Genomic DNA, 55,782 nt, shown 5'->3' with positions numbered 1-55,782 from the left:
TCTTCGAAGGCACCGCGTTCGGCGGCGCGCTGATGACCACCACCGAGGTGGAGAACTACCCCGGCTTCCGTGACGGCATCACCGGCCCGGAGCTGATGGACGAGATGCGTGAGCAGGCGCTGCGCTTCGGCGCGGACCTGCGCATGGAAGACGTCGAATCGGTCTCGCTGACGGGGCCGGTCAAGTCGGTTGTCACCGCCGACGGTGAAACCCATCGGGCTCGGGCCGTCATCCTGGCCATGGGCGCGGCGGCACGCTACCTGCAGGTCCCCGGCGAACAGGAGTTGCTCGGCCGCGGGGTGAGTTCGTGCGCCACGTGTGACGGGTTCTTCTTCCGCGACCAGGACATCGCGGTCATCGGCGGCGGCGACTCCGCCATGGAGGAAGCCCTGTTCCTGACCCGGTTCGCCAGCAGCGTGACGCTGGTGCACCGCCGCGACGAGTTCCGGGCGTCCAAGATCATGCTCGACCGCGCCCGCAACAACGAGAAGATCAAGTTCATCACGAACGCCGCCGTGCTATCCGTCGAGGGCGACACGACGGTGACGGGACTCCGCTTGCGCGACAACGTATCCGGCGCAGAGTCGAGCCTGCCGGTCACCGGGGTCTTCGTGGCGATCGGTCACGAGCCGCGCTCGGGTCTGGTGCGTGACGTCCTCGACGTGGACCCCGACGGCTACGTCCTGGTGCAGGGACGCACCACCAGCACGTCGCTGGAGGGCGTGTTCGCCGCCGGCGACCTGGTGGACCGCACCTACCGACAGGCCATCACCGCCGCCGGCAGCGGCTGCGCGGCGGCCATCGACGCCGAGCGCTGGCTGGCCGAGCACGAGACGAACGCCGAGGGTACCGACACATTGATTGGAGCACCGCGATGACCGACGCCGAAAGGTCCCACGCCACAATAGAAGTCTCCGACGCTTCGTTTTCCACTGAGGTGTTGTCGAGCAATAAGCCTGTGCTGGTTGACTTTTGGGCCACGTGGTGCGGGCCGTGCAAGATGGTCGCGCCGGTTCTGGAGGAAATCGCCAGCGAGCGGGCCGGGCAGCTCACCGTCGCAAAGCTCGACGTGGATGCCAACCCGGAGACCGCCCGCGACTTCCAGGTGGTTTCGATCCCCACGATGATCCTGTTCAAGGACGGCCAACCGGTGAAGCGAATCGTCGGCGCCAAGGGCAAGGCGGCCCTGTTGCGCGAGCTCTCCGACGCGGTTCCGAACCTCACCTGAGGCGTTATCCGCCACGCCACGCCGCGCCCCTCGCTTAGCCTGGGGTTTTCCGAAAATTGAGAAGCGTCTGCGACAATAACGGCTAGCTGTTGCCCGTGTTCAGCCTTGTCCCGGAGGGCCCTTGGTATGTCGAGTCCGCGCCGTGAAGACGGCGAGGCACTGCGCTGTGGTGACCGCAGCGCTGCCGTGACCGAGATCCGGGCTACGTTGGCCGCGCTGGGAATGCTGGACAATCCCGACGAAGACATGACGACCGGCCGGCACGTGGCTCTCGAGGTCTTCGATGCCGAGCTCGATCAAGCGGTGCGGGCATTCCAGCAGAATCGCGGGCTGCTGGTGGACGGCATCGTCGGCGAGGCCACCTACCGGGCGCTCAAAGAGGCCTCGTACCGGCTGGGCGCCCGCACGCTGTATCACCAATTCGGTGCTCCGCTCTACGGCGACGACGTCGCCACCCTGCAGGCGCGGCTGCAGGACCTCGGCTTCTACACCGGCCTGGTGGACGGCCACTTCGGCTTGCAGACCCACAACGCGTTGATGTCATACCAGCGCGAGTACGGGCTGGCCGCCGACGGCATCTGCGGCCCAGAAACCTTGCGCTCCTTGTACTTTCTGAGTTCTCGCGTCACGGGCGGCTCGCCGCACGCCATCCGCGAGGAAGAGCTGGTCCGCCGGTCCGGACCCAAGCTGTCGGGCAAGCGGATCATCATCGATCCGGGCCGCGGCGGCGCCGACCACGGCCTGATCATGCAGGGGCCGACCGGACCCGTCAGTGAAGCGGATGTGTTGTGGGACTTGGCGAGCCGGCTCGAGGGCCGGATGACCGCCATCGGCATGGAGACCTTCTTGTCCCGGCCGACCAACCGCAGCCCGTCGGACCCCGAACGGGCCGCCACCGCGAACAACGTCGGCGCGGACCTCATGATCAGCCTGCGCTGCGAATCCCAGCGCAGCCCCTCGGCCAACGGCGTGGCCTCCTTTCACTTCGGCAACTCGCACGGCTCGGTCTCGACCATCGGCCGCAACCTCGCCGACTTCATTCAGCGAGAAGTGGTGGCTCGCACCGGATTACGGGATTGCCGCACGCATGGCCGGACGTGGGACCTGCTGCGGCTGACCCGGATGCCGACCGTTCAGGTGGACGTCGGCTACATCACCAATCCGCGTGACCAGGCGATGCTGATCTCGACGCAGACCCGAGACGCCATCGCCGAGGGCATCCTCGCCGCGGTCAAGCGGCTGTACCTGCTCGGCAAGAATGACCGGCCCACGGGCACCTTCACCTTCGCCGAACTGCTGGCCCACGAGTTGTCGGTGGAGCGGGCCTCCCGGCTGGGCGGTTCTTAACCGCTCTCGTTGATCTGCAACGTATTTGATGCGCTAGCGGAGCCCGCTCCGACGGGTTCCTGTAGCTGGGCGCTGGCCAGCAGGCGCTCGAGCGCCGCCTCGACTTCGGCCTTCCAGCCCAGGCCCTTGTCCAACTCCAGCCGCAGCCGCGGGAAGTACGGATGTGGCGCCACCACAACGAATCCCACGTCCTTCAGGAACTCCGCGTCGATGATGCAGTGCTCCACCGAGCAGTCGCCCAGGGCCTCGAGCACCGGCCGCACATCGGGGGCCACCGTGCGCGGATCGTGCAACTCCGATGCCGCCGGCGTGCGGCCGAAGGCCTCCAGCGCCCGCACGCCGCGTCGCACCAACTCGTCGATCACGCGGGCGATGAGTCCGTGCGGCAGATCGTCGGAGGCCTGCCCCGGCTCGATGTTCATCGACGTCAGCAGGACGGCATCGGCGGACACCGGCGCCGTGGGAAAGCGCTGCGCCCGCGGCACCGCGCGGGGCGGCGCGTAGAGGACGTACCCGAGGCAGGGCGGTTCGGCGTGGCTGCGCTCGTCGGGGATCTCGGTCGCGACCTGACCGCATGAGCCCCACTCCAGCATCACCATCGACAGCCACGCTTCTTTTTCGAATTCGGGGTCGGCGAGATGGTCCTGGTTACCCAGGGTCGCGGGATCGACCTCCCAGAACACGCACCGGCGCGCATGCTTGGGAAGCTGCTCGAAAGCCTCGAGCCTCAGCGGCGTGATTCGAGCAGACACTCGCCTCCTGGCTTCCGTCCGGTGCTGCGACCTCGCCGTTTGGGGGCCATCAGCAACCTCTCCAGGATAGGAGAGTTTGTCGTCATCGGACTAGTGTTTACTGCGCCACTTGCGGCGGTGCGCGAAACGTTACCGCGCAGCACGACAGCGCCGGTGGAATGGCGAAAGTCGTTGAGGCGCATGGGAACTCTGCTCGTCGGTGGTTTCGGGGACGGCTCGATCGGGTCTCATTTGGGTGTCGAAACCCGCGGGGCGTCACAGTGACGTAATTACACCGGGTGGACGGTCACGCCTTGGGCGGGGTCATGACGTCGACGATCCGCTGCAAATCCTCCACCGAGCCGAACTCGACCACGATCCGTCCCTTCCGTTTGCCCAGGCTGACCGTGACCCGGGTGTCGAAGGTGTTGGACAGCCGATCGGCAACATCCTGGAGGCCGGGCATCTGAATCGGCTTGCGGCGTTGCGGCGCCGGGGTGGTCGCGTCGCCGCGGTTGGCCAGGGTGACGGCCTCCTCGGTGGCGCGCACCGACAGGCCTTCGGCGACGATCCGGCTCGCCAGTTCCTCCTGCGCCTCCGGCCCGCCCTCGAGGGACAGCAACGCTCGCGCATGGCCCGCGGACAGCACGCCCGCCGCAACCCGGCGCTGCACCGGGATCGGGAGCTTCAGCAACCGGATCATGTTGGTGATCAGTGGCCGCGACCGGCCGATGCGGGACGCCAGTTCGTCGTGGGTGACGCCGAATTCGTCGAGCAGCTGCTGGTAGGCGGCCGCCTCCTCCAGGGGGTTCAGCTGTACCCGATGGATGTTTTCTAGGAGGGCGTCGCGCAGCAGATCGTCGTCGCCGGTTTCGCGGACGATGGCCGGGATGGTGGCCAGGCCCGCTTCCTGGGCGGCGCGCCACCGCCGCTCCCCCATCACGATTTGGTACCGAGCGCCCCCCGGGGTTCCGCTCACCGCCCGGACGACGATCGGCTGCAGCAGCCCGAACTCGCGAATGGAGTGCACCAGCTCGGACAGCGCCTCCTCGTCGAACACCTGCCGCGGCTGTCGCGGGTTGCGCTCGATGTCGGCCGGCGGGATCTCGCGGTAGACCGCGCCTACCGACGCGGTGTCCTGAGCCGGTCCGCCGATCAGCACGTCGGCGGCGGCGTCGCCCATCCGCGGGCCCAGCGTCGCCGGGCCGGAGTCGCCCTCCGCCGGACCGGTGGGGATCAGCGAAGCCAGGCCCCGGCCGAGGCCGCCCTTCTTGCGTAACGGCTGCGTCATGGTCGTCCCTTCACGGATGGTGATCAATCGCGTTCGGCGAGTTCGCGACTCGCGTCGAGGTAGCTCATCGCTCCCCGGGAACCGGGGTCGTAATCGATGATCGTCATGCTGTAGCCGGGCGCCTCCGAGACCTTGACGCTGCGCGGAATCACCGTGCGGAGCACCTTGGTCCCGAAGTACCGGCGCACCTCCTCGGCCACCTGGTCGGCCAGCTTGGTCCGCCCGTCGTACATCGTCAGGATGACGGTGGTCACGTCGAGCTGGGGATTCAGGTGGGCCTTCACCATCTCGATATTGCGCATCAGCTGCGACACGCCCTCCAGCGCGTAGTACTCGCACTGGATCGGGATCATCACCTCGGGCGCGGCCACCAGCGCGTTGATCGTCAGCAGCCCGAGCGACGGCGGGCAGTCGATGAAGACGTAGTCGAAGTCGAACTGGTCGAGCTCGGCGAGGGCCGTGCGCAGCCGGTTCTCGCGCGCCACCATGCTGACCAACTCGATCTCGGCGCCGGCCAGGTCGATGGTCGCGGGCACGCAAAACAGCCGCGAGCTATGCGGGCTGGGCCGCAACGCGTCCTGGAGCGACACCTCGCCGAGAAGGACTTCGTACGACGACGGCGTGCCCGCCTGCCGGTCGTGGATGCCGAGGGCCGTGCTCGCGTTGCCCTGCGGGTCGAGGTCGATGACGAGAGTCTTGAGTCCCTGCACGGCCAACGCGGCCGCGAGGTTGACGGCGGTGGTGGTCTTCCCAACGCCGCCCTTCTGGTTGGCGACGGTGAACAACCGTCGGTGCGCCGGGCGGCGCAACGGCGGGTAGGCCGTGTGCAGGACCCGCATCGCGCGCTCGGCGGCGGCCCCTATCGGGGTGTCGAATTCGTCCGATGTTTCACGTGAAACATGGGTGGGCTCCGGCGCAGCATCCGCCACGCTCGCCGCCGGCGGCGGGCCGCCGGACCAATTGGTTGGAGAACTCACCGTGTCCCCCTGTCTGCCATACGTCCCGGTCCTTGCCGCGGCCGCTTTCCGCGTCGCGCTAACACCACGGTTGACGGCGGATGCAAGTAGTTCCCGCCACATGTGACCACCCTGACATCAAGGGCGCCCGAAGCCGCCATCACACGCCGGTGGGCTTCCACTTCCGCGGGAGCGCGCTCACCCTTGATGGCAACCATCCGCCCGTCGACCCGTAGCAACGGCATGCTCCACTTCGTCAACTTGTCCAGCGGCGCGACCGCTCGCGACACCGCGACGTCCCGGGCCCCGAACCGCTCGCGCACCCAGGGCTCCTCCGCGCGGCCGCGCACCACCTCGACCGCCAACCCTAGTTCGGCCACCGCCTCGATGAGAAACTCGCTCCGCCGCAGCATCGGCTCCAGCAGCACGACCTCGAGGTCGGGCCGCGCGATCGCCAGCGGTATCCCCGGCAGCCCGGCCCCGCTGCCGATGTCGATCACCCGCTCGCCCGGCGCGATGAGCTCGCCGACCACCGCACTATTCAATAGGTGGCGGTCCCAGAGGCGGCCGAGCTCCCGTGGCCCGAGCAGCCCGCGCTCCACCCCGGGGCCGGCGAGCAGCTCGGCGTAGCTCCGCGCGATATCCACCCGCGGGCCGAAAACCGCCGCAGCGGCCTCGCCCAGGGGTCCCGGACCTAGCGTCGCTCCGGGCGCTTCCCCGGCCGCCTCCGCGTCGCCATGTTTCACGTGAAACATCTCGTCTCCTTGTTTCACGTGAAACATCCTCGATCCCTGGGGCCGTCCGGGTCGTCTGAATTACACGGCTGTGACTTGGCGTGCTAGTCGAGCAGGACGACGACGCGTCGGGAGGGCTCCTGGCCCTCGCTCTCGCTGTGCACCCCCGGCACCGCGGCGACGGCGTCGTGAACGATCTTGCGTTCGAACGGCGTCATCGGGGAGAGCTCCTCACGCTCGCCGGTGTTGAGCACCCGCCGCGCCACCTTGTCGCCCAACGCGGCCAGCTCCTCGCGCCGCCGGCGACGCCAGCTCGCGATGTCGAGCATCAAGCGGCTCCGCACACCGGTCTTCTGGTGCACCGCGAGCCGGGTCAGCTCCTGCAGCGCGTCCAGCACCTCACCGCCGCGGCCGACCAACTTGTTCAGGTCGCTGCTGCCATCGATGCTCACGACGGCGCGATCGCCCTCGACGTCCAGATCGATGTCGCCGTCGAAGTCCAAGAGGTCCAGCAGCTCCTCGAGGTAGTCCCCGGCAATCTCCCCCTCGGCGACCAATCGGTCCTCCAACTCGTCGCCTTGGTCGGCATCAGCTTCGGCCGTCGCCTCGTCCTCCGTCGCCGGCGCTTGCGTGTCGAGCTCTGCGTCAACGTCGCGTTCGGTCGTTTCGGCGTCTGTCATCTCGTTTTCTCTCCCTCATCCAGGGGTTCCCGTCCAGTCGGGTCACTCGCCCGGGGTCCCCTTAAGCTTTGGCGCCGCGTCAGCGTTTGCGCTTCTTCGGTCGCGCCCCGGGTCGCGGGGTGCGGTTGGTCGGCCCGTCGTTGCGTCCGGCCGCGCTCGGCTTGTCCGGTTCCGCCGTGGCGGTTTCCGCCCCGGCCGATCCGTCGGAATCCGAGTCCGCCCCGTCGTCGTCCCGCGCCGCGGATCCGTTGCCGCTCGCCGCTGAGGACTTGGGGTTGCGTTTCGGTTTGGCCCCCGGCGCGGGCGCGTTGGCCGCCCGCCGCTGAACGGCTTCCTGCCGCTTGGCCTCGTCCTCTTTTTCGATCATGCCGAACACGTAGTGCTGCTGCCCGAACGTCCAGATGTTGTTGGCGAACCAGTACAGGATGATCGCGAGCGGAAGGAACGGTCCGCCGACGACGACGCCGAGCGGAAACACGTACAGCGCAAGCTTGTTCATCATCGCCGTCTGCGGATTGGCGGCGGCCTCGGCGCTCTGCCGGGCCACCGACGCGCGGCTGTTGAAGTACGTCGCGACGCCCGCCAGGATCATCACCGGGGCGCCCACCGCGATCACCGCCGGACGGCTGAAGTGGGTGAAGGCGTCCAAGCCGGCGTGCTGCGTCATGAACGCGCCGATCGGGGCGCCGAACAGGTTGGCGTCCAGGAAGTGCGCGACGTCGGTCGGGCTGAAGAAGTAGTTGCCCGTCGCCCGGTTCTGGGCCACCGACAGGTGCGGCTGGCCGAAGCCGCCCGTCGTCCGGTTGAACGACCGCAAGACGTGATACAGCCCGAGGAAAACCGGGATCTGCGCCAGCATCGGCAGGCAGCCGAGGATCGGGTTGAAGCCGTGCTCGCGTTGCAGCTTCTGCATCTCGAGGGCCATCCGCTGGCGGTCTTTGGAGTACTTCTTTTGCAGCGCCTTGATCTGTGGCTGCAGCTCCTGCATCTGGCGGGTGGTACGGATCTGGCGCACGAACGGCTTGTACAGCAGGGCCCGCAAGCTGAACACCAGGAACATCACCGACAAGGCCCAGGCGAAGAAGTTCGACGGCCCGAGCAACGCCGCGAACAACTTGTACCAAGCCCACATGATCCACGACACCGGGTAGTAGATGATGTCGAGGCTGAAGAAATCAAACAAAAGATTCACTCTCCCGTTGCTCCGGCGCGGGGACTCCCGCGGCGCCGGCGCCTTCGAAGCTCGCCCGGCATTCGTGTCGATCCGGTATCGGATCCCATCCTCCCCGATGCCACGGTCCGCATTTGGCGAGCCTGGCCACGGCCAGCCAGCCGCCCCGGATCAAGCCGTATTCGGTCAGAGCATCGACGGCGTACTGGCTGCAGGTCGGCATGAAGCGACACGTCGCCGGGCGCAGCGGCGAGACCATGTGCCGGTACAGCTGGATCAGGAAGACCAGTCCCCGCGCCACCCGAGTCACCGCTCTGTTCCCGCCGACTCGAAGGCGCGCCGCAGACCGCGGCGCAGCTGTTGCTCCAGCCGAGCGGACGACACCTGGCGGCTGCTCGGCAGGGCCCGGATCACCACCCGGTCGGCCCCGTGGAGATCCGCCAGCATGGTCCGCGCGACGTGACGCAGCCGGCGGGCCACGCGATGACGCTCCACGGCCGAGCCCACGGTCTTGGCGATGATCAGGCCGACGCGCGGACCCGTGTCGTCTCCGGAGTCGCGTCGCATATGCACGACGACATCGGGCTGCACCGCACGCACGCCGTACTTCACCGCGGCGTCAAACTCCGTTGACCGCCTCATGCGGTTGCGTGCGGGAAGCACCGCTGAAGAACCCGACGTTGCGATCAGGCAGTGAGCGCGCGGCGGCCTTTGCGGCGCCGGCTGGAGACGATCGACCGCCCGGCGCGGGTGCGCATCCGCAAGCGGAAGCCATGCACGCGGGCTCGGCGCCGGTTATTCGGCTGGAAGGTCCGCTTGCCCTTGGCCACGGCGTTCTCCTCGTCTTCGAACCATCCGGCCGCATTCGTCCGCGAGGCGGCCGGAGGTGGGTCTTGCTGCTGGCCGGCGCGGTCCCCGAGCTTCGTCCGGGTCGCAGCCGTATCGCCGACTTTCGGGCGACTGTTTGAGGGTACTGACGCGGATTCGCTGGGTCAAACTTGGTCTCCCGCAACGGACCCAACTCACACATCCGCGAAAACGTAAGTTCTCGCAGACGTGCTTGCGGCACCATAGGACCACAAGCGACAAACGGGGCCCAGATGACCCTAAAGAGGCCGATTGGAATGCAGCAGAACTGTTGGCAGCCGAACGGAAAACTGTTAGCTTCGGGCAATGCCGTTTCAGAGTGGAGCGGCGCTCGACGACGAAGCGAGGATGGCGGATCGACTAGCTGTCTAGACGACCCACCCGGGTTGTCATCAGCGCGGAGATCACGGGCCGTCGCCGGTAGGCTGCGGCTCGTTTACCATCTTCCTGTCCACACCTGTGTATAACTATGTGGACAGTTGTTTCGTCACCAAGCGTGGCTGCCCCTCGACCCGGGATCTGCGAGAACCAGGGAGATTACGTCGTTGACCGATGACCCCGGTTCAGGATTCACAACAGTTTGGAACGCGGTCGTCTCCGAGCTCAACGGCGAGTCCGCCTCGGAAGGAATGGCCACCAATCGCACGGCCCTGGCCACCCCCCTGACCCCCCAGCAACGGGCGTGGCTGAACCTCGTTCAGCCGCTCACCATCGTCGAGGGATTTGCCCTGTTGTCGGTGCCGAGCAGCTTCGTGCAGAACGAGATCGAACGCCACCTGCGTGCCCCGATCACCGACGCCCTGAGCCGCCGGCTCGGACAGCAAATCCAACTCGGGGTGCGCATCGCCCCGCCCGCGGACGACGCCGACGACGCGGCCTTCACCGCGGGCGAGTCCTTCCCGCCCGGCCTGGAAGACCACTCCCCCGCCCAGGCCGACGATTCCGTCATCGACATGTCGCTCGACGTCGACGAGGGTGACGAAAACGGCGAGATCGTCGCCGAGCAGAGCTGGCCGAACTACTTCACCGAACGTCCCCACGCGGCCGACCCGGCGATCGCCGGCGGCACCAGCCTCAACCGCCGATACACCTTCGACACCTTCGTCATCGGCGCCTCCAACCGGTTCGCGCACGCCGCGGCCCTGGCCATCGCCGAGGCCCCGGCCCGCGCCTACAACCCCCTGTTCATCTGGGGCGAATCCGGCCTGGGCAAGACCCACCTGCTGCACGCCGCCGGCAACTACGCGCAGCGGCTGTTCCCCGGCATGCGCGTCAAGTACGTCTCGACCGAGGAATTCACCAACGACTTCATCAACTCGCTGCGCGACGACCGCAAGGTCGCGTTCAAACGCAGTTACCGCGACGTCGACGTCTTGCTGGTGGACGACATCCAGTTCATCGAGGGCAAGGAAGGTATCCAGGAGGAGTTCTTCCATACGTTCAACACGTTGCACAACGCCAACAAACAGATCGTCATCTCGTCGGACCGGCCGCCCAAGCAACTCGCCACCCTCGAAGACCGGCTGAGGACCCGGTTCGAGTGGGGCCTGATCACCGACGTGCAGCCCCCGGAACTCGAGACCCGCATCGCCATCCTGCGCAAGAAGGCACAGATGGAACGGCTGGCCGTACCCGACGACGTCCTCGAGCTGATCGCCAGCAGCATCGAACGCAACATCCGCGAGCTCGAGGGGGCGCTGATCCGGGTGACGGCGTTCGCGTCGTTGAACAAGACCCCGATCGACAAGGCGTTGGCGGAGATTGTCCTTCGCGACCTCATCGCCGACGCCAGCACCATGCAGATCAGCGCTGCCACCATCATGGCCGCCACGGCCGAGTACTTCGACACCACGGTCGAGGAGTTGCGTGGCCCCGGCAAGACCCGGGCGCTGGCCCAGTCGCGCCAAATCGCGATGTACCTGTGCCGTGAGCTGACCGACCTGTCGCTGCCCAAGATCGGCCAGGCGTTCGGCCGCGACCACACCACGGTCATGTACGCGCAACGAAAGATCTTGTCCGAGATGGCCGAGCGCCGTGAGGTCTTCGATCACGTCAAGGAACTCACCACCCGCATCCGGCAGCGCTCCAAGCGCTGATTTCGGCCGTTCTGCCAACTTTTTTTCAAAAAACTTCTCACTCGCCTGTCACAGCCGTCACACCGCTGCGGTGTGGGTAGCGCTGTGCACAAACCGTCCAAACACCGGTGCAGCAATGACATTTGCGTCCACACCCGACGGCGATCCCCAACCCCGCGCGGCCGCACACACAGTTATCAACCGCGTCATCCACAGCCACACCGCGCGCCTAGCTGCGACAAAGTCCGGCTGTCCCCAGATTGCACAGTCCTTATTACTAGTACTGAGATCTCTCCGTAGTTTGTTCTTTGAAGTACAGCGTTGGGGACGCTCGTCGCCGTGGTGCCACAGCCCGCGTCGATGACGCCGTTTGTCGGCCGGTGCGATTAGCTTTCAAGATGGACGCAGACGATCTACGGTTGTTCAGCGACCGCTAGCGACGGGCGGCTAGCCACTTTGATTTTTCGAACACTCGGCAGGTAAAGGGACGCTATGGACGCGGCGACGACAACAGCTGGCCTCACCGACTTGAAGTTTCGTCTGGTGCGAGAGTCTTTCGCCGACGCGGTGTCGTGGGTGGCGAAGAATCTGCCGACCAGGCCGGCGGTGCCGGTGCTGTCCGGGGTGTTGTTGTCCGGTTCCGACGAGGGACTGACCATTTCCGGGTTTGACTACGAGGTCTCCGCGGAGGCCCAGGTTGCGGCCGAAATAGCTTCTCCGGGAAGCGTTTTGGTGTCCGGAAGGTTGTTGTCGGACATCACCCGGGCGCTGCCGAACAAGCCGGTGGATTTCTATGTGGACGGCAACCGGGTCGCGCTGACGTGCGGAAGCGCCCGCTTCTCCTTGCCGACGATGCCGGTGGAGGACTACCCGACGCTGCCCGCGCTGCCGGAAGGAACCGGGACGCTGCCGGCGGAACTGTTCGCGGAGGCGATCGGTCAGGTCGCCATCGCCGCCGGCCGGGATGACACGCTGCCCATGCTGACCGGGATCCGGGTTGAGATTTCGGGCGACACCGTGGTTTTGGCCGCGACCGACAGGTTCAGGCTGGCGGTTCGGGAGCTGACGTGGTCGGCGTTGTCGCCCGACATCGAGGCGGCGGTGTTGGTGCCGGCCAAGACGCTCGCCGAAGCGGCCAAAGCCGGCGCGGACGGGTCGGAAGTGCAACTATCGCTCGGCGCCGGCGCGGGTGTCGGCAAGGACGGATTGCTGGGCATCAGCGGTAACGGCAAGCGCAGCACCACGCGGCTGCTGGACGCGGAGTTCCCCAAGTTTCGGCAGCTGTTGCCGGCCGAGCACACGGCCGTCGCGACCATCAACGTCGCCGAGCTGACCGAGGCCATCAAGCTCGTGGCCCTGGTCGCCGACCGGGGCGCGCAGGTGCGGATGGAATTCTCCGAGGGATCGCTGCGGCTTTCCGCGGGCGCCGATGACGTCGGTCGGGCCGAAGAGGACCTTCAGGTCGACTTCGTCGGCGAACCGCTGACCATCGCCTTCAACCCGACGTACCTCACCGACGGGCTCGCGTCGGTGCATTCGGAGCGGGTGTCGTTCGGTTTCACGACGCCGGGCAAGCCCGCGTTGCTGCGGCCGGCTTCCAGCGACGACACCGCCCCCAGCGGCAGCGGCCCGTTCGCCGCCTTGCCAACGGATTACGTGTACTTGCTGATGCCCGTTCGGTTGCCCGGATAGGTGTACGTCCGGCATTTGGGACTGCGTGATTTCCGGTCCTGGGCGCAGGCCGACCTCGAATTGCAGCCGGGCCGGACGGTGTTCGTCGGACCCAACGGGTTCGGCAAGACGAATCTCGTTGAGGCGCTGTGGTATTCGACTACCTTGGGTTCGCATCGGGTCGGAACCGACGCGCCGCTGATCCGGGCCGGCGCCGAGCGCGCCGTGATTTCGACGATCATCGTCAACGAGGGCCGGGAATGCGCGATCGACCTGGAGATCGCGGCGGGCCGGGCCAACAAGGCGCGGCTGAATCGGTCGCCGGTGCGCAGCACGCGCGAGGTGGTCGGTGTGTTGCGCGCGGTGCTGTTTGCTCCCGAGGACCTGGCCTTGGTGCGCGGCGACCCGTCGGATCGGCGCCGCTACCTCGACGACCTGGCGACGGTGCGCCGGCCCGCGATCGCCGGCGTGCGCGCTGACTACGACAAGGTGCTGCGGCAGCGCACGGCGCTGTTGAAGTCCCTGGCCGGCGCCCGGTATCGGGGCGACCGAGGCGCCCTGGACACCCTCGACGTGTGGGACAGCCGGCTGGCCGAGCACGGCGCGGAGCTGATGGCCGCCCGGATCGACCTGGTGAACCAGCTGGCGCCGGAAGTGGAGAAGGCCTACCAGTTGGTGGCACCGGGATCGCGGCCCGCATCGGTCGCGTACCGCGCAAGCCTCGGCGAGCACAACGCGCGCGACTTCGACGGTAACGACCGCGAATTCCTGGAAGCCGCCTTGCTGGCCGCGCTGTCGGCGCGCCGCGATGCCGAAATCGAACGGGGCATGTGTCTGGTGGGTCCGCATCGCGACGACCTCGAATTGCGGCTCGGCGACCAACCCGCCAAAGGCTTTGCCAGCCACGGGGAATCGTGGTCGTTCGCGGTCTCGCTGCGGTTGGCGGCGTATGAGTTGCTGCGCGCCGACGGCACCGAGCCGGTGTTGTTGCTCGACGACGTGTTCGCCGAACTCGACGCCGCACGCCGTCGCGCCCTGGCTGCGGTGGCCGAGTCGGCCGAGCAGGTGTTGGTGACCGCGGCGGTGGTGGAAGACATCCCGGCGGACTGGGACGCTAGGCGGGTGCATATCGATATGCGCGACGACGACTCGGGCCGAATGTCGGAGGTGCGGCCATGACCGGCACTGGAGACGGGGAAGGCGTCGACCGATTGGGCGGGTTGACCGGGATCGATTTGGTGCGGCGCACGCTCGAGGAGGCGCGCGCCGCCGCGCGCGCCCAGGGCAAGGACGCCGGCCGCGGCCGGTCGGCTCCGGCTGTGCCGCGGCGCGCGGGGGGCCAGCGGCGCAGCTGGTCGGGCCCGGGGCCCGACGGGAGAGATCCGCAACCGCTGGGCCGGCTGGCGCGCGACCTGGCGAAAAAGCGCGGCTGGGCGACGCACGTCGCCGAGGGCACGGTGTTGGGTCATTGGGCGTCGGTGGTGGGCCACCAGATCGCCGACCATGCGACCCCGACGGCGCTGAGCGAGGGTGTGCTCAGTGTGACGGCGGAATCGACGGCCTGGGCGACCCAGCTGCGGATGATCCAGGCGCAGCTCTTGGCCAAGATCGCCGCGGCGGTCGGCAACGGCGTGGTGACCTCGCTGAAAATCACCGGGCCCGCCGCGCCGTCGTGGCGCAAGGGCCCCCGGCACATCGCCGGGCGGGGACCCCGCGACACCTACGGCTGAGGCATTCGAGGCACAAATAGTCCCCAGTTGCGCCTTGATCAACAGGCGCCTGAGAGCCGCCAGAACGGGACGGACTTACATAACGCACGTCGGGACGCGCCTGTTACGCGGAAATCGTGTGCACGGCGCGGTTAGCTGGGTAGAAACGCGCCCAGAGAATCGGTGCTGGGGGTCCTTCACGGTAGAGTGGTGGGGTGCGACTGTCGCGGTGACCGAACCGCCCGCATGAAACCCCAAGGAGAGCATTCCGACCGTGGCTGCCCAGAAGAAGAAGCCTCAAGAAGGATACGGCGCTTCATCCATCACCGTGCTCGAAGGGCTGGAGGCCGTCCGCAAACGCCCGGGCATGTACATCGGCTCCACCGGTGAGCGTGGTTTACACCACCTCATCTGGGAGGTCGTCGACAACTCGGTGGACGAGGCGATGGCCGGTTATGCCACGCAAGTCGACGTGCGGCTACTCGACGACGGCGGCGTGGAAGTCGCCGACAACGGCCGCGGCATTCCCGTGGCGATGCACGCGACCGGCGCCCCGACCGTCGACGTGGTCATGACGCAACTGCACGCCGGCGGCAAGTTCGGCGGCGAGAACAGCGGCTACAACGTCAGCGGCGGCTTGCACGGCGTCGGCGTCTCGGTGGTCAACGCGCTGTCCACCCGGCTCGAGGTCGACATCAAGCGCGACGGCCACGAGTGGTCGCAGTTCTACGACCACGCCGTTCCCGGGACCCTCAAGCAAGGCGAGGCCACCAAGAAGACCGGAACCACCATCCGGTTCTGGGCGGACCCGGACATCTTTGAAACCACCCACTACGACTTCGAGACGGTGGCCCGCCGGCTGCAGGAGATGGCGTTCCTGAACAAGGGTCTGACCATCAACCTCACCGACGAGCGGGTGGAGCAGGACGAGGTCGTCGAAGAGGTCGTCAGCGACACGGCCGACGCGCCGAAGACCGCCGAGGAAAAGGCGGCCGAGTCGACCGCGCCGCACAAGGTCAAGCGCCGCACCTTCCACTACCCCGGCGGACTGGTGGACTTCGTCAAGCACATCAACCGCACCAAGAGCCCGATCCAGCAGAGCGTGATCGACTTCGACGGGAAAGGCACCGGCCACGAGGTCGAAATCGCGATGCAGTGGAACGGCGGCTATTCGGAGTCGGTGCACACCTTCGCCAACACCATCAACACCCACGAGGGCGGCACGCACGAGGAGGGTTTCCGCAGCGCGCTGACCTCGGTGGTGAACAAGTACGCCAAAGACAAGAAGCTGCTCAAGGAGAAAGACGCCAACCTCACCGGCGACGACATCCGCGAGGGCCTGGCCGCGGTCATCTCCGTCAAGGTCAGTGAGCCGCAGTTCGAGGGGCAGACCAAGACCAAGCTGGGCAACACCGAGGTCAAGTCCTTCGTGCAGAAGGTGTGCAACGAACAGCTCACCCACTGGTTCGAGGCCAACCCGTCCGAGGCGAAAACGGTTGTGAACAAGGCGGTCTCGTCGGCCCAGGCGCGCATCGCGGCGCGCAAGGCGCGCGAGCTGGTGCGCCGCAAGAGCGCCACCGACCTCGGCGGTCTGCCGGGCAAGCTCGCCGACTGCCGCTCCACCGACCCGCGCAAGTCCGAACTGTATGTGGTCGAGGGCGATTCGGCCGGCGGCTCGGCCAAGAGCGGCCGCGACTCGATGTTCCAGGCCATCCTTCCGTTGCGCGGCAAGATCATCAACGTCGAGAAGGCGCGGATCGACCGGGTCCTGAAAAACACCGAAGTCCAGGCGATCATCACCGCGCTCGGCACGGGGATCCACGACGAGTTCGACCTCAGCAAGCTGCGTTACCACAAGATCGTGCTGATGGCCGACGCCGACGTTGACGGCCAACACATTTCGACGCTGCTGCTGACGTTGTTGTTCCGGTTCATGCGCCCGCTGATCGAGAACGGGCACGTGTTCTTGGCGCAGCCGCCGCTGTACAAGTTGAAGTGGCAGCGCAGCGATCCGGAGTTCGCCTACTCCGACCGGGAGCGCGACGGCCTGTTGGAGGCCGGGCTGAAGGCCGGCAAGAAGATCAACAAGGAAGACGGCATCCAGCGCTACAAGGGTCTGGGCGAGATGGACGCCAAGGAGTTGTGGGAGACCACGATGGACCCGTCCGTGCGGGTGTTGCGCCAAGTCACGCTGGACGACGCGGCGGCCGCCGACGAGCTGTTCTCGATCCTGATGGGCGAGGACGTCGACGCGCGCCGCAGCTTTATCACCCGCAACGCCAAGGACGTTCGCTTCCTGGATGTCTGATCGGTCAGACACCCATACCCCGAACAAACGAGGAATAGATGACTGACACCACGCTGCCACCCGGCGACGAGGCCGGCGACCGCATCGAACCGGTCGACATCCAGCAGGAGATGCAGCGCAGCTACATCGATTACGCGATGAGCGTGATCGTGGGCCGGGCGCTGCCCGAGGTCCGCGACGGCCTCAAGCCGGTGCACCGCCGCGTGCTCTACGCCATGTACGACTCCGGGTTCCGCCCGGATCGCAGCCACGCCAAGTCGGCGCGGTCGGTGGCCGAGACGATGGGTAACTACCACCCGCACGGCGACGCGTCGATCTACGACACGTTGGTGCGCATGGCCCAGCCGTGGTCGCTGCGCTATCCGCTCGTCGACGGGCAGGGCAACTTCGGTTCGCCGGGCAACGATCCGCCAGCGGCGATGAGATACTGCCTGACTGCGGATGCGTTGGTCCGGATGCCCTTCGGGCAGTCGGTACGGATCGGTGGCGTCGTTCCGGGCGCACGGCCGAATTCGGACAACGCGGTCGAGCTGAAGGTCCTGGATCGGCACGGCAACCCGGTTGCCGCGAATTGCCTGTTCCACTCGGGTGAGCATCAGACCTACACGGTGCGCACGGCCGAGGGCTATGAGGTCACCGGCACCGCGAACCACCCGTTGCTGTGCTTGGTGCACGTTGCGGGCGTCCCGACGTTGCTGTGGAAGCTGATCGAAGAGATTCGCTCCGACGACTACGTCGTGTTACAGCGGACGCCGCCCGTCGAGTTCGGGCCTGCGGAATGGCGCGACGTGATGGAAGCACTCCTGCTGGGTGCCTTCATCAGCGAAGGCTTCGTGTCCGAGACGCGCGCCGGATTCAACAACTGCGACCGGGACTACTTCAACATGGTTGCCGGCGCCTACGACGCGGTCGTCGGCGGCCGACGTTACATCTCTTCGCGGACCATCGCGTCGGGCTCGACACTGCACGAGCTCGATATCCACAATCTCACCGAGTTGAAAAAGTCCCGGCTGGGGGGGCTCAGCGGACTTCGGTCGGCGGCGAAGGAGATTCCCGATTGGCTGTGGCAGTCGCCGGCCGCGGTTAAGCGCGCCTTCCTCCAGGCACTCTTCGAGGGCGACGGATCGTGCTCCGCGTTGCCGCGCAACACGATTCAAATTTCTTACTCGACGCGCAGTGAGCGGCTGGCCGCTGACGTTCAGCAGATGCTGCTCGAGTTCGGCGTCGTCTCGAAGCGGTATCGGTTTAAAGTCGGCGAGCACAAGGTGGTCATCACCAACCGCGCTCAAGCCGAACTGTTTGCAACCCAAGTCGGTTTCGGGGGTGCCAAGCAAGCCAAGCTGACGGAGATCCTTGCCGCCATGCCGACGTGTGCCGGCATGGACACCGACCACGTTCCTGGATTGGCCGCGTTCATCCGCAAGCACGCGGGCAGCCGGTGGGTCGACCGCGACTGGCTTAATCGCCACAACGTGGACCGCATCCAACGCTGGCGGACCCGCGCCGACGAGATCTTGGCGCACATCGCCGATCCCGACGTCCGAGCCATCGCGACCGAACTCACCGATGGGCGGTTCTACTACGCGCGGGTGGCTTCGGTGACCGAGGCTGGGGTGCAACCCGTCTACAGCCTCCGCGTCGACACCGACGACCACGCTTTCCTGACGAACGGCTTCGTCAGCCACAACACCGAGGCGCGCCTGACCCCGCTCGCGATGGAGATGCTGCGCGAAATCGATGAGGAGACAGTCGATTTCATCCCGAACTACGACGGCCGGGTGCAGGAACCGACGGTGCTGCCCAGCCGGTTCCCCAACCTGCTGGCCAATGGTTCGGGCGGTATCGCGGTCGGCATGGCGACCAACATCCCGCCGCACAACCTGCGCGAGCTCGCCGAGGCGGTCTTCTGGTGCCTGGAAAACCACGAGGCCGACGAGGAGGCGACGCTGGCCGCCGTCATGGAACGGGTCAAGGGCCCCGACTTCCCCACCTCCGGCCTCATCGTCGGCTCGCAGGGCATCAGCGACGCCTACAAGACGGGCCGCGGCTCCATCCGGATGCGCGGCGTGGTGGAAGTCGAAGAAGCCAGGGGCCGTTCGTCTTTGGTGATCACCGAGTTGCCGTATCAGGTCAACCACGACAACTTCATCACCTCGATCGCCGAGCAGGTCCGCGACGGCAGGCTCGCCGGGATCGCCAACATCGAAGACCAATCCAGCGACCGGGTCGGCCTGCGCATCGTCGTTGAGCTCAAGCGTGACGCGGTGGCCAAGGTGGTGCTGAACAACCTCTACAAGCACACCCAGCTGCAGACCAGCTTCGGCGCCAACATGCTGGCCATCGTCGACGGGGTGCCGCGCACCCTGCGACTCGACCAGATGATCCGCCACTACGTCGCGCACCAGCTCGACGTCATCGTCCGCCGCACCACCTACCGGCTGCGCAAGGCCAACGAACGGGCCCACATCCTGCGCGGTCTGGTCAAGGCGCTCGACGCGCTGGACGAGGTCATCGCCTTGATCCGGGCGTCGGAAACCGTCGACATCGCCCGCGCCGGCCTGATCGAGCTGCTCGACATCGACGAGATCCAGGCCCAGGCGATCCTGGACATGCAGCTGCGGCGGCTGGCGGCCCTGGAGCGCCAGCGCATCATCGACGACCTGGCCAAGATCGAGGCCGAGATCGCCGACCTGGAAGATATCCTGGCCAAACCGGAGCGCCAGCGCGCGATCGTGCGCGACGAACTCGCCGAGATCGTCGACAAGCACGGCGACGACCGTCGCACCCGGATCGTGGCGGCCGACGGCGAAGTCAGCGACGAGGACCTCATCGCCCGCGAGGACGTCGTCGTCACCATCACCGAGACCGGCTACGCCAAGCGGACGAAGACCGACCTGTACCGCAGCCAGAAACGCGGCGGCAAGGGCGTGCAGGGTGCCGGCCTCAAGCAGGACGACATCGTCGCGCACTTCTTCGTGTCGTCCACCCACGACTGGATCCTGTTCTTCACCACGCAGGGCCGGGTATATCGGGCCAAGGCCTACGAGCTGCCGGAGGCCTCGCGGACCGCGCGGGGCCAGCACGTGGCCAACCTGCTGGCCTTCCAGCCCGAGGAGCGCATCGCGCAGGTCATCCAGATCCGCAGCTACGAGGACGCCCCCTACCTGGTGTTGGCGACGCGCAACGGGCTGGTCAAGAAGACCAAGCTGACCGACTTCGACTCCAACCGTTCCGGCGGGATCGTGGCGATCAACCTGCGGGACAGCGACGAGCTGGTCGGCGCGGTGCTGTGCTCCTCCGAGGACGACCTGCTGCTGGTCTCCGCCAACGGGCAGTCCATCCGGTTCTCGGCGACCGACGAGGCGCTCCGGCCGATGGGCCGGGCGACCTCCGGGGTCCAGGGCATGCGGTTCAACGCCGACGACTACCTGCTGTCGCTGAACGTGATCCGCGAGGGCACGTATCTGCTGGTCGCCACGTCCGGCGGTTACGCCAAGCGCACCGCGATCGAGGAGTACCCGGTGCAGGGCCGCGGCGGGAAGGGCGTGCTGACCGTCCAGTACGACCGTCGCCGTGGCAGGCTGGTGGGTGCGCTGATCGTCGACGACGACAGCGAGCTGTACGCCATTACCTCCGGCGGGGGCGTCATCCGCACGGCGGCCCGCCAGGTTCGCAAAGCGGGACGGCAGACCAAGGGCGTGCGGCTGATGAACCTCGGCGAGGACAACACGCTGTTGGCCATCGCGCGCAACGCCGAGGAAGCCGCGGACGAAGCCGTCGAAGAGGCCGAGGGCGCCGAGGAGTCGTAAGGCTTAAACTCGGTCCGACCAGACATAATCCAACAGCCACCGCGCAGGCGGCCATCGCAAGAGTCCTAAGGAGTCGGGGTGACCTCACCGAACGAGCCGGGCGCCCCCGACAAGGGCGACGGCCTCAATGGCGACCGTTCGGTCGAGCGTGCCGGTGCACACCGTGCGGCGCCCGCGCAGGCGGGTGGGCTGCAGGGTTCCACTCGGCCATCGCACGCGGCGCGCGAGCCCGAACCGCAGGCCGGGCCGCGACCGGGGGGCTCGCCCGCGGGTGCCGAGGCGCGCACGAACCGCGTCATCTTCGGCACCGCCGCGCCGGGCGGCGGCGCGGCCGCCCGCCCGAAGCACCCGCCGTACGAGTTCGATGCCGCGCCGGCGCGGGGTGACGGCCCGCCGGCCGAGGCCTACGCCAGCGAGCTGCCGGATCTGTCCGGGCCGCTCCCACGGCCGCCGCAACGCAAACCCGCACCGGAGCGCAGCGCGGAGGCGCCGGGCTCCTCAACGCAGTCGGCCCGGACGGCGACGGCCGAAAGCCGGGAGAACCGCGAGGGCCGCGAAAATCGGATCCAGGTGTCGCGGCGTTCCCGCGGCCCGGTCCGGGCCAGCATGCAGATCCGCCGGATCGATCCGTGGAGCACGTTGAAGGTGTCGCTGCTGCTGTCGGTGGCCCTGTTCTTCGTGTGGATGATCGCGGTCGCGTTCCTGTACCTCGTGCTCGGCGGCATGGGCGTGTGGGCCAAGTTGAACAGCAACGTCGGCGACCTGCTGAACAACACCAGCGGCAGCAGCGGCGAACTCGTTTCGAGCGGCACCATCTTCGGCGGCGCCGTGCTGATCGGTCTGGTGAACATCGTGCTGCTGACGGCGATGGCGACCATCGCCGCGTTCGTGTACAACCTGGCGACCGATTTGATCGGCGGCATCGAGGTCACGCTGGCGGATCGCGACTAGCGGGATGTGATTTTGTGGGTGGGGCGGCGATTGCGGTAATCTCGTCGCTCGGCCGTACGCGAGTAAGGGCCTGTAGCTCAGGCGGTTAGAGCGCTTCGCTGATAACGAAGAGGTCGGAGGTTCGAGTCCTCCCAGGCCCACAACCATGTGCCCGTCCAGACGTTGCGTGAGACTTGCATTGCCGCTGGCGCTGGTCGCTGTAGCGGCGGCGGTGGTGCGGTCACGGCGCGGGGTCGAGGTCTGGCACGTGGCGGTGGCTGACCCACCCGATCACCCGCCGAGCCACGATGAGGGGCCTTAGCTCAGTTGGTAGAGCACCGCCTTTGCAAGGCGGGTGTCAGGGGTTCGATTCCCCTAGGCTCCACAGCACTAGAGGTCCTCGCCCTCGGCCAAGTAGGTGATCTGGTACCAACGCCGGGGCGGTCCGAGCCGGGTGTCGTAGCTGTCGGTGGCGATCACCGACTCCAGCCGGACGTCGGTCAGATGCGGATTATGGACGCGGACCTGGTCTTCCAGCGCGGCCTCCAGTGCGTCGCCAGTGAGGGCGGTATCGGCGAGCGCCCTGCCCTCATACCTCGTCCAGGTCATGCCCTACATCCTCTCCGGAGCCGAGCAGGCGTCGCACCAGGGTGCGTTCGGCCACCGGGTCTTTGACGGGCCAGCACCACAGCGCCAGGAAGACGCGGACCAGCCCCTGCGCGGCGAGGGGGTCCTCGTTGTCGGGGCCGAGCATCTCGGCGGCCAGGGCGGTGACGGTGGGCGAGCTGATGACCCAGTCGCTGACCGGGGTCGCGTGGATGGACTGCATCAGGTGGGCGAGCGGATCGGATCGCAGGCGTTGCAGGGCGATGAGCGTGGCGGTCACCACCCGATCGGGGCCGCGTAGGTCCTTGATGGCTTCCCGGGTGGCGTCGACGATGCGGGCCGCCTGCATGGCGACGACGGCGTCGCGGATGGCCGCCTTGCCGCCGGCGTGCCGGTAGATCGTTGCCGGTGAGCAGTGCACCCTGGCCGCCAGGGCTTCGATCGTGAACCCCTCGTAGCCCTTGCGCGAGATGAGGTCGGCGGCCGCGGCGTAAATCCGCTCGGTGGCCTCGCTGCGGCGATCGCGTCCCACCAACCAATCGTCGCGTGCCATCCGGGGCTCCTTCGTGTCGCGGCCGACAGAAACACTTCTCTCATTGTGAGAATTTGCAACCACAATTTCTCACGACAACGCGCTGCTGGCCCCGGATGGCCGCCGTCGACCGGCAGCGACGAGGGCCGCGCCCGTCCCTCAACTTGTCCGCGGTCCATTGACGCCGACGCGCCCCGCACCCAGCCTGAACGCATGCCGGTCTTGGACGAACCGATCCAGCTGCTGGGCGCCGAGGCGCTGCAGGATCCCTATCCGACCTATGACCGCATGCGCGCCGAGGCGCCGGTGCAGCGCATCGGCGACTCGGTGTTCTACGCCGTGTGCGGGTGGGACGCGTTGCAAGAGGCCGTCGAGCGGGTCGATGACTTTTCGTCGAACCTCACCGCGACCCTGGTCTTCCACGACGACGGCACGGTCACGCCGTTCGACATGGGGCCGGCGGGCGGCGCCGCGCACGCGCTGGCCACCGCGGACGACCCGACCCATGCGCTGCACCGCAAGATCCTGCTGCCACACCTGTCGGCCAAGCGCGTGCGGATCATTCAGGAGTTCGCCACCCGGACCGCCGAGCGCCTCTGGGACGAGAATTTGCGCGACGGGCAGATCGAATGGATGAGCGCCGTCGCCAACCGGTTGCCGATGATGGTGGTCGCGAGGCTGCTCGGCCTGCCCGACGACGACGTCGACAGGCTCATCCGGCTGGGCTACGCCACCACCACGCTGCTCGACGGCGTCGTCACACCCGAGCAGCTCGAGGCCGCCTTCGCGGCCGCCCTGGAACTGTCCGGCTATGTCACGGAGCATTTCGAAAAGGCAAGCGGCACCAACGAATACGGGTTGATGGCCGACCTCGCGGCCCGCTGCGCGTCGGGTGAGCTGGAGCAGTTGCCGGCGCTCGGCATCATGCTCACCCTGTTCAGCGCCGCGGGCGAGTCGACGGCATCGCTGTTGGGCAGCGCCGCGTGGATCCTGGCCGACCGCCCCGTGATTCAACAACGGCTACGCGAAAACCCCGAATTGCTAACCGCTTTCATCGAGGAGACGTTACGGCTCGAGTCGCCGTTCCGCGGCCACTACCGGCACGTGTGGCGCGACACCACGCTGGCCGGGGTCGATCTGCCCGCCGACTCCCATCTGCTGCTGATGTGGGGCGCGGCCAACCGGGACCCGGCGCATTTCAAGGCCCCGAACGAATTCCGCCTCGACCGCACTTCCGCCAAGGGGCACCTGGCGTTCGGGAAGGGCCTGCACTTTTGCGTGGGTGCGGCGCTGGCACGCCTCGAAGCCCAGGTCGTGCTGCGCAAGCTTTTGGAGCGCACCGCGTGGATCGAGGCGACGGACGTCGGCGAATGGCTGCCGAGCATTCTGGTCCGGCGCCGGAAATGGCTGCGGCTGACGGTCAGATGACGGTCAGGGCCGCGGCTGCACCTCGACGCTGGGCGGCAGGGGCGAGGGCTCCTCGCGCCCCCCGCGCACCGATCGCCGGACGATGCTGAACGCGACGGCGCCGACGCCGAGGACCGCGACGGCCGCCCCGGCGATCACCCAGGGGCGCGGCCTGCGGCGCTGGGCCCGGCGCGCGTCCTGCAGCGCCTGGGGCAGCCCGGCGACCACCTCCTGCGCGGCGGCCAGTTCCTGGGCGAGGGTTTCCTGGGCCGCGGCGAGTTCGCGGGCGAGCCGGCCTTCCCGGTAGCGGCGACGGAGCTCCGACGCGGTCGACTGCGCGCCGTTGACGCTGAGTCCGACCACGCCCCGCGTGACATCGACCGGTCCCACTGCCGTGTAGGTCAGGCCCCGGGCCAGTCGCTCCCGTGGGGTCAGCCGGGTTTCCGCCTTCGCGCTCATCTGCCGCCCTTCTGTGCCGCTCCCCCGGTGCCTCATCAGCCTGCCATCAATCGGGCACGCCCGGTACCGGCTGCGGGCTTGCCCGCCCGCAATGGCAGACTCTAACCCCGTGACTAACAGCCCCATTCAGACCGCCACCGCAACGCTGCACACCAACCGTGGAGACATCAAGGTCGCCCTCTTCGGGAACCACGCGCCCAAGACCGTCGCCAACTTCGTCGGCCTGGCCCAGGGCACCAAGGAGTACTCGACGCAGAACGCATCGGGCGGCCCGTCGGGTCCCTTCTACGACGGCGCGGTTTTTCACCGGGTGATCAAGGGCTTCATGATCCAGGGCGGCGACCCGACCGGCACCGGCCGCGGCGGCCCGGGCTACAAGTTCGCCGACGAGTTCCACCCCGAGTTGCAGTTCGACAAGCCCTACCTGCTCGCGATGGCGAACGCCGGCCCGGGCACCAACGGCTCCCAGTTCTTCATCACCGTGGCCCAGACGCCGCACCTGAACCGGCGCCACACGATCTTCGGCGAAGTGACCGACCCGGACTCGCAGAAGGTTGTCGACGCGATCGCGACGACGCCCACCGACGGCAACGACCGTCCCGCCGAGCCGGTGGTCATCGAGTCGATCACGATCTCCTGACCCGGCCGCGGTCAGCGCCGGTCGCCACCCGCGTACCCGGCGTCGGTCAGCGCGTCGAGCACCTCCAGCGGATTGGTCCCGAGGTCCCAGCGGGAGAAGATCACCAGCCCCCCGTCCGCCGTTTCGACTTCGAGCAATCGAACCGTGCGCCCGTGCCGGCGGAACTCGGTGATGCGGATGATCTTGATGTCGGAGCGCCGTAATAGCTGCGTCCGAAACCACCCCCGCAGCGCCAGGCCATCGGGAGTAATTGCCAGCTTCGGGCGCGCGCGCCACGTCATGCCCGCAAACAAGATCAGACCGGCCGCGGCAATCCCCGCCAAAATGCGGCCGGGCGGGTCTGTGACTATGGTCACACTCGCGATAGCCATCAAAACACCCACGGCCCCACAACCAGCGATTCCGGCCGCGCTGGGCGCCCATTCTGTTTGCTGCACGAGCCGCCTAACCCCTCCCACCACTGGCTATGCGGTTATCCACAAGCGCTATCAACAGTGGGGATAAATCACACGCGTGTGATTGGGTGATCACAAGGTTGCTGAGCCAGTTACAGACGGACCCCAAGATGAATTCATTCGCGGGATGGCCTCGGTCAGTGCCAGCGCATCGTGAGCAACAACCCGGTGATCATGAAAGCGAACGCGATGGCGTAGTTCCACGGGCCGAGTTGCGCCATCCAATTCAGGGCCGCCGGCGCCTGGCTTCCGACCGCGGCCAATTGGAACACCATCAGCCAGACGAGCCCGATCAACATGAGGCCGACAAACAGGCAGACGAACCACACGCTGGACGGTCCGACCTTCACCTTCACCGGCGTGCGGCTGACCGCGCTGACGGTGAAATCGTTCTTCTTGCGGACCTTCGATTTGGGCATTTCAGTACCTCGGCATTACCTGAACAACGTGTTGAACGGGACGGGGTGCGACGATAACGATGGCAGCAGCACGTATGACTCGGCTACGAGACTAACTCACCTGGCCCCGTGACCAGGAAATGGAGAGCTGATGGTGGACAGGCGTCGCTCACCCTGGCGCTTCGGCGTCCCAGTGGTGTGCCTGCTGGCGGGATTGCTGCTGGCCGCCACCCACGGGGTCTCCGGCGGCGCCGAAATCCGCCGCAGCGACGCGCCGCGCCTGGTGGATCTGGTTCGCGAGGCGCAGTCGTCGGTCGCCCGCCTCCGCGCGCAGCGCGACGAGCTGGCCGGCAAGCTCGATTCGGCGCACGGCCGGTCGTCGGACGCGGCGCTCGCGGCGATGCTGCGCCGCTCCGCCGAGCTGGCGGCCGAGGCGGACATGGACCCGGTGCACGGGCCGGGCCTGGTGGTGACCCTGCAGGACGCGCAGCGCGACGCCAACGGCCGCTTCCCCCGCGATGCGTCGCCGGACGACCTGGTGGTGCACCAGCAGGACATCCAGGCCGTCCTCAACGCGCTGTGGAGCGCCGGCGCGGAGGCGATCCAGATGCAGGACCAGCGGATCATCGCGACCTCGGTGCCCCGCTGCGTCGGCAACACGCTGTTGCTCAACGGGCGCACCTATAGCCCGCCCTACACGATCACCGCGATCGGCAACGCGGCGGCGATGCAGGCCGCCCTGGCCGCCGCTCCCCTGGTCATCCTCTACAAGCAGTACGTGGTCCGCTTCGGGCTGGGCTACAACGAAGAGGTCAAGCCCGACGTGCGGGTCGCCGGCCATTCCGAACCGGTCCGCATGCACTTCGCGCAGCCGGCGGGCCCGGTGGGCTACTGAGCCGGACGGTACCCTGACACGATGCGGATCCTGGTTGTCGACAACTACGACAGCTTCGTGTTCAACCTGGTCCAGTACCTGGGCCAGCTCGGCGTCGAGGCCGACGTGTGGCGCAACGACGACGCCCGGCTCTCCGACGAGAACGCCGTCGCCGCGCAGTTCGCCGGGGTCCTGCTCAGCCCCGGTCCGGGCACCCCGGAACGCGCGGGCGCGTCGATCGCCCTGGTCCGCGCCTGCGCCGAGCGGCGCACCCCGCTGCTGGGCGTGTGCCTCGGCCACCAGGCCATCGGCGTGGCGTTCGGCGCCACCGTGGACCGCGCGCCGGAGCTGCTGCACGGCAAGACCAGCAGCGTGCTCCACACCAATGTCGGTGTGCTGCAAGGACTTCCGGACCCCTTCACGGCGACGCGATACCACTCGCTGACGATCCTGCCGGAGTCGCTGCCGGCGGCGCTGGAAGTCACGGCCCGCACCCGCAGCGGTGTGATCATGGGCGTGCGGCACGCCGAATTGCCGATTCACGGTGTCCAGTTCCATCCGGAGTCGATCCTCACCGAGGGCGGGCACCGGATGCTGGCGAACTGGCTGGCCTACTGCGGCTGGACGCGCGACGACACGCTGGTGCGCCGGCTGGAGAACGAGGTGCGCGCCGCGGTCCGGCCCTACTTCCCGGAGGACGCCGCGGCTACTGGCCGAACTTCAGCGTGATGATCCCGTCCCGGTTGCAACCGGCGCCGGCCGGCGGGTTCTGGTAGACCACCCGGTGCGACTGGGCGCCGCCCGCGTCGACGTCGGGACCCTTGTCCAGCACCCCGGTCCAGCCCAGCGCGCGCAACCGGGGTTCGGCGTCGGTCCAGAACATGCCGGTCAGGTCGGGCATCAGGAACTGGTTGCCCTTGGACACCTGGATCTCGATCACCGAGTCCACCGGAACCGTCTGGCCCTTGGGCGGATTCGTGCCGATCACCTCGCCGGCAGGCCGGGAGCTGTCCACCGGGGTCTGGCTGAACTTGGTGAACCCGTAGACGGTCAGGTTCTTTTGCGCGACGTCGACGGTCTGGCCAGCGACGTCGGGGACCTGCTTGGTCTCCGGCCCGGAGCCGACGATGACCGTGATCACGTTCGTGATCGCCGACGTCTGGTTGGCCGGCGGGTTGGTCCCGATCACCTTGCCCAGCAGCTCCGGGCTCGACGGTGAATTCGCCTGCTTGAACTTGCTGAACCCGGCGGCCTTGAGCTTGCTGACCGCGTCGGTGTAGCTCAGCGAGGAGACGTCGGGCAGCTCGCGTTGCTCTGGTCCGGTGGAGACGTTGATGGTGATCTCGTCGCCGGCGCCGACCGACGCGTTGGCGCCCGGGTCGGTGCTGATGACGTGATCCGGCGGAACGCTGGAGTCCGGCTTCTGCAGCGTCCGGGTCTTGAACCCCCGATTCTGCAGCGCCGCAATGGCATCGGCGGACACCTGCCCGCGCATGTCGGGCACCGTGACGTCGCGGGTGCTGCCACCGAACGTGTTGAACGCGATGACGACCACGATCGTCAGCACGGCCAGCGCGGCGACCGCGACGACCCAACGCCCGATCGAACCGCCGGGGGCACCGTCGCGCTCCCTGTCGTCGACCACCTGGCGGGGCAGCGGGTCGGTGCGCGGCCCGAGGCCCCCCGCGGACGTCAGGAACGAGCTCCGCTCGGCATCCGTGAGCACCTTGGGCGCCTCGGGGGTCTCACCGTTGTGCACCCGCACCAGGTCCGCGCGCATCTCGGCCGCGGTCTGGTAGCGGTTCTCCGGATTCTTGGCCAGCGCCTTGAGCACGACGGCATCCAGGTCGGCGGAGATGCCCTCGTGCCGCTTCGACGGTGGCACGGGGTCCTCGCGGACGTGCTGGTAGGCCACCGCGACGGGCGAGTCACCGGTGAAAGGTGGTTCGCCCGTGACGATTTCGTAGAGGACGCAGCCCAGCGAATACACATCGGATCGGGCGTCGACGGAATCGCCGCGCGCCTGCTCAGGGGACAGATACTGAGCGGTCCCGATCACGGCCGCGGTCTGGGTGACGCTGTTGCCGCTGTCGGCGATCGCGCGCGCGATGCCGAAGTCCATCACCTTGACCGCGTTGGTGGTGCTGATCATGATGTTCGCCGGCTTGACGTCGCGGTGGATGATGCCGTTCTGATGGCTGAAGTTCAGGGCCTGGCAGGCGTCGGCGATGATCTCGATGGCCCGCCGCGGTGGCAGCGGCCCGTCGGTGTGCACGATGTCGCGCAGCGTGACGCCGTCGACGTACTCCATGACGATGTAGGGCAGCGGACCGGTCGGTGTGTCCGCCTCGCCGGTGTCGTAGACCGCGACGATCGACGGGTGATTCAGCGCCGCCGCGTTCTGCGCCTCGCGCCGGAAGCGCAGGTAAAAGCTGGGGTCGCGGGCGAGGTCGGCGCGCAGCACCTTCACCGCGACGTCGCGGTGCAAGCGCAGGTCGCGGGCCAGGTGGACCTCGGACATGCCCCCGAAACCGAGGATCTCGCCCAGTTCGTAGCGGCCGGACAGCGGCTCGGAGGCGGTCATTGCGGCGTCTCTGGACGGGCCGGGGGCCTGCTGTGGTCACCTGCGTTGCCCGCGCTCCCCTGATCCGGCCAGTCCAGTCGCAGGCTCGGTCCGGATCCGCTGGGCGTGCTGGTCGCCGGCGGCGCCGTCGCTGGCGGGGTCCCGGTGTCGGTGACCGTCGGGGGTTGCTGCTGCTGGTCCGTGCGGGAATTGATGACGATGATCACCGCGATGAGGATCGCCAGCGCTCCCAGCACACCCGCGGCCCACAGCAGCGCCCGCTGGCCCGACGAGAAGGTGCGCCGCGCCGGGGGCCGCGAACGGCCGGTGGACGGCCCGGACCGGCGCACCGGGGCGCTGCGGCCGGCGGTGACGGGCGCCCGGGTGTGCGGGCTGGACGGGATGGCCGCCGGCGAGGCCCGCCCCGGCGGCGGCGACTGGCTGGGCCGCGGGGGCCGGCGCCCGGCGCGCACCGCGGCGACGGCGTCGGCGAACGGCCCCCCGCTGCGGTAGCGCATCTGGGGATTCTTGACGAGCGTGATCTCGATGAGCTCCCGCACGTTGGGTGGCAGCTCGGCGGGCAGTGGCGGCGGCGGTTCCTTGATGTGCTTCATCGCCACCGTCAACGCGCCGTCGCCGCTGAACGGCCGCTTACCCGAAACCACCTCGTAGCCAACGACTCCCAGCGAATAGACATCGCTGGCCGGGGTCGCGTCGTGACCCAGCGCCTGCTCGGGGGCGATGTATTGGGCGGTGCCCATCACCATCCCGGTCTGGGTCACCGGCGCTGCATCGACCGCCTTGGCGATGCCGAAGTCGGTGATCTTCACCTGGCCGGTGGGGGTGATCAGGATGTTGCCCGGTTTGACGTCGCGGTGGACCAGGCCGGCGGCGTGCGCGACCTGAAGCGCCCGACCCGTCTGCTCGAGCATGTCCAGCGCGTGCCGCAGCGACAGCCGCCCGGTGCGCTTGAGCACCGAATTCAGCGGTTCGCCGTTGACCAGCTCCATCACCAGGTACGCCGTCCGACCCTCGCCGTCCAGCTGGCTTTCGCCGTAGTCGTGGACCTGCGCGATTCCGGGATGGTTGAGCATCGCGGTGGTCCGCGCCTCCGCGCGGAACCGCTCGATGAACTCGGGGTCCTGGGAGAACTCCTGCTTCAGCACCTTGACCGCGACGCGCCGGCCCAACCGGCTGTCCACGGCCTCCCACACCTGGCCCATGCCACCGGTGGCGATCAGGCGCTGCAGGCGGTATCTGCCTGACAGCGTCACACCAACTCGCGGGCTCATGGTCCTCCCTGTAGCGCGGCCTCGATCACCGCCCGTCCGATCGGCGCGGCGAGAGCGCCCCCGGTCGCGGATAGTCGGTCGGCGCCGTTCTCCACCAGCACCGCCACGGCAACCTTCGGCGCCTGCGCGGGCGCGAACGCGATGTACCACGCGTGCGGCGGAGTGTGACGCGGGTCGGTGCCATGCTCTGCGGTACCCGTCTTGGATGCAATCTGCACGCCGGGAATCGCCCCTTTCTGCTGTGCGACCTTCTCGGCGCCGACCATCAGCTCTGTTAGCTTAGCGGCGACCTGCGGCGACACCGCGCGGCGCTGTTGGTAGGGCGCCGTGTTGCTGATGTTGGAAAGGTCCGGTCCCTTGAGGCTATCGATCAGATAGGGCTGCATCGTCACCCCGGCGTTGGCGATGGTCGCGGCGATCTGGGCGTTCTCCAGCGGCGTCAGCGCCACATCCTTCTGACCGATGCTGGACATGCCCAGCGCGGCGGCGTCCGGGATGATCCCGACCGTCGATTCGGCGACCTGCAGCGGGATGACGCTGGGCGTGCTGTCCAGGCCGAACGAGCGCGCCATGCTGCGCAGCGCGTCGGCGCCGGTGAGCAGGCCCAGCTGGACGAAGGCGGTGTTACACGACAGCGCGAACGCCTGGCTGAGCGACACCGTCGGCTCGTTGCCGCACGGCGTGCCGCCGTAGTTCTCCAGGGTGGCGGTGCTGTTGGGCAGCGGAATGGTGGCCGCCGCCGTCAGCTGCTCGGTCTCGGTAGCGCCGGCCTGCAGCGCCGCCGCGGTGGTGATGACCTTGAAGGTGGAACCCGGCGGGTAGGTCTCCGAGATGGCGCGGTTGGTCAGCGGGTTGTCCGGGTCGTCGCGCAGCCGCTGCCAGGCCTGCGCCTGCACCTCGGGATCGTGCGACGCCAGCTGGTTGGGGTCGTAGGACGGCGACGACACCATGGCCAGGATCTTGCCGGTGGACGGTTCCAGGGCCACGACGGCTCCCTTGCACGGCGGTCCGCCGCAGCCCTGCTGCATCGCGTCCCAGCCCGCCTGCTGGACCCGCGGGACGATCGTGGTGTCGACGTTGCCGCCGCGCGGATCGCGACCGGTGAAGAAGTCGGCCAGCCGGCGCCCGAACAGGCGCTCGTCGGACCCGTTCAGCAGCGGGTCCTCGGCGCGTTCCAGGCCGGTGCTCGAATACCGCAGCGAGTAGAAGCCGGTGATCGGCGCGTAGACCGCCGGGTTGGGGTAGACCCGCAGGAACCGGAAGCGGCTGTCGGTCGCGACTGAATAGGCCAGCAGCTGGCCGCCGGCGACGATCTGGCCGCGCTGGCGCGAGTACTCGTCGAGCAGCACCCGCTGGTTGCGCGGGTCGGCGCGCAGCCCGTCGGCCGCGAACACCTGCGTCATCGTCGCGTTGAGCAGCAGCAGCACCACCAACGCCATCACGGTCACCGAGATCCGGCGGAGAGAGGCGTTCATACCCGCTCGATCACCTCGGTGCTGGCCGCCGCGATCGGCGACTTGTTACGCGCGCGGGTGCGCAGGGGACGCCGCGCGCTGTGCGAGATGCGCGCGAGGATCGCCAACAGGATGTAGTTCGCCAGCAACGACGAGCCGCCGTACGACATCCAGGGGGTGGTCAGCCCGGTCAGCGGGATCAGGCGGGTCACGCCGCCGACGACGATGAACAACTGCAGGGCCAGCGTCGACGCCAGACCCGCCGCCAGCAGCTTGCCGAAGCTTTCCCGCGTCGCGATTGCCGTGCGCAGCCCGCGCACGATGACGATCGTGTACAGCATCAGAATCGCCGCCAGGCCGACCAATCCGAGTTCTTCACCGAACGCGGCGATGATGAAATCGGTCGACGCCGCCGGCACCGTGTCGGGCTGACCGTTGCCGAGCCCGGTGCCGAAAATGCCGCCGGTCGCAAAGCTGAACATCGACTGCACCAGCTGATAGCCGCTGCCGTCGGGGTCGGAGAACGGGTCCCACCACATCTGCACCCGAACCCGCACATGCTCGAAAAGGAAATACGCCGCAACGCTTCCCGCGACGAACAGCACCAGGCCGATGACGACCCAGCTGAAGCGCTGGGTGGCGAGGTAGAGCACCACCAGAAACGACGCGTACAGCAACAGCGAAGTGCCGAGGTCCTTCTCGAAGACCATGACGCCCACCGAGATCACCCACGCCGCCAGCAGCGGCGCGAGATCGCGGGGGCGGGGCAGGGTCATGCCCATGAAATGCTTGCCGACGCTGGTGAACAGGCCGCGCTTGGCGATCAGCACCGAGGAGAAGAAGATCAGCAGCAGGATCTTGGAAAACTCGGCCGGCTGAATTGAGAAGCCCGGGAAGCGAATCCAGATCTTCGCGCCGTTCTGCTCGGACATGGAGGCCGGCAGCATCGCCGGGATCGCCAAGAACACCAGCCCCGCGACGCCGCAGATGTAGCCGTAGCGGGCCAGTTGCCGGTGGTCCTTCAAGAAGGTGACCACCAACGCGAACGCGGCCACCGCCACCACGGTCCACAGCATCTGCTGGGTGGCGCTGGGATGGCGGCGGCCGCTCAACTCGTTGTTGACGAGGTCGAGCCGGTGGATCATCACCAGACCAAGACCGTTGAGCAGAGCCACAATTGGCAGCAGCAGCGGGTCGGTGTAGGGGGCGAAGCGCCGGATCGCCAAGTGCGCGCTGCCGAACATGACCAGAAAGATCAGCCCGTAACTGACCAGGTTCCAGCGCAGGCCGCGGTCCTGGTTGGCCTGCACGATGAGCAACGCGGCGACGGTGATCAGCGCGGCGAAGCACAACAGCAGCAGTTCGGCGTTGCGCCGAGTAGGCAGTGGAGGAGTGACTGCGACCGGCGGCTGGACTTGTGTGGTCATGCCACCGCCCGGCAATCGATGCCCGGCTTTGGTGGTGGTGGCGGGAGCGCGGTCACCGTCTGAGTGGTCGTGGGCGACGTGGTCGCCGGCGCTGAAGGCGCGGTGCTCGCGGGGCTGCTGGTCGGGCTGGCGCTGGAGGGGGTGGCACTCGAAGAGGTAGGGGGCGCACTGACATTCGGCTCGGTGCTGGCCGGCGGCGAGGTGGCGCGCGGCGGGGGACACGGCGGCAGCAGGGAGTTGGCCGACAACTCCCGCAACTGGCCGATGGCGTCGTCCAGGGTGCCGGCCGGAAGCCCGGCCTGAACCTGTGCGCGCTCGGGAGGCCGCAGATCCTGCAGTTGCATCAGCCGGCAGTCGAGATGACCGCCGCTTTGGCCGGAACTGATCAACGTCAGCTCGTTGCGGGCATTGAGGCAGCCGATCAGGTACGGCTCATGCAGCGACATGCCGAGCAGCGATCCCTGTATTCCCCGCAGGATCGACACCATGCCGTTGTATTCCGCGACGTAGTAGTTGCTGCGGATGATGGCTCGGCCGATGCCCAGGCCCGCGAGCACCAGCAGCACCACCAGCGTGACGACGATCGCCGTCCGGCGCCGCGACCACCGGGATCGCCGGGGCGCTTCCTCTTGCGCCGGAACGCGTTTGGCGACCTCCTCGCGCGGCCTGATGGCCGAGGCGCGCCCGGCGGAGGTGTTGGGCAGCGTCAGCTGGTCGTCTTCTCCCGAGACGGCGCCGGCCAGGATCGGCTGCGTCTGGCCGTAGTCGTAGTCGACGACGTCGGCGACGACGACCGTCACGTTGTCGGGACCGCCGCCGCGCAGCGCCAATTCGATGAGGCGGTAGGCACTCTCGGCCACGTCGGGGATCTGCAGCGCCTCGAGGATGGTCTCGTCGCTGACGGGGTCGGACAGCCCGTCGGAGCACAGCAGGTAGCGATCGCCCGCGCGCGCCTCGCGCATGGTCAGGGTCGGCTCGACCTCGTGGCCGGTCAGGGCCCGCATGATCAGCGAACGCTGTGGGTGGCTGTGCGCCTCTTCCCGAGTGATCCGCCCCTCGTCCACCAACGTTTGGACGAACGTGTCGTCCTTGGTGATCTGGGTGAGCTCGCCGTCGCGCAACAGATAGCCACGCGAGTCCCCTATATGCACCAGCCCAATCCTGTTGCCGTCGAACAGGATTGCCGTCAGCGTGGTGCCCATTCCCTCGAGGTCGGGCTCCATCTCGACCTGTGCGGCGATCGCCGCGTTGCCGGAGCGCACCGCGGCGTCGAGCTTGGCGAGCAGGTCCCCGCCGGGCTCGTCGTCGTCGAGATGGGCGAGCGCCGCGATCACCAACTGGGACGCCACCTCGCCGGCCGCGTGGCCGCCCATCCCGTCGGCCAGGGCCAGCAGCCGCGCGCCGGCGTAAACGGAGTCTTCGTTATTGGTGCGTACCAGGCCGCGGTCGCTGCGGGCCGCGTATCGCAGGACCAGGGTCACGGGCGCAACTCGATCGCCGTTTTGCCGATTCGAATCGGCGTTCCGATGGGAACCCGTACCGCAGTCGTCACCTTCGCCCTGTCAAGGTAAGTGCCGTTGGTCGATCCTAGATCCTCGACATACCATTCCGAGCCGCGCTGAGACAGCCGGGCGTGCCGTGTCGAGGCGTAGTCGTCGGTGAGCACCAGGGTCGAGTCGTCAGCGCGCCCGATCAACACCGGCTGCCCGCTCAGCGTGATGCGGGCGCCGGTCAGGGCGCCCTCGGTCACCACGAGATAGCGTGCGGCGTGGCGGCGCTGGCGTGAGGGCAGCAGCGTGCCGCGCAGCGCCAGACCACGGCGCACCATCACAGCCCCGGTGGGCGCGTAGATATCCGTCCGCAGGATCCGCAACACGGACCAGATGAATACCCATAACAACATCAAAAATCCGGCACGCGTCAGCTGCAGTACTAGTCCCTGCATCTGGCGTCCTTTCCGTCCTGGCGCCGCACCCCTCGTCGCGCCCGTGACACCGAGCACATCAGCAACGTCACGATACTTGGACGGTCGTCGACGCGGGGCGAAGCACGGCAGCTTTGAGCCCGGTGCGTCTAGTGGATGCGAACGATGATTTCCGAGTGGCCCAGGCGGATCACGTCGCCGTCGGCCAGCTGCCACTCCTGTACCGGCGCGTTGTTCACGGTGGTGCCGTTAGTGGAGTTGAGGTCGGAAAGGAGCGCGACCTGCCCGTCCCAGCGGATCTCCAGGTGCCGGCGCGAAACACCGGTGTCGGGCAACCGGAATTGGGCATCCTGGCCGCGACCGATGATGTTGGCGCCTTCGCGCAGCTGGTAGGTCCGGCCGCTGCCGTCGTCGAGTTGCAGTGTCACTGAGGTCCCGGCGGCGCCGTAGCCGCCCTGGCCGTAACCGCCGTAGCCGCCCGCGGCCGGCTGGCCGTAGTCGGCCGGTTGGCCGTAGTCGGCGGGCTGGCCGTAGTCGGCGGGCTGGCCGTACTCGTAGTCACGGTGGGCGGTGTCGGCGTATCCGCCTTGCGGGGGGTACCCGCCGCCCGGAACGCTTTCGGCGTACTGGGTGTAGTCGCCCTGGCCGTAGTCCTGCTGGCCGTATCCGCCACCCTGCTGATAGCCCTGGTCGTAGCCGCCGCCCTGCTCCGGGTAAGGCGGACGTTGTTGCTCGGGCGCGCCCTGCGGCGCCGGCGGCGCGTAGGCGCTCTCCTCCGGGCGGGCCGGCCCGCGCCCGTACTCGCCGTACCCGTACCCCTGCTGGGTGGCCCCGGCCTGACCGCCACCGGGCGGCGGGTAGCCACCGCCCTGCCGGTAGCCCTGGTCGTAGCCCTGACCGCCGTAGCCGCCGGGCGCGGGAGGACGTTGTTCGTAGGACGGCGGCGGGTAGCCGCCTTGCCCCTGGTCGGGGTAGCCGCCCGGCGCCTGGTAGCCGCGCTGGTCGTAGCCGCCCTGCTCGGGGTAGCCGCCGCGCTGCTCTTGGTAGCCGCCCTGGTCGGGGTAGCCGCCGCCGGGCTGTTGCGGGTAGCCGCCGCGCTGTTCCTGGTAGCCGCCCTGGTCGGGGTAGCCGCCGCCTTGTTGCGGGTAGCCGCCCTGCTCGGGCTGGCGAGGTGGCGGGTAGCCACCCGGCGGCGGGTAGCCACCCTGCTCGGGCGGGTAGCCGCCGCGTGGCTCCGGCCCGCCCTGCGGCTCCGGTCCGCGCGCCTCGTCTTGCGGGCGCCCGTAACGGTCGTCGTAGTACTCGTCGCCGGGCCGGCCCTGCCCCTGACCCCCGTGGTAGCTCGAATTGTCAGTCATTGCTGCTACTCCTCGTTCTGCGCCGAACGCGTGATCTGATTGTGGCCGGAGAGGGTGGATGACGGTCGGGCGGGGCTCGACATCGGGATTGACAGCACCGCGGGCGCGGTACTGGCCGGTATGCAGGCTCGACGACTGCTCGAACCGGACGACCACATCACCATACGTTTGCCACCCCTGTTCATAGATATAGTCGGCCAGGTACCTCGCGAAAGCGTTCGACGTGAGATCCGTGTCGGCTCCCACCTTCGCAAAGTCGTGCATACCGAGGGTAATGATGTATTCGTTGGGGGCCAAAAGACGATTCCCTTGCAGCGCGCGTACCCCGTCCTCGGCTTCCCTGCGCAATAGCGCTTCAACCTCTTGCGGCACGATCGATCCGCCGAACATCCGGGCGAACGCGTTGTCCACCGTCGCCTCGAGCTTGCGCTCGATCCGCTGAACGAGCCCCTTTTGGCTACTCATCTTTCAGCGCTCGCCCGCAGTTGCCGTGGTGTGTCGCGGGCGCGAGGCAAACGAACCGCCCGCGTGTTGGCTCACTCCAGCATGTTATCGGGACTTCGCGACGGTGCGGCACCGTGGGAATTCTGAGAATCGCATCCGCGCAGCTCAACGCGCTGTCGGGGCGGTCGGGCGGTGCCGCGAGCGGCCGCCCGGTCCCGCCAAGGCGATTGGGGCAGGCGACGTTTAGAGTGGTATGGTCCTTCGGTTGTTTTCGGGGCGAGTGGCGGAATGGCAGACGCGCTGGCTTCAGGTGCCAGTGTCCTTCGGGACGTGGGGGTTCAAGTCCCCCTTCGCCCACCGGTGAGCGGTTCTACGAACCGTCGGCCTAAAGGCCACGAACTCGAATAGTTCGTGGCCTTTATGTTTTCCGCTCGGGCAGCACGGCCTCGACGGCGCTGATGACCTCAGGGGCGTCGGGTTGCGTCCGGGGACGAAACCGATTGACCACCTCACCGTCGGGGTCGAGCAGAAACTTCTCGAAGTTCCATTGGATGTCGCCCGCCGAACCGTCGGAATCGGTGGCCTTGGTCAGCTCGGCGTACAGCGGGTGGCGGCCCTCGCCGTTGACGTCCGTCTTGGCCAGCAACGGAAACGTCACCCCGTAGGTCGTCGAGCAGAACTCCCGGATCTCGTCGGCCGTGCCCGGTTCCTGGCCCATGAACTGGTTGCACGGAACGCCGACGACCGTCAGACCGCGGTCGCGGTAGTCCTTGGCGAGCTTCTCCAGCGCGGTGTACTGCGGCGTCAGGCCGCACTTGGAGGCGACGTTCACGATCAGCGTTGCGCCGCTGGACAATTCGGCCAGCGTCGTCGGCGTGCCGTCGAGGGTGGTGAGGGCGATGTCTTTGAGGGTCACGCCGACGACGCTAACACTTGTCTCACCGGCCCAGCGGGCTGTAAAAGACCAGGCCGTTGCCCTTGTTGTCGTAGACCACGGCCCGCCGCTCGTGCGCGTCGTCGTACGGGCCCTTCACGATGCCGCCGCCGCTGGCTTCGATGGCCTTCGCGGCGGCGTCGACGTCGGCGGTCTTGATCCCGACCACAACCTGCCCGGGTATGGGGTGGTCCACCGCGGTCGCCAGCGCGAGGGTGACCGCGCCGCCGTCCAGGGCGGCGAAATGGGCGCCGTCGCGGAACTTCAGCGGCATTCCGAGGGTCTCGCTGTAGAAGCGGATCGACTCGTCCAGATCGTCGGTCGACAACACGATCATCCGCACCTCGTGCTCGGTCACTGCTGCCTCCTCGGGCCCGGTCGCCTTACCCTAGCCCCGTGAGCAGCAACCGAGTCCCCGGCGGAGTGGTCCACAAATTGCCGGCCGATCTACGTGAGGCGTTGACCGCGAACTCGACCGCCTTGGCCGCCTGGCAGGACATCACGCCGTTGGCGCGCAACGAGTTCATCTGCTGGGTCGAGGACGCCAAGCAGGACGCGACCCGGCAGCGCCGCATTCGCCGAACCCAGGAGGAGCTGGAGGAAGGCAAGCGGCGGCCGTGTTGCTGGCCCGGGTGCAAGCACCGCGAGCGCACTGGCAAGTAGACGGACCGGTTAGGGCCGTACTACCGACGGGCGTCGGGAGTGACGGGATCGGTGATGTCATCGAACTCGGGGTGCTTCTTGAGCACCGTGACCACCATCGAGCACACCGGAACGATGCGCTTGCCATCGGCGCGAGCCGCGTTGAGCGCCTCCTCGACGAGGATGGTGGCCAGGCCGCGGCCGCCGTACGCGGGGTCGATCTCGGTGTGGTGGAAGACGCGCTGATCGCCACGATCGTAGAAGTCGGCGAGGCCGACGGTCTTTCCCTCGACGGAGATGGTGTACCGGCCCTCCTCGGCGGTGACGGTGGTCGGGGCGCCGGTCTTGTCGGCGGTCATGTGTGCTCCCTTCTATGCGGTACTCGGTCGGGGCCGCAGCCGGGTGGTCGGCAACGGCGGAGCGGGCAGTCGGGTGACCGACCCGCGATAGCCCGTGACGGCGCCGAACCGGTCGTCGCCGTCCTCCCACTGTCGGCGGTAGCCCACGATGTCGTCGTGACTGCGGCCGACGAAGTTCCACCACATCACCAACTGTTCGGCAAACGGTGGCCCGCCCAGGAGCAGCGCCCGCGCCGGCCGGTCACCGAGGTTGCGCACCGGCACCGTCGAATGGCCGGGTCCTTGGTAGCCGAGCTCGGCGACCGCCAGGGCCGTCGCGCCCAGCGCGACCGCCCCCGAGTCGCAGAGCAGGCCGTGTTCGAATGCCGGATCGACCTCGATGTCCAACGCGGCGTTCGGCTCCAGGTCGAGCTGTGCGCCCAGCAGCGGCGTGAACGTGCGCACCGGGGACCTGCCGTCGGCCAGCTGCCCGAGAAACACGCGTGCGACCGCCCCCGGCAGCGAAATCGGCGGGGGCGCGTAGTGGGCGAAGTCGCGGCCGGTGTCGCGGTGCGACTCGGGCAGCGCGACCCACAACTGCACCCCGTGCAACGCGGTATCCGAGTCGATCGACACCTCGGAGTGGCAAATACCGGCGCCCGCCGTCATCAGGTTCAGCTCGCCGGGCCGGACCAACGCGTGGACTCCGGCGCTGTCGCGGTGCTCCACTTCCCCGTCGAACAACCAACTGACGGTTTGCAATCCGGTGTGGGGGTGAGGCGGGACGTCCATGCGCGCGTGTGCCGGTCCGTAGTGGTCGAGGAAGCACCAGGCGCCGACGAGCGAGCGTTGCCGCTGCGGAAGCGTGCGCCGCACCCGCATCGCCCTCGGCCCGCCCAGCGGGACCTCGCGCGGATGTAACACCTCGACGCCGGGGGCGCCGGACGCGCCGCAAGCGACTTCGACCGGGGCGGTCTCGAGGTTGCTCACCAGCCCGACGCTACGCTTCGCGGCGAGCCTCACCTGCCCGGCGGCCGCAGCACCTTCATCGCCAGCCGCATGACCGGTGCGGGCACGCGGTCCTGCATCGACAGCGCGGCGTCGGCGGCGCGGGATCGCAGCGGGGTGCCGCGACCGAAGATCCGGTTGAGCGGCCCACCGGTCGGCTCGATCACCACATGCAGCGGCGGGGTCCCCACCGCGGCGCCCAGCGCATTCGAGATGACCATCCGCTGAATCTCGCTGGTGCCCTCAAAGATGGTGTACAGCTTGGCATCCCGATACCACTTCTCCACCGGGTGGTCGGTGATGTAGCCCCAGCCGCCCATCGTTTGGATGGCCCTCTCGGTCGCCTTGACGGCGACCTCGCTGGCGGCGAATTTCGACATCGAGCCCTCGCCTCGCTCGAACGGGACGTTGTTGGCCGCCATCCAGGAGGCGCGCCAGGTCAACAGCCGGGCGGCGTCGATCTCGGTGGCCAGTTCCGCCAGCGGGAACGCGATGCCCTGGTTGTCGATGATCGGGCCGCCGAAGGCCTCTCGTTCCGTGGCATACCACGTCGCGTACTCCAATGCGGCGCGGGCGATCCCGATCGCCTGGGCGGCGACCATCGGCCGGGTCTGCTCGAAGGTGCCCAACGTCGCGGAGCCGGATCGCTGGCCACCGGCCACCACCTCGCGGGCCTTGGCGAGTTTGTGCTCGAGCTTCTCTTCTCCGCCAAGCAAGTTGGCTCCCGGAACGCGCACCCCCTCGAACAGCAATTCGGCGGTGTGGGATGCGCGGCAACCCAGCTTGTCGAGCTTTCGGACCAGCTTCAGCCCGGGCGTGCCGCCGGGCACGACGAACAGCGCCTGACCGCGGTGGCCGAGCTCCTCATCGACGACCGCGTTGACCACATGCACATTGGCGATGCCGCCGTTGCCAATCCACATCTTGTGGCCGTCGATGATCCAGTCGTCACCGTCGCGGCGCGCGCGAGTACGCAGATTCCGGACGTCGCTGCCGCCCTCGGGCTCCGAGATCGCCAGGGCGGCGAGCTTGATATCGCCTGGGGTTCCGAAACATTCGGGGGCCCACTCGAGCATCTGCTCCGGCGACGCGGCCTGCCCGATCGCCGACAGCGCGAGCGCGGGCATGACGATCGCCAATCCGATTCCCGCGCAGCCCCAGAAGAGCTCCTCCATGAATATCGGCAGCGAAATGCCGGTCGGGTCACCGATCAGGTCGCGGTAGAACAGCGGACTGTAGAAGCCGCGCTGGGCGGCCTCCTCCAGGACGGGCCAGGGAAACTCCTGGCGCTGGTCGTAGTGCAGGGCCACGGGGCGGATGACTTCTTCGGCGAACTCGTGCGTGCGCCGGGCCAGGTCGTGTTGTGCCGCCGTCGGTGTCAGGTCGAACGTCATGGATCCGCCTCGGGGTGGACAGACTCGCTCGTGCCAAGCCGGTCTACCCCGTCGGCGGGGTCAGCAAACTGTCAGGCGGCGGAACGGGGACCCACTTGCGCGGTCGGCAGGTGCAACACCACCGCCGCCACGGGGACCGCGTCGTGCTCGTGCCGGGCCAGCAGCGCCGCGTTCTCGGGCAGCTGCCGCGAATTGATCTCGCCGGCGGCGATCCGGCGCAGCACGTCGTGGGCGCGGGCGAGTTGCTCGCGCTTGCGGTACTGGCCGCCGGGCAGTTTGACGCCCGCCCAGACGCCGTATTCCTCGCGGTGCGCGATGGCGTGCTGGGCGCACCGGCGCTGCTGCGCCAGCGGGCAGCGGCGCAGGCACTGGATTCGCGCCTCGGTGGCGGACCGCTCGTAGGCGCGCGCCTTGGCCGCGCCGTCACCACCGTCGTCGTCGGGATAGCCGAACCACAGTTCCGGGTTGGCTGCGCAGGGGTGCCCCATGTCGGTCTCCTTCTGAAGCGGTGAAACGTAGGCAAAAGCGTATACACGTATAGAGCGCGAGCGCAAGAGAAACGTGACAAAAACGTATATGCGCTGGATGGGGAGGCGCCGTGTGTACTATCCGGCCTATGGCCGGAGCCTGCGGTGAGCCGTGAATCGGCCGGCGCGGCCATCCGCGCCTTGCGCGAGTCGCGCGACTGGTCGCTGGCGGAGCTCGCCGCCGCGACGGGCGTCAGCATCATGGGCCTGAGCTTTTTGGAGCGCGGCGCCCGCAAGCCGCACAAAAGCACAGTTCAGAAGGTGGAGAACGGGCTCGGCCTGCCGCCGGGCACCTACTCTCGGCTGCTGGTGGCCGCCGACCCGGATGCCGAATTGGCGCGGCTGATGGCCGCGCAGCCGGTCGAGCCGCGGCCGGGCAGGCCCGCCGGAGCGGTCGTGGTCGACCGGCACAGCGACACCGAAGTGCTGGAAGGCTACGCCGAAGCCCAGCTCGATGCCCTCAAATCCGTCATCGATCGGCTTCCGGCGACGACATCAAACGAATATGAGACGTATATTCTGTCTGTGATCGCTCAATGCGTGAAGGCGGAGATGCTGGCGGCCAGCTCCTGGCGGGTGGCCGTCAACGCCGGCGCCGATTCGACGGCGCGTCTCATGGAGCATCTGCAGGCCCTCGAGGCGACGCGCACGGCCCTGCTGGGGCGCATGCCCACCAGCCTGAGCGCCCGCTTCGATCGCGCGTGTGTGCAGTCGTCGCTGCCGGAGACGGTCATCGCCGCACTTGTCGGTGTGGGCACCGACGACATGTGGGACATCCGCAACAGGGGCGTGATTCCGCCGGGGGCGCTCCCCCGCGTCCGCGCCTTCGCCGAGGCGGTCGAGTCGTCCGGTGTGGACAACTCGGATCACGACGGCGGCGAGGAGGCGTCGTGACAGACACCGAAATCGAGGTGCTGACCCGCGCCCATCGGCTCTTCGCCGGTGACACGAGCCGGGCGACCCTGGACGCGGGCACCGCTCCCCACCGCTACCTGCTGCGAGGTGTCGGCGGCCTGAATGGCGGTGTGGCACAGGCTAGTTACGTGCTGGCGGCGGACCGCGGCCGGCAGCGGTTGCAGGCGGCTGCCCGCACGGACACGGACGCCGCCGACGTCATCGACCGCGCCCGCCGGGACCGGGCCGAGGCCCGCGAGCTGACCGGATCGGTCGTCCAGGAGGCCCGGGCCGACGCCTCCCCGGGTCCGATGACGCCGATGGCCCAGCGCGAGGCGATGCGCCGCCGCGCGGCGCGACTGCGCGCACAGCGGGCGCACGTGGTGTCGGGCCGCCTCAAGGCGCGGCGGCACGCCACGGCGCTGCGGGCGCTGCGGTATGGGCTGGCACACCATCGCTTTCCCGGGCCGCCGGCCACTGGGCGCGCCGCGGTGGCCGTGCGCGCGGCCTTGTCGCGACTGGGACACCCCTACGTCTGGGGCGCCACCGGGCCCGACCGGTTCGACTGCTCCGGGTTGGTTCAGTGGGCCTACGCGCAGGCGGGTGTTCAGCTGGGCCGCACCACCTATCAGCAGATCAACGACGGGATTCCGGTGCCCCGTTCGCTGGTCCGGCCGGGCGACCTCGTCTTCCCCCACGCCGGACACGTCCAGATGGCGATCGGCAACAACCTGGTCGTTGAAGCGCCCTACTCGGGCGCGTCGGTGCGAATCAGTCGGTTGGGCAGCAACATTGCGATTCGGCGGCCGCTATGACGAATGAACCCATGCCAGAACAAGCCGGACCCGCGCTGGGCGCCATCCAGGCGCGGCAGTCGGCGCTGGCCGGCCAGCACGGCACCGCCTCGGACGCCGACCGTGTGCTGGCCGAGGTACTCGCCAGCGCTCACGCCGCCGCCCGTGAAAGCGTCAGGCGGCTCGACGCGATCGCCGAGGAGATCGACCGCGCCGCCCTGCAGCGCGGGGGTCTTGCCGCCGACACCCCCATCGGGGCCCGCGAATTGCACAGATTCCTGGTGGACAAGCAACGCGAGATCGCGCGGGTCGTGTCCGATGCCCGCGAGCTCGGCCGCGCGAAAAGGGCTGTCCTGGAACGGCTGCGCGCGCAGTACACCCTTCCCGCCGGCTAGCCGCGACCCCGAGCCGAGTCGGCGGTGCACAGACCCGACGGGGTGAATTGTCGGCCGGAACGTGTCTGGGTACTGTCGCCCGGCATGGAGGGGCCGCGACACCGATGTCGACGTATGACGATCTGATCAACGCGATTACATACGTCCGGGAGCGCACCGGCGATCCGAACGGGTGGCAGACGGGCCTGGCGCCGGACGAGGTGGCCGCGGTCATGACGCCGACCACCCGACCGGAAACACTCGACGCGATCGTACGCAAGATCCGCCAACAGCATTCGGGCCTGTTCGGCACCGCCGCGCCGGCGGGTCCGCCCGCCGGATCGCCACCGGGCGCACCCGAGCCCGGCCGCGAGCAGGGTCAGGCCGCCGAGGCCATGACGGATGCCGAAGCCGCTCTGGCACACCAGAATTCGGCCAGCTCTCAGCTCGACATGCAGGTGATCAACGCCATCCTGAACGCCCACCTGAACGCCGTCGAAGGCCGGGAAGCGCTGAGCAGGTTGCAGCGCGAAACCGAAGTCGCCGTCCTGACGCGCTCGGACCTGGACACCCCGGCCGGGGCGCGCGACTTCCAGCGGTTCCTGATCGGCAAGCTCAAGGACATCCGCGCGGTCGTGCTGAACGCGAGCCTGGACGACACGTCGAAATCGGCGCTGATGGCCGCCTGGACGTCGCTGTACGACGCGTCCAAGCACGGCCCCGACGAGCGTCCGGCCGCGGCCGCAGCTCCGGTTGCCGCACCCGCCGACGGCGCCGACGAGGCCGTCGACGATCCCGCGATGGACCCGCTGCTCGATCCGATGTTGCCTGACGACCCCGCGCCGGCGACCGGCGATCCCGCCGGGCCGTCCCCGGCGGGGAGCACCGCGGCCCCCGCGGCGCCGGCCATGCCCACGGTGCCGGCGCTGCCGTCCCTACCCGGGTTCGGCGGGGCGTCGATACCGGGCGGCACGGGCGGTCTGCCGCTACCCGGCCTGCAGGACATCGGCGACGACAGGCCGTTCGGATCCCATGACCCCGACCGCGCCGACCGGCCGGACGAACCCAACGCCGGCGACGACGGGGCCCACGCGGAGGACGTCGCGACGGAGGAACCCGAATCGCCACCGGTGGGGCCGACGGTCGTTACCCTGCCCGACGGCGATACCGTCACGGCCGCCAGCCCACAACTGGCCGCGGCGATCCAAGCCGCCGTCGGTGGGGCATCGATCCCAGATGCGTTCCATCAGCAGGGAATTACCATTCCCCCACCGGGCACGCCGGTCCCCCAGCCCATCGACCCCCTGCAAACCGCGCCCGGCGACATCGGCATCCTCACCGATCGTCACGCGCTCGCACTCGGCCATGAAAAGGCCCTTCTCGACGGCCAGATTCAGCGCATCGCCACCGTGAGCGGGCCGAACTTTCTAGGCTGGGAGCATCCACCGGCGGTGAACGCGCCCACGACCCCGCCGGTCGAGCCGCACACACCGACACCCACAGGGCCGGCGGCCACGTCGACCACCTGACAATAGTGATGGCCCCGCCTCCCCCGGCGGCGCACCGAGTAGGAGAGAGAGCAGATGGCAGAACCAATCCGTGTGGTGCCGGCGCACTTACGCGAAGCCGCTGCGCATCACCAGGAGACCTCCGATTACCTGCGCACCGTTCCGTCTTCGCATGCGGCGATCCAGGAAAGCCTGGACTCGCTCGGGCCCATCTTCGGCGAACTGCGCGATGCCGGACGCGAACTGCTCGAGCTGCGGCGCCAGTGCTACGAACAGCAAGCCGACGACCACGCCGACATGGCGGAGAAACTCAGCGCGTCGGCGGCGATGTGGGAAGAGCACGAGCAAGAGGCGGCACGAAATTTCGGCGGCATCGTTGACGGGGGTCGGTGACGGACGCCAATCCCGCCTTCGACACCGTCCACCCGAGCGGGCACATCCTGGTCCGCTCCTGCCGCGGCGGGTATATGCACAGCGTCGCGCTGAGTGAAGAGGCGATGGAAACCGACGCCGAAACCCTGGCGCAGGGAATCCTGTTGACCGCCGACGTGTCCTGCCTCAAAGCGCTGCTGGAGGTTCGCAACGAGATCGTGGCGGCCGGCCATACCCCGTCGATGGAGGTGCCCAGCCCGCACGACCTCGATGCGGCGATCGAAAAGCTGCTGGCGCACAAGTTGCGGCGCCGCGCCTAGACCAGCCAGGTCTTGGCGCTCTCGGGATCGGGAGCGATGTCCGTGGGCGGCTCGACGGGGTTGGGGCCGAACAACTCTCGCGCGCGGGCCAGCAGGGCGCGCACCTCGTCGAGTTGCTGCTGCAGCGCAGATTCAGCCATGTCCCCACGCTACCCAGGCCGTCGCAGCAGCACAATTCACCGACCGAATAGACGACCCGACGGATGCCGGTAGGCTTAGCCAGTGGCGATCTTCGGTCGGATAACGGCGCGTCAGCGCCTCCGGAGAGCTACCCGGGAATCGTTGACGATTCCGGCCTTCAGCTCCCCGGTGGACTGCACCCCGTGGGTGACGGGCGGGCTTTGGCCCGCCGAATTGTCCGCCGCCAGCGCCGAAACCGCCTCTCTCGCAGAGTATCTGAGGGACGACCTGCAGCGCATCACCCGAAGCGCCAACGACGACCTCAGGAAGATCCGGCTGGCGGACATGCCCGAATTCGTCCGACGGGCCGAGGAAGCCAGGGTCATCGAGGACGCCCGGGCGCGCGCGGTGCGGCGCGTCGAGTCGGCCATCCGCCATGTCCACGCGGTGAAGCCCGAGCCGCCGCTTGACAGCGCAGATCTCGAGACCACCCAGATCATCCCCGTAGTCGCCGATGCCGATCCCGCGCCTCCGGAAGCCGTCATAAGCGAGCCCGATGAACCGGCGCTCGACGAACCGGCCGCCGAGGAGGAGCCCGAAGCTTCCGAGGGTCGGCACCGGGCCTCCGACGAGGCGAGCACTCCCCCGCGGCCCGCGCCGATGGAGCCAATCCCGGTGGCCGCGAGCGCAACCGAATCCGACGACGAACGGCTGCAGCGCCTCCTCGCGTTCGTCGTCCATCAAGAGCCGCGCCTGAATTGGGCGATCGGCGATCGCCCCGACGGCAGCACCGTGCTGGTCACCGACTTCGCGCATGGCTGGATACCGCCGGGCATCGCCCTACCCGCGGGCGTGCGGCTACTGGAACCGGAGCGACGCACCGGCAAGGTCTCCGCCCTGATCGGCGAGGCCCGGCGCACCCGCAGCTACGCCCCCGGCGATTCCCTGGGCTGGCTGGATGACTTCGCCCAGACGGAGGCCTCGGCGCGGCCCCGTGAGCTGCCCGCGGTAAACGACCTGGGGTGGGAGCTGAGCCAGGCCACGCACTGGCGGGACGGGTTGCCGCGGATGGTGCACACGCTGGCCCGGGCCGCGGCGGCCGGAACGGGTGTCGCCGAAGAAGAAATCGACTTGCTGCGGGTGCATCTCGACACGGCGCGCTATCAGCTCTTGATCCAGTATCCGAACATCGATCCGGCGCTCTTCCTGAATTGCCTGCTACTGGCCGCCACCGAAGGGGCCGTGACCGGGGATTTAGTGTCGGCGAACTACCACCTCGCGTGGTTTCACAAGCTCAACGAGCCGACGGGTGCCATGTAGGTCGGTTACCGACCCGGGCCGGGCGGGCCCGCGAAGGCTTGCGCGATCTCCAGCCATCGCTGGGCGTCGGGGCCGTGCGCCGCGATGTCCAACGCGTCCAGCGGGCGCCGCTGGGTCACCAGGAAGCAGAAGTCCTCGGCGGAACCCGTGACCCGCTGCTCCGCGTCGGGCGGGCCCCAGAACCAGGTGTCGCCGCCGGGCGCGCGCAGCTCGACCAGGAACGGGTCGCTCGGCGGAGTCAGGTTGTTGATGACGAACGCGTAATCGCGGGTGCGCACCCCGATGTGCGCGATCGACCTGAGGCGTTCGGTGGCGTGCCGTTTGACGCCGAGGGCGTCGGCCACGTCGAGGCCATGCGCCCACGTCTCCATCAGCCGGGCCGTCGCCATCGACGCCGCGCTCATCGGCGGCCCGAACCAGGGCAGCTTGCGGCCGTCGGGCACGTCCAGCAGGGCCTCGTGCAGCCGCGCCCGGGTGGCCCGCCAATCGGCGAGCAGTTCGGCCGGTGCCACCGCCGCCAGTTCCTCTGCGCCGGCGTCCACGAAACCGGTCGGGTCGGCCTGAGCCGCCGCCAACACCTCGGCGAAACCCGCCTCGTCGGTGACGGCGGTCAGCGCGACCCGGTCGGTCCACAGCAGGTGCCCGATCTGGTGCGCGATGGTCCAGTCCGGCGCCGGCGTCGGTTCCGCCCAGCGCTCGGCCGGCAGTGGGGCCACCAGCGCGTCGAGGTCGTCGCTTTCGGCGCGCAGGTCGGCCACCATCGGCTCGGCAGCGGTCACGGTATGTACCTTAGCGATCGCTCGGCGGCTGCCCGCGACGCCCGATGACGCTGTGCATCACAAGCCCGATCAGATACAGCGCCGACCCGAAGAGCACGAACAGCGGGGCGCGCCCGTCGTCGGGAATCAATATGGCGGACACCGTGATCGCGACGATGAACGCCACCCAGAAGAGCGCATCCTGCACCGCGAACACGTGTCCGCGCAGCGCGTCGTCGACATCCATCTGCATCGCGGAGTCGGCGCACAGCTTGACCATCTGGCCGGCCACGCCGAGGCAAAAGCCGCACACCACCATCACCGGGAGACGCAGCAGGGCACCCGGGATCTGGATTAGCGCGGCCGCGACCAGCGCGCCATTGGCCGTGGCGTAGCGGCCCCAGCGGCGAACCGCCAACGGCGTCAACACGTTGGCCAAGAAGGCCCCGAGACCGGAAGCGGCGAAGAACACCAACGCGATGCCCAGGCCGCCGGTCGCCGGACCGCGGAGGTGGTGCACCAGCAGCAGCATCACCAGCGAATTGATGCCGACCACCATCCGGTGCGAGGCCAGGCCCGACAAGGTTGCGGCGACGGTCGGGCTCTGCACCACCGTGCGGGCGCCATGCAGCCAGCCGGTGATCACCGCGTACACGGCCGATCCGTGGATCGCGCGCTTGGTGTCGTCCGGCCCCAGCACGTGGGAGCCGAATCGCAACGACAACAGCAACGCGATCGAAACGGGAATGGCGGTGATGAAGATGATCACCGCGGCGCCGTCGTCGCCGGCACCGGCGAAAAAGCGCGGCACCAGCATGAAATTGGCGCCCAGGAAGGCCGCGACGGCACCGGACGCGGTGGCAACCGAGTTCATCGTCACCACCTGCTCGCGCGGCACGACGTGCGGCAAGGACGCCGACAACCCGGACGCGACAAACCGGGCCAGGCCGTTGGCGAACAGCGCCGCGATCAGCAACGGCATGTCGCCGGCGCGCACGGCCAGGATGGTGCCGATGCCCGCGATGAGGATCAGGCGGCCCGTCGTCGCGCCCACCAGCACCAGCCGTCGATCCCAGCGGTCCATCAGCGCGCCGGCGAAGGGCCCAAGCAACGAGTAGGGCAGGAACAGCACGGTGAACGCGCGCGCGATCGCCATCGGGTCGGCGGCGCGATCCGGGTTGAACAACAGCGCGCCGGCCAGCCCGGCCTGAAACAGCCCGTCGCCGAACTGACTCGCCATCCGCACCTGCAGCAGCCGCCAGAAATCCGGCAAGCCGCGCACGGACCGCCACAGTTCGGCGGATGCGCGTGAGTGCGTCCGGGGTTGAATCACAGCACCGACTTCCAGGATTGGGTTGCAACAACACTACAAATATTTGGCCGCGACGCTCGATTAACCGAGGCGGCGAAGCGAAGGTGCGATGATGGTGTGATGCCGCCCGAAGACCCCGAGGACTACGTCGCACCCGCCGCACAGCGGGTTCGTGCGGGCACTCTCCTGCTTGCCAATACCGATCTCCTCGAACCCACGTTTCGGCGCAGCGTGATCTACATCGTCGAGCACAATGACGGCGGCACACTGGGCGTCGTGCTCAACCGGTCCAGCGAGACGGCGGTCTACAACGTGTTGCCGCAGTGGGCCAAACTGTCGGCCAAACCCAAGACCATGTTCATCGGCGGGCCGGTCAAGCGTGACGCGGCCCTGTGCCTCGCGGCGCTGCGCATCGGCGCCGATCCGCAAGGGGTGCCGGGCCTGCGGCATGTGGACGGCCGGATAGTGATGGTCGATCTGGACGCCGAGCCCGACGTGATCGCCCCGCTGGTGGAGGGGGTCCGCATCTTCGCCGGGTACTCCGGCTGGACCATCGGCCAGCTCGAGGGCGAGATCGAGCGCGACGACTGGATCGTGTTGTCCGCGTTGCCATCCGACGTCTTGGTCGGGCCGAGGGCCGACCTGTGGGGCCAGGTGCTGCGCCGCCAGCCGCTGCCGCTTTCCCTGCTCGCCACCCACCCGATCGACGTGAGCCGAAACTAGGGCCCCTCCCCCGCTTCCGGGATGCCAGCCGTTGGCGCCGATTCGTCGGCACGCCGCCCGAGCCTGCTGGCGATCACCGCGCACACCACCAACTGGATCTGATGAAAGATCATCAGCGGCAACATGGTCAAACCGACTGTGGCGGCTGGAAATAGCACCAGCGCCATCGGAAGCCCCGACGCCAGGCTCTTTTTCGAACCGCAGAACAGCAAGACGATCGCATCGCCGCGGTCCAGCCGGGCCAGCCGGCCGACGACGGTGGTCGCGGCCAGCACCGCCGCGAGCAACGCCGTGGCGACGAGGGTCACCGCGATCAAGCGCCACGCATCGACGCTGACCCAGATCCCCCTGACCACACCCATCGCGAACGCGGTGTACACCACCAGCAGGATGGAGCCGCGATCCACCACCTTCAGCGGCGTCGCGTGCCGGGCGATGACCTCGCCGAGCCACGGCCGCATCAGCTGGCCCGCCGCGAACGGCAGCAGCAGCTGCAGCATGATGTCGCGGATGGCGGTCCCGTCGACGCGGGGCGCACCGCTGGTCGTCATCAACAGCACCACGAGCAGCGGGGTGAGCGCCACCCCGAGGATGTTGGACAACGACGCGCTGACGATGGCGGCCGACACGTGGCCCCGCGCGATCGAGGTGAACGCGATGGACGACTGCACCGTCGACGGCACCAGGCATAGAAACAGCAGACCGTTGTAGAGGTCGACGGTGAGCACCGATGGCACCAGCACCCGGGCGGCCAGGCCCAGCAGCGGAAATAGCACAAACGTCGTGGCCAGCACGAGCAGATGCAGCCGCCATTGGCGCACGCCGTGCCAGGCCTGCTGGGGCGACAGGCGGGTTCCGTACAGGAAGAACAGCAGCGCGATCGCCGCCTTCGCGGCGGCGGACACCGCGTCCGCGGCCCGGCCGTGGGCGGGTACCAGGGCGGCGAGGGCCACGGTCGCCGCCAGTGCCAGCAGAAACGAGTCGATCGGGATCGCCGGGAGCCGCTTCAGCATGACGGCTCGCGCGGGGGACGGTGGGCGGGGATTACTGGCAGGACTGCGTGCAGACAGCGCAGCTGCCGGCGCAACCGGCCGCCGCGGCCTCGCGGCTCAGCGCGAAGCGCGCGCTTTGCCACGACCCGGTGGCCAGCGTCCCGAGCGCGCCGGCGACGCAGACGATCAGGACGACGAGCGCCGTGTGGGGGGAGGCGGCCAGGGCGACCGCCCCGCCGGCGGCCAGCATCACCGCGGCCGCCAACTGGGTGGGCGCCATGGCGCGCAGCGCGAGCTGGGCGGTGGCGCCGTCGGCGGTCTGATTGTGCGCGAGCGACCAGGTCCCGAACCCGGCGGAGGCCACCGCCGCACACACGCATACCAACCCCGCGATCAACATGGCCTCACAATACGAGCCCGGCCACGCGCCCGCGCGGCGGGCTCGGCGGGGCCTGTTAGTGCTGCAGGAACGAGAAGTTCGGCAGCGGCGGCAGCCCGGGCACCATCGTCAGGAGGTTGGGCGTCGGCCTGCTGCCGGCCGCCGGGTAGGGCGCGGCCGGCTGGGCGGGCAGCCCGACCGGCGCCGCCGCCGTCTGCGCCGGAACAGCCACCGGCGCCGCCGCCGGCTGCGGGGGAAGCGCGACCGGCGCCGGCGCTTGCGCGGGCAGCCCGACCGGGGAGGCTCCGGGCCCTTGGGCGGGGGCGGGGGAGCCGGTTCCGGGGACCGTCACGCGGAAGCCGTTGACGATGGCGTCGGTGGCCGGGGCATCCGCGACCGCCACCGCGCGGTCGGTGGTCACCGCCAGCGACACCAGGTACTTGTCGTGCCCGGACGTCGCGATGACGTGGCGACGCGACGTGTTGAGCAGCATGTCGCCGTCGCGGTACGTGCCCTCGATCACCGACGACGGGAAGCCGCCGAAGTCAGCCATCGAGGCGTTCGTCGTCTGCCACGCGAGCAGCTGCTGGCTGTCGACGAAGCCGTGGGTGATGGCCTCCTTCGGATCGAAGTTCCCGACGAGCTTGTACACCACCACCTGCGCGTTTGACGAATAGATGCTGGCCCCGTGCCGGTCGGCGATCACCGCGAACGCGTCGGGCACATTGGGGTCGGGCACCTGGGTCCAGCGAGGGGGAACCGGCAGCGTGATGTCGAGCGCCTTGAATCCCTGGGGCTTCTGCGCCTCCAGCTTGACGCCCTTCGACTGCAGGTAGTCGCGCAGCGTGCCCGCGACGGCGGGGGTCTGCGCGGGCACCGCCGGCGCGACGGCGGCGGGTGCGGGCGCGACGGGTGCGGCCGCCACGGGTGCGGCCGCCGCAGGTGCGGGCGCGACGGGTGCGGCAGCGGCATTCGGCGGTGCGAACGGGTTGGCCGCCGGGGGAGTGGCGACCAACCGGTTGCCGGGCAGTTGCCCGGGGGCGGCGTTGACGTATTGCGGCGCCGGCGCCGCGACGACCGGTGCGGGCTGCGGCGCGGGAACCCCGGGATCAGCCGATGCGGTGGCGCCGGCGAATGCCGTGACACCGATCCCGCCGGCGGCCAGACCCCCTGCGAATACCCGCAAGGTACGGGTGATCTGAATCATCTGCGTGATCCTTCCCAACGGCTCGGCCACGTGGTTAGAGGCCGACTGTAACCAGAGGTCAAATGCCCTGAACAGGGCCGAAACCGACCTGGGATGAAGCTCTGATCGGTGCGCAACGCAACCGAGACCAACCTGTGGCCGGCGGGGCGGCCGGGGCGGTCCTTATACCCTGTTCAGGTGACCGACTCCCCGACCACCGTCTCCGGCGCGCCCGCGCCGGACTCCGATGCGCCGCCGCACCGCTACACCGCGGCGCTGGCGGGGCGGATCGAAAGCGCGTGGCAGGAGAACTGGGCCAAGCTCGGGACGTTCAACGTGGCCAACCCGGTAGGCGACCTGGCGCCGGCCGACGGGACGCCGATACCCGCCGACAAGCTGTTCGTGCAGGACATGTTCCCCTACCCGTCGGGGGATGGGCTGCACGTCGGCCACCCGTTGGGCTACATCGCCACCGACGTCTACGCCCGGTACTTCCGGATGACCGGCCATAATGTCCTGCACGCGTTGGGCTTTGATTCGTTCGGGCTACCGGCCGAGCAATACGCGGTGCAGACCGGCACGCACCCGCGCACCAGGACCGAAGCCAACATCGTCAACTTCAGGCGCCAGCTCGGCCGGCTGGGCCTCGGCCATGACAGCCGGCGCAGCTTTTCCACCACCGACGTCGAGTTCTACAAGTGGACCCAGTGGATCTTCCTGCAGATCTACAACGCCTGGTTCGACACCGCCGCCAACATGGCGCGCCCGATCGCTGAGTTGATCGCCGAGTTCGATTCCGGCGCGCGCGGTCTCGATGACGGGCGGGACTGGGCCGGGCTGTCGGCGGGGGAGCGGGCCGACGTGATCGACGGCCACCGGCTGGTCTACCGGGCCGACTCGATGGTGAATTGGTGCCCCGGGCTGGGCACCGTGCTGGCCAACGAAGAGGTCACCGCCGACGGCCGCAGCGACCGCGGCAACTTCCCGGTGTTTCGCAAGCGGCTGCGGCAGTGGATGATGCGCATCACCGCCTACGCCGACAGGCTGCTGGACGACCTCGATCTGCTGGATTGGCCGGATCAGGTAAAGACCATGCAACGCAACTGGATTGGCCGCTCGACCGGTGCGCAGGCGCTGTTCTCGGCGAAAAAGAACGACGGCGATACGGTCGATATCGAGGTGTTCACCACCCGCCCCGACACGCTGTTCGGCGCGACGTATCTGGTGCTGGCTCCCGAGCACGACCTGGTCGACGAACTGGTCGCCGCGGCCTGGCCCGACGGCACCGACCCGCGTTGGACGTACGGTGCGGCCACGCCGGCCGAGGCCGTCGCCGCCTACCGCCGCGCAATCGGCGCCAAGTCGGACCTCGAACGCCAGGAAAGCCGCGAGAAGACGGGCGTCTTCCTGGGCGGCTACGCCACCAACCCGGCCAACGGGGAACCGGTGCCCATCTTCATCGCCGACTACGTGCTGGCCGGCTACGGCACCGGGGCGATCATGGCGGTTCCCGGCCACGACCAGCGCGACTGGGACTTCGCCCACGAGTTGGGCCTGCCGATTGTGGAAGTCATTGCGGGCGGGGATATTTCGCAGGCCGCGCACACGGGCGACGGCGTGCTGGTCAACTCCGGCTACCTCGACGGAATGGACGTGGCGGCCGCCAAGCACGCGATCACCGGCCGCCTTCAGACCGACGGGCGCGGGCGCGCCCGCATCGAATTCAAGCTGCGCGATTGGCTTTTCGCGCGGCAAAGGTACTGGGGCGAGCCGTTTCCCATCGTCTACGACAGCGATGGGCGCCCCCACGCGCTCGACGAGGCCGCGCTGCCCGTCGAACTGCCCGATGTCCGCGACTACTCGCCGGTGCTGTTCGACCCCGACGACGCCGACAGCGTTCCCGAGCCGCCGTTGGCCAAGGCGACCGAGTGGGTGCACGTCGAGCTGGATCTCGGTGACGGCCTGAAGCCGTACACCCGCGACACCAACGTGATGCCGCAGTGGGCCGGCAGCTCGTGGTACGAACTGCGCTACACCGATCCGCACAACTCAGAGCGGTTCTGCGCCAAGGAAAACGAGGCTTACTGGATGGGCCCGCGGCCGGCCGAACACGGCCCGCAGGACCCGGGCGGCGTCGACCTATACGTCGGCGGGGCCGAACACGCCGTGCTGCACCTGCTGTACGCGAGGTTTTGGCACAAGGTGCTCTACGACCTGGGACACGTCAGCTCGCGCGAACCGTATCGCCGGCTTATCAATCAGGGCTACATCCAGGCGTTCGCCTACACCGACCCGCGCGGCTCGTACGTGCCGGCGGACGAGGTGGTCGAACGCGACGGCAGGTTCTTCTACCCGGGGCCCGATGGCGAGATCGAGGTGTCCCAGGAGTTCGGGAAAATCGGCAAGAGCCTGAAGAACTCGATATCGCCCGACGAGATCTGCGAGGAGTACGGCGCGGACACGCTGCGGGTGTACGAGATGTCGATGGGCCCCCTGGAAGCGTCCCGCCCGTGGGCCACCAAGGACGTCGTCGGCGCGCACCGCTTC

At 68.4% G+C, this 55,782-nt stretch carries 57 protein-coding genes and 3 tRNA genes (2 of these 60 cut by a window edge); 27 read left to right on the top strand and 33 right to left on the bottom strand.

The features are described from left to right. The 3 genes from trxB to AWB89_RS24335 form a co-directional block, all read left to right on the top strand. Positions 1–878: the 3' portion of a thioredoxin-disulfide reductase gene (gene trxB, locus AWB89_RS24345; RefSeq protein WP_085104577.1), read on the top strand. Its footprint begins 115 nt before the window's first position; 878 of the gene's 993 nt are visible here — the last part of the coding sequence; its start codon lies off the left edge, out of view; the stop codon is at positions 876–878. Further along, on the top strand, positions 875–1,228 hold the full coding sequence (gene trxA / locus AWB89_RS24340) for a thioredoxin (protein ID WP_085177094.1): 354 nt from the start codon (positions 875–877) through the stop codon (positions 1,226–1,228). The genes trxB and trxA overlap by 4 nt, the downstream gene beginning before the upstream one ends. A 126-nt stretch (positions 1,229–1,354) precedes the next feature. Beyond that, positions 1,355–2,575, top strand: coding sequence for an N-acetylmuramoyl-L-alanine amidase (locus AWB89_RS24335; protein WP_085177092.1), 1,221 nt, complete (start codon positions 1,355–1,357; stop codon positions 2,573–2,575). Here the strand turns inward: AWB89_RS24335 and AWB89_RS24330 are convergent. The 9 genes from AWB89_RS24330 to rpmH all read right to left on the bottom strand — a co-directional run bounded on the left by AWB89_RS24330 (position 2,572) and on the right by rpmH (position 8,968). Continuing rightward, complete coding sequence (locus tag AWB89_RS24330; RefSeq protein WP_085104571.1) at positions 2,572–3,327, bottom strand: acetyltransferase; 756 nt, start codon at positions 3,325–3,327, stop codon at positions 2,572–2,574. The genes AWB89_RS24335 and AWB89_RS24330 overlap by 4 nt on opposite strands. A gap of 286 nt (positions 3,328–3,613) precedes the next feature. Beyond that, a complete protein-coding gene (locus AWB89_RS24325) occupies positions 3,614–4,597 on the bottom strand; it encodes a ParB/RepB/Spo0J family partition protein (RefSeq protein ID WP_085177090.1) in 984 nt (327 codons plus the stop codon). A gap of 23 nt (positions 4,598–4,620) precedes the next feature. Further along, positions 4,621–5,574 (bottom strand): ParA family protein, encoded by a 954-nt coding sequence (locus AWB89_RS24320; RefSeq protein WP_085104567.1) that lies wholly within the window; start codon positions 5,572–5,574, stop codon positions 4,621–4,623. Continuing rightward, positions 5,571–6,308, bottom strand: coding sequence for a 16S rRNA (guanine(527)-N(7))-methyltransferase RsmG (rsmG, locus tag AWB89_RS24315; protein WP_085177176.1), 738 nt, complete (start codon positions 6,306–6,308; stop codon positions 5,571–5,573). The genes AWB89_RS24320 and rsmG overlap by 4 nt, the downstream gene beginning before the upstream one ends. Positions 6,309–6,391: 83 nt before the next feature. Further along, positions 6,392–6,967, bottom strand: a complete 576-nt coding sequence (locus AWB89_RS24310) for a Jag family protein (protein ID WP_085177088.1) — start codon at positions 6,965–6,967, stop codon at positions 6,392–6,394. Between the two features lie 79 nt (positions 6,968–7,046). Next, positions 7,047–8,159, bottom strand: a complete 1,113-nt coding sequence (yidC, locus tag AWB89_RS24305) for a membrane protein insertase YidC (RefSeq protein ID WP_085104563.1) — start codon at positions 8,157–8,159, stop codon at positions 7,047–7,049. Further along, positions 8,143–8,448, bottom strand: coding sequence for a membrane protein insertion efficiency factor YidD (yidD, locus tag AWB89_RS24300; protein WP_085177086.1), 306 nt, complete (start codon positions 8,446–8,448; stop codon positions 8,143–8,145). The genes yidC and yidD overlap by 17 nt, the downstream gene beginning before the upstream one ends. Continuing rightward, positions 8,445–8,801 (bottom strand): ribonuclease P protein component, encoded by a 357-nt coding sequence (gene rnpA / locus AWB89_RS24295; protein WP_085177084.1) that lies wholly within the window; start codon positions 8,799–8,801, stop codon positions 8,445–8,447. The genes yidD and rnpA overlap by 4 nt, the downstream gene beginning before the upstream one ends. A gap of 23 nt (positions 8,802–8,824) precedes the next feature. Then, the gene (rpmH, locus tag AWB89_RS24290; protein ID WP_077100535.1) at positions 8,825–8,968 is read right to left on the bottom strand and encodes a 50S ribosomal protein L34; all 144 of its coding nucleotides are present in this window, start codon (positions 8,966–8,968) and stop codon (positions 8,825–8,827) included. Between the two features lie 582 nt (positions 8,969–9,550). On the opposite strand from rpmH, the gene dnaA reads away from it, so the two are divergent. From dnaA to AWB89_RS24245, 9 genes are all read left to right on the top strand, one after another. After that, on the top strand, positions 9,551–11,101 hold the full coding sequence (gene dnaA, locus AWB89_RS24285) for a chromosomal replication initiator protein DnaA (RefSeq protein WP_085104556.1): 1,551 nt from the start codon (positions 9,551–9,553) through the stop codon (positions 11,099–11,101). 471 nt (positions 11,102–11,572) lie between these two features. After that, positions 11,573–12,772: a DNA polymerase III subunit beta gene (dnaN, locus tag AWB89_RS24280; protein WP_085177082.1), complete on the top strand. Its 1,200-nt coding sequence runs from the start codon at positions 11,573–11,575 to the stop codon at positions 12,770–12,772. Beyond that, entirely contained in the window at positions 12,773–13,930 is a 1,158-nt protein-coding gene (recF, locus tag AWB89_RS24275) for a DNA replication/repair protein RecF (protein ID WP_085177080.1), read from the top strand. It begins immediately after the preceding gene. Next, complete coding sequence (locus AWB89_RS24270) at positions 13,927–14,481, top strand: DUF721 family protein (RefSeq protein WP_085104550.1); 555 nt, start codon at positions 13,927–13,929, stop codon at positions 14,479–14,481. The genes recF and AWB89_RS24270 overlap by 4 nt, the downstream gene beginning before the upstream one ends. 253 nt (positions 14,482–14,734) lie before the next feature. Further along, complete coding sequence (gene gyrB, locus AWB89_RS24265; RefSeq protein ID WP_085177078.1) at positions 14,735–16,768, top strand: DNA topoisomerase (ATP-hydrolyzing) subunit B; 2,034 nt, start codon at positions 14,735–14,737, stop codon at positions 16,766–16,768. Positions 16,769–16,806: 38 nt separating this feature from the next. Then, positions 16,807–20,577: an intein-containing DNA gyrase subunit A gene (gene gyrA / locus AWB89_RS24260; RefSeq protein WP_085104546.1), complete on the top strand. Its 3,771-nt coding sequence runs from the start codon at positions 16,807–16,809 to the stop codon at positions 20,575–20,577. 78 nt (positions 20,578–20,655) lie between these two features. Continuing rightward, complete coding sequence (locus AWB89_RS24255; protein ID WP_085177076.1) at positions 20,656–21,528, top strand: DUF3566 domain-containing protein; 873 nt, start codon at positions 20,656–20,658, stop codon at positions 21,526–21,528. Between the two features lie 66 nt (positions 21,529–21,594). Further along, positions 21,595–21,668: transfer RNA gene (locus AWB89_RS24250), tRNA-Ile, on the top strand. Positions 21,669–21,819: 151 nt separating this feature from the next. Further along, positions 21,820–21,892, top strand: a tRNA-Ala gene (locus AWB89_RS24245). 5 nt (positions 21,893–21,897) lie between these two features. On the opposite strand, the gene AWB89_RS24240 is transcribed toward AWB89_RS24245, so the two are convergent. Together AWB89_RS24240 and AWB89_RS24235 are read right to left on the bottom strand one after the other, a co-directional pair. Continuing rightward, a complete protein-coding gene (locus AWB89_RS24240) occupies positions 21,898–22,116 on the bottom strand; it encodes a hypothetical protein (protein ID WP_085104541.1) in 219 nt (72 codons plus the stop codon). Beyond that, complete coding sequence (locus AWB89_RS24235; protein ID WP_085177074.1) at positions 22,097–22,666, bottom strand: TetR/AcrR family transcriptional regulator; 570 nt, start codon at positions 22,664–22,666, stop codon at positions 22,097–22,099. Before AWB89_RS24235 ends, AWB89_RS24240 begins: the two co-directional genes overlap by 20 nt. A 192-nt stretch (positions 22,667–22,858) precedes the next feature. On the opposite strand from AWB89_RS24235, the gene AWB89_RS24230 reads away from it, so the two are divergent. Next, complete coding sequence (locus AWB89_RS24230) at positions 22,859–24,073, top strand: cytochrome P450 (RefSeq protein ID WP_085177072.1); 1,215 nt, start codon at positions 22,859–22,861, stop codon at positions 24,071–24,073. 3 nt (positions 24,074–24,076) lie between these two features. On the opposite strand, the gene cwsA is transcribed toward AWB89_RS24230, so the two are convergent. Then, the gene (cwsA, locus tag AWB89_RS24225; protein ID WP_085177070.1) at positions 24,077–24,511 is read right to left on the bottom strand and encodes a cell wall synthesis protein CwsA; all 435 of its coding nucleotides are present in this window, start codon (positions 24,509–24,511) and stop codon (positions 24,077–24,079) included. Positions 24,512–24,602: 91 nt separating this feature from the next. Here cwsA and AWB89_RS24220 point away from each other — a divergent pair, with 91 nt between their 5' ends. Continuing rightward, positions 24,603–25,151 carry a peptidylprolyl isomerase gene (locus tag AWB89_RS24220; protein WP_085104533.1) on the top strand — a complete coding sequence of 183 codons (549 nt, stop codon included), beginning with the start codon at positions 24,603–24,605 and terminating at the stop codon, positions 25,149–25,151. 11 nt (positions 25,152–25,162) lie between these two features. On the opposite strand, the gene AWB89_RS24215 is transcribed toward AWB89_RS24220, so the two are convergent. Further along, a complete protein-coding gene (locus AWB89_RS24215; RefSeq protein ID WP_085177174.1) occupies positions 25,163–25,588 on the bottom strand; it encodes a PH domain-containing protein in 426 nt (141 codons plus the stop codon). A 155-nt stretch (positions 25,589–25,743) separates the two neighbouring features. Beyond that, a complete protein-coding gene (gene crgA, locus AWB89_RS24210; RefSeq protein WP_066917062.1) occupies positions 25,744–26,025 on the bottom strand; it encodes a cell division protein CrgA in 282 nt (93 codons plus the stop codon). Positions 26,026–26,155: 130 nt separating this feature from the next. On the opposite strand from crgA, the gene AWB89_RS24205 reads away from it, so the two are divergent. After that, positions 26,156–26,899 (top strand): DUF881 domain-containing protein, encoded by a 744-nt coding sequence (locus AWB89_RS24205; RefSeq protein ID WP_085104530.1) that lies wholly within the window; start codon positions 26,156–26,158, stop codon positions 26,897–26,899. A gap of 21 nt (positions 26,900–26,920) precedes the next feature. Continuing rightward, positions 26,921–27,607 (top strand): aminodeoxychorismate/anthranilate synthase component II, encoded by a 687-nt coding sequence (locus AWB89_RS24200; RefSeq protein ID WP_085177068.1) that lies wholly within the window; start codon positions 26,921–26,923, stop codon positions 27,605–27,607. Here the strand turns inward: AWB89_RS24200 and pknB are convergent. The 7 genes from pknB to AWB89_RS24165 all read right to left on the bottom strand — a co-directional run bounded on the left by pknB (position 27,585) and on the right by AWB89_RS24165 (position 37,361). Further along, positions 27,585–29,462, bottom strand: coding sequence for a Stk1 family PASTA domain-containing Ser/Thr kinase (gene pknB, locus AWB89_RS24195; protein ID WP_085104526.1), 1,878 nt, complete (start codon positions 29,460–29,462; stop codon positions 27,585–27,587). The two genes, AWB89_RS24200 and pknB, sit on opposite strands and share 23 nt — an antisense overlap. Beyond that, positions 29,459–30,733: a serine/threonine-protein kinase gene (locus tag AWB89_RS24190; RefSeq protein ID WP_085104524.1), complete on the bottom strand. Its 1,275-nt coding sequence runs from the start codon at positions 30,731–30,733 to the stop codon at positions 29,459–29,461. The genes pknB and AWB89_RS24190 overlap by 4 nt, the downstream gene beginning before the upstream one ends. Further along, positions 30,730–32,208 carry a D,D-transpeptidase PbpA gene (gene pbpA, locus AWB89_RS24185; RefSeq protein WP_085104522.1) on the bottom strand — a complete coding sequence of 493 codons (1,479 nt, stop codon included), beginning with the start codon at positions 32,206–32,208 and terminating at the stop codon, positions 30,730–30,732. The genes AWB89_RS24190 and pbpA overlap by 4 nt, the downstream gene beginning before the upstream one ends. Further along, positions 32,205–33,614, bottom strand: coding sequence for an FtsW/RodA/SpoVE family cell cycle protein (locus tag AWB89_RS24180; RefSeq protein ID WP_085104519.1), 1,410 nt, complete (start codon positions 33,612–33,614; stop codon positions 32,205–32,207). Before AWB89_RS24180 ends, pbpA begins: the two co-directional genes overlap by 4 nt. After that, complete coding sequence (locus AWB89_RS24175; protein ID WP_085104517.1) at positions 33,611–35,095, bottom strand: PP2C family protein-serine/threonine phosphatase; 1,485 nt, start codon at positions 35,093–35,095, stop codon at positions 33,611–33,613. The genes AWB89_RS24180 and AWB89_RS24175 overlap by 4 nt, the downstream gene beginning before the upstream one ends. After that, a complete protein-coding gene (locus AWB89_RS24170) occupies positions 35,092–35,559 on the bottom strand; it encodes an FHA domain-containing protein FhaB/FipA (RefSeq protein WP_066917067.1) in 468 nt (155 codons plus the stop codon). The genes AWB89_RS24175 and AWB89_RS24170 overlap by 4 nt, the downstream gene beginning before the upstream one ends. Before the next feature lie 128 nt (positions 35,560–35,687). Continuing rightward, positions 35,688–37,361, bottom strand: a complete 1,674-nt coding sequence (locus AWB89_RS24165; RefSeq protein ID WP_085104515.1) for a DUF3662 and FHA domain-containing protein — start codon at positions 37,359–37,361, stop codon at positions 35,688–35,690. A gap of 253 nt (positions 37,362–37,614) precedes the next feature. On the opposite strand from AWB89_RS24165, the gene AWB89_RS24160 reads away from it, so the two are divergent. Beyond that, positions 37,615–37,697: transfer RNA gene (locus AWB89_RS24160), tRNA-Leu, on the top strand. A gap of 61 nt (positions 37,698–37,758) precedes the next feature. Here AWB89_RS24160 and AWB89_RS24155 read toward each other — a convergent pair. Both AWB89_RS24155 and AWB89_RS24150 read right to left on the bottom strand, forming a co-directional pair. Beyond that, complete coding sequence (locus tag AWB89_RS24155; protein ID WP_085177066.1) at positions 37,759–38,256, bottom strand: glutathione peroxidase; 498 nt, start codon at positions 38,254–38,256, stop codon at positions 37,759–37,761. Between the two features lie 22 nt (positions 38,257–38,278). Beyond that, a complete protein-coding gene (locus AWB89_RS24150) occupies positions 38,279–38,632 on the bottom strand; it encodes a VOC family protein (RefSeq protein ID WP_085104511.1) in 354 nt (117 codons plus the stop codon). Between the two features lie 38 nt (positions 38,633–38,670). Here AWB89_RS24150 and AWB89_RS24145 point away from each other — a divergent pair, with 38 nt between their 5' ends. After that, entirely contained in the window at positions 38,671–38,937 is a 267-nt protein-coding gene (locus AWB89_RS24145) for a YdeI/OmpD-associated family protein (protein ID WP_085104509.1), read from the top strand. Positions 38,938–38,957: 20 nt separating this feature from the next. Here the strand turns inward: AWB89_RS24145 and AWB89_RS24140 are convergent, their stop codons facing one another. From AWB89_RS24140 to AWB89_RS24125, 4 genes are all read right to left on the bottom strand, one after another. Then, entirely contained in the window at positions 38,958–39,275 is a 318-nt protein-coding gene (locus tag AWB89_RS24140) for a GNAT family N-acetyltransferase (RefSeq protein WP_085177064.1), read from the bottom strand. Positions 39,276–39,287: 12 nt separating this feature from the next. After that, the gene (locus AWB89_RS24135; protein WP_085177172.1) at positions 39,288–40,244 is read right to left on the bottom strand and encodes a pirin family protein; all 957 of its coding nucleotides are present in this window, start codon (positions 40,242–40,244) and stop codon (positions 39,288–39,290) included. Positions 40,245–40,273: 29 nt separating this feature from the next. Then, positions 40,274–41,656, bottom strand: a complete 1,383-nt coding sequence (locus tag AWB89_RS24130) for an acyl-CoA dehydrogenase family protein (RefSeq protein ID WP_085104505.1) — start codon at positions 41,654–41,656, stop codon at positions 40,274–40,276. A gap of 71 nt (positions 41,657–41,727) precedes the next feature. Then, on the bottom strand, positions 41,728–42,144 hold the full coding sequence (locus AWB89_RS24125; protein ID WP_068236090.1) for a WhiB family transcriptional regulator: 417 nt from the start codon (positions 42,142–42,144) through the stop codon (positions 41,728–41,730). A gap of 144 nt (positions 42,145–42,288) precedes the next feature. On the opposite strand from AWB89_RS24125, the gene AWB89_RS24120 reads away from it, so the two are divergent. From AWB89_RS24120 to AWB89_RS24095, 6 genes are all read left to right on the top strand, one after another. Further along, positions 42,289–43,077 carry a helix-turn-helix domain-containing protein gene (locus AWB89_RS24120; RefSeq protein WP_085104503.1) on the top strand — a complete coding sequence of 263 codons (789 nt, stop codon included), beginning with the start codon at positions 42,289–42,291 and terminating at the stop codon, positions 43,075–43,077. Further along, complete coding sequence (locus AWB89_RS24115) at positions 43,074–43,892, top strand: C40 family peptidase (protein ID WP_085177062.1); 819 nt, start codon at positions 43,074–43,076, stop codon at positions 43,890–43,892. Before AWB89_RS24120 ends, AWB89_RS24115 begins: the two co-directional genes overlap by 4 nt. A gap of 11 nt (positions 43,893–43,903) precedes the next feature. Beyond that, positions 43,904–44,266: a DUF4226 domain-containing protein gene (locus tag AWB89_RS24110; RefSeq protein WP_085177170.1), complete on the top strand. Its 363-nt coding sequence runs from the start codon at positions 43,904–43,906 to the stop codon at positions 44,264–44,266. Between the two features lie 104 nt (positions 44,267–44,370). Further along, complete coding sequence (locus AWB89_RS24105; RefSeq protein ID WP_085177060.1) at positions 44,371–45,774, top strand: DUF4226 domain-containing protein; 1,404 nt, start codon at positions 44,371–44,373, stop codon at positions 45,772–45,774. A 54-nt stretch (positions 45,775–45,828) separates the two neighbouring features. Beyond that, positions 45,829–46,146 (top strand): ESX-1 secretion-associated protein, encoded by a 318-nt coding sequence (locus AWB89_RS24100; RefSeq protein WP_085177058.1) that lies wholly within the window; start codon positions 45,829–45,831, stop codon positions 46,144–46,146. Beyond that, positions 46,143–46,445, top strand: a complete 303-nt coding sequence (locus AWB89_RS24095; protein ID WP_068236102.1) for a DUF2694 family protein — start codon at positions 46,143–46,145, stop codon at positions 46,443–46,445. Before AWB89_RS24100 ends, AWB89_RS24095 begins: the two co-directional genes overlap by 4 nt. Here AWB89_RS24095 and AWB89_RS27600 read toward each other — a convergent pair. Then, the gene (locus AWB89_RS27600) at positions 46,442–46,585 is read right to left on the bottom strand and encodes a hypothetical protein (RefSeq protein WP_169716617.1); all 144 of its coding nucleotides are present in this window, start codon (positions 46,583–46,585) and stop codon (positions 46,442–46,444) included. The genes AWB89_RS24095 and AWB89_RS27600 overlap by 4 nt on opposite strands. Positions 46,586–46,667: 82 nt before the next feature. Here AWB89_RS27600 and AWB89_RS24090 point away from each other — a divergent pair, with 82 nt between their 5' ends. Next, on the top strand, positions 46,668–47,885 hold the full coding sequence (locus AWB89_RS24090) for a DUF5631 domain-containing protein (protein WP_085177056.1): 1,218 nt from the start codon (positions 46,668–46,670) through the stop codon (positions 47,883–47,885). 5 nt (positions 47,886–47,890) lie between these two features. On the opposite strand, the gene AWB89_RS24085 is transcribed toward AWB89_RS24090, so the two are convergent. Both AWB89_RS24085 and AWB89_RS24080 read right to left on the bottom strand, forming a co-directional pair. After that, on the bottom strand, positions 47,891–48,646 hold the full coding sequence (locus AWB89_RS24085) for a TIGR03084 family metal-binding protein (protein ID WP_142282625.1): 756 nt from the start codon (positions 48,644–48,646) through the stop codon (positions 47,891–47,893). A 28-nt stretch (positions 48,647–48,674) separates the two neighbouring features. Beyond that, positions 48,675–49,994, bottom strand: a complete 1,320-nt coding sequence (locus AWB89_RS24080) for an MFS transporter (protein WP_241520592.1) — start codon at positions 49,992–49,994, stop codon at positions 48,675–48,677. An 81-nt stretch (positions 49,995–50,075) separates the two neighbouring features. Between AWB89_RS24080 and AWB89_RS24075 the strand changes: the two genes are divergently transcribed. Then, entirely contained in the window at positions 50,076–50,678 is a 603-nt protein-coding gene (locus tag AWB89_RS24075) for a YqgE/AlgH family protein (RefSeq protein WP_139830912.1), read from the top strand. On the opposite strand, the gene AWB89_RS24070 is transcribed toward AWB89_RS24075, so the two are convergent. The 3 genes from AWB89_RS24070 to AWB89_RS24060 are packed head-to-tail and all read right to left on the bottom strand — an operon-like array spanning position 50,675 to position 53,256. Continuing rightward, positions 50,675–51,688 carry a bile acid:sodium symporter family protein gene (locus tag AWB89_RS24070; RefSeq protein ID WP_085177167.1) on the bottom strand — a complete coding sequence of 338 codons (1,014 nt, stop codon included), beginning with the start codon at positions 51,686–51,688 and terminating at the stop codon, positions 50,675–50,677. The two genes, AWB89_RS24075 and AWB89_RS24070, sit on opposite strands and share 4 nt — an antisense overlap. A gap of 34 nt (positions 51,689–51,722) precedes the next feature. Then, positions 51,723–52,070, bottom strand: a complete 348-nt coding sequence (locus AWB89_RS24065) for a hypothetical protein (RefSeq protein WP_085104487.1) — start codon at positions 52,068–52,070, stop codon at positions 51,723–51,725. A 55-nt stretch (positions 52,071–52,125) separates the two neighbouring features. Further along, the gene (locus AWB89_RS24060) at positions 52,126–53,256 is read right to left on the bottom strand and encodes an LpqN/LpqT family lipoprotein (protein WP_085177165.1); all 1,131 of its coding nucleotides are present in this window, start codon (positions 53,254–53,256) and stop codon (positions 52,126–52,128) included. Between the two features lie 177 nt (positions 53,257–53,433). Between AWB89_RS24060 and leuS the strand changes: the two genes are divergently transcribed. Next, positions 53,434–55,782, top strand: partial view of a leucine--tRNA ligase gene (gene leuS, locus AWB89_RS24055; protein WP_085177162.1) — the 5' portion only. 546 nt of this gene lie beyond the right edge of the window; the window shows 2,349 of its 2,895 coding nt (coding positions 1–2,349); its start codon is at positions 53,434–53,436; the stop codon falls past the right edge of the window.

The sequence above is a fragment of the Mycobacterium paraense genome, from assembly GCF_002101815.1.
In the GTDB taxonomy this organism is placed as follows: domain Bacteria; phylum Actinomycetota; class Actinomycetes; order Mycobacteriales; family Mycobacteriaceae; genus Mycobacterium; species Mycobacterium paraense.
Note: the sequence above shows the minus strand (reverse complement) of the source record. Positions and strands in the feature narration are given on the sequence as shown.

Bases quoted from the DNA above. Each gene is read 5' to 3' on its own strand.
- pknB (WP_085104526.1), bottom strand. From the start codon at position 29,462: ATGACCGCCTCCGAGCCGCTGTCCGGCCGCTACGAACTGGGCGAGATC.
- AWB89_RS24165 (WP_085104515.1), bottom strand. From the start codon at position 37,361: ATGAGTAGCCAAAAGGGGCTCGTTCAGCGGATCGAGCGCAAGCTCGAG.
- AWB89_RS24205 (WP_085104530.1), top strand. From the start codon at position 26,156: ATGGTGGACAGGCGTCGCTCACCCTGGCGCTTCGGCGTCCCAGTGGTG.
- AWB89_RS24060 (WP_085177165.1), bottom strand. From the start codon at position 53,256: ATGATTCAGATCACCCGTACCTTGCGGGTATTCGCAGGGGGTCTGGCC.
- trxA (WP_085177094.1), top strand. From the start codon at position 875: ATGACCGACGCCGAAAGGTCCCACGCCACAATAGAAGTCTCCGACGCT.
- rsmG (WP_085177176.1), bottom strand. From the start codon at position 6,308: ATGTTTCACGTGAAACATGGCGACGCGGAGGCGGCCGGGGAAGCGCCC.
- pbpA (WP_085104522.1), bottom strand. From the start codon at position 32,208: ATGAACGCCTCTCTCCGCCGGATCTCGGTGACCGTGATGGCGTTGGTG.
- AWB89_RS24270 (WP_085104550.1), top strand. From the start codon at position 13,927: ATGACCGGCACTGGAGACGGGGAAGGCGTCGACCGATTGGGCGGGTTG.
- AWB89_RS27600 (WP_169716617.1), bottom strand. From the start codon at position 46,585: ATGGCTGAATCTGCGCTGCAGCAGCAACTCGACGAGGTGCGCGCCCTG.
- AWB89_RS24125 (WP_068236090.1), bottom strand. From the start codon at position 42,144: ATGGGGCACCCCTGCGCAGCCAACCCGGAACTGTGGTTCGGCTATCCC.
- AWB89_RS24230 (WP_085177072.1), top strand. From the start codon at position 22,859: ATGCCGGTCTTGGACGAACCGATCCAGCTGCTGGGCGCCGAGGCGCTG.
- AWB89_RS24110 (WP_085177170.1), top strand. From the start codon at position 43,904: ATGCCAGAACAAGCCGGACCCGCGCTGGGCGCCATCCAGGCGCGGCAG.
- AWB89_RS24200 (WP_085177068.1), top strand. From the start codon at position 26,921: ATGCGGATCCTGGTTGTCGACAACTACGACAGCTTCGTGTTCAACCTG.
- AWB89_RS24140 (WP_085177064.1), bottom strand. From the start codon at position 39,275: ATGACCGCCGACAAGACCGGCGCCCCGACCACCGTCACCGCCGAGGAG.
- crgA (WP_066917062.1), bottom strand. From the start codon at position 26,025: ATGCCCAAATCGAAGGTCCGCAAGAAGAACGATTTCACCGTCAGCGCG.
- dnaN (WP_085177082.1), top strand. From the start codon at position 11,573: ATGGACGCGGCGACGACAACAGCTGGCCTCACCGACTTGAAGTTTCGT.
- gyrA (WP_085104546.1), top strand. From the start codon at position 16,807: ATGACTGACACCACGCTGCCACCCGGCGACGAGGCCGGCGACCGCATC.
- AWB89_RS24180 (WP_085104519.1), bottom strand. From the start codon at position 33,614: ATGACCACACAAGTCCAGCCGCCGGTCGCAGTCACTCCTCCACTGCCT.
- AWB89_RS24085 (WP_142282625.1), bottom strand. From the start codon at position 48,646: ATGGTGGCCGACCTGCGCGCCGAAAGCGACGACCTCGACGCGCTGGTG.
- AWB89_RS24190 (WP_085104524.1), bottom strand. From the start codon at position 30,733: ATGAGCCCGCGAGTTGGTGTGACGCTGTCAGGCAGATACCGCCTGCAG.
- AWB89_RS24100 (WP_085177058.1), top strand. From the start codon at position 45,829: ATGGCAGAACCAATCCGTGTGGTGCCGGCGCACTTACGCGAAGCCGCT.
- AWB89_RS24220 (WP_085104533.1), top strand. From the start codon at position 24,603: ATGGCAGACTCTAACCCCGTGACTAACAGCCCCATTCAGACCGCCACC.
- AWB89_RS24105 (WP_085177060.1), top strand. From the start codon at position 44,371: ATGTCGACGTATGACGATCTGATCAACGCGATTACATACGTCCGGGAG.
- AWB89_RS24130 (WP_085104505.1), bottom strand. From the start codon at position 41,656: ATGACGTTCGACCTGACACCGACGGCGGCACAACACGACCTGGCCCGG.
- AWB89_RS24240 (WP_085104541.1), bottom strand. From the start codon at position 22,116: ATGACCTGGACGAGGTATGAGGGCAGGGCGCTCGCCGATACCGCCCTC.
- AWB89_RS24075 (WP_139830912.1), top strand. From the start codon at position 50,076: ATGCCGCCCGAAGACCCCGAGGACTACGTCGCACCCGCCGCACAGCGG.
- AWB89_RS24235 (WP_085177074.1), bottom strand. From the start codon at position 22,666: ATGGCACGCGACGATTGGTTGGTGGGACGCGATCGCCGCAGCGAGGCC.
- AWB89_RS24065 (WP_085104487.1), bottom strand. From the start codon at position 52,070: ATGTTGATCGCGGGGTTGGTATGCGTGTGTGCGGCGGTGGCCTCCGCC.
- AWB89_RS24335 (WP_085177092.1), top strand. From the start codon at position 1,355: ATGTCGAGTCCGCGCCGTGAAGACGGCGAGGCACTGCGCTGTGGTGAC.
- AWB89_RS24310 (WP_085177088.1), bottom strand. From the start codon at position 6,967: ATGACAGACGCCGAAACGACCGAACGCGACGTTGACGCAGAGCTCGAC.
- cwsA (WP_085177070.1), bottom strand. From the start codon at position 24,511: ATGAGCGCGAAGGCGGAAACCCGGCTGACCCCACGGGAGCGACTGGCC.
- AWB89_RS24170 (WP_066917067.1), bottom strand. From the start codon at position 35,559: ATGCAGGGACTAGTACTGCAGCTGACGCGTGCCGGATTTTTGATGTTG.
- AWB89_RS24325 (WP_085177090.1), bottom strand. From the start codon at position 4,597: ATGACGCAGCCGTTACGCAAGAAGGGCGGCCTCGGCCGGGGCCTGGCT.